Source organism: Nocardioides szechwanensis, from assembly GCF_900103935.1.
Lineage (GTDB): Bacteria > Actinomycetota > Actinomycetes > Propionibacteriales > Nocardioidaceae > Nocardioides > Nocardioides szechwanensis.
Map to the genome: position 1 here is coordinate 738,804 of NZ_FNIC01000001.1, position 56,761 is coordinate 795,564.

Here is a 56,761-nt window from a genome sequence, read left to right on the forward strand (position 1 = left end):
AGGGTGCCCAGGTCGGTCATGGGGCCGCCGGTGCCCAGGTCGTAGACGAACGCATGGCGCTGGCTGGAGGCGGCGGTGTCCGAGTAGCCGACGACGATGCCCCCCGACGCTTCGTTGGCGACGCCGAACGTGCCGCCGAGGGTGCCCAGGTCGGTCATGGGGCCGCCGGTGCCCAGGTCGTAGGCGAACGCATGGAACTGGCCGGAGACGATAAAGGAGCCCACCACGACGTCACCGGACACCCCTTCGGCGAAGCTGTCCGTGCCGCCGAGGGTGCCCAAATCAACCATGGGGCCGCCGGTGCCCAGGTCGTAGGCGAACGCATGGCTCTGGCCGGAAGCGGTGGTCGAGTAGCCGACCACGACGTCACCGGACACCCCTTCGGCGAAGCTGTCCGTGCCGCCGAGGGTGCCCAAATCAACCATGGGGCCGCCGGTGCCCAGGTCGTAGGCGAACGCATGGCTCTGGCCGGAAGCGGTGGTCGAGTAGCCGACCACGACGTCACCGGACACCCCTTTGGCGGAGCTGGTCGTGCCCCCGAGGGTGCCCAAATCAACCATGGGGCCGCCGGTGCCCAGGTCGTAGGCGAACGCATGGCTCTGGCCGGAAGCGGTGGTCGAGTAGCCGACCACGACGTCACCCGACACCCCTTCGGCGAAGCTGTCCGTGCCGCCGAGGGTGCCCAAATCAACCATGGGGCCGCCGGTGTCCAGGTCGTAGGCGAACGCATGGGCCTGGCCGGAAGCGGTGTACGAGTAGCCGACCACGACGTCACCCGACACCCCAAAGGCGAAGCTGGACGTGCCGCCGAGGGTGCCCAAGTCGATGGGGGTCGGCACCGGGGTGGTCACCGTCGCGGTGTAGGCGCCCGTGGCCGCTTGAGCCTGCGACAAGCCGGACAATGACAAGCATGCCGAGACAACAGAGCCGATGACCAGCATTGACCGACGCATAGCTTCCCCCCAAACCTGGCACACAAGGCCCGAGAAGTGCTAGTCAGGCACCGTAAGGGCTACGACTGGGAGCCATCAAGGCCCGTGCGACAGTTGGTTCAGGCGGTCTAGATGAGGCCTCCCTTGAGGGCTCGTTGATCCGTGCGACTGCGAACGCACACTCATCTGCTAGATCCGGTAAAGGCGCTGCCCGGCGCGCGGCGGTCAATAGGGACACACCCAGTGAGAGTGCGCTGGGGCGCTCGGTGGGGCACACGACCGGTCGAATCTTGACGGCGAGGCCCGGGACGCTATGCGCGCGGGCCGCAGCACCCCGCGCAAGACAGTCAGCGGTACGACGTACCCCGCGCGTCGCGCGTCCAGGTCGCCTGGCCTGAGCCGTCGGCGGCGAGGTGGCGCTTGAGCACCTTGTTGGTGGCGGTGCGGGGGAGAGCGTCGACGATGCGGACGTAGCGCGGCCAGGCCTTGGGGGAGAGGTCCTGCTGCTCGGCGAGGAACGCCTCGAGGTCCTCGGCCGTCAGCGGCGCGCGTAGGTCGATGGCGGCCATCACCTGGTCGCCGACGGACTCGTCGGGTACGGCGTAGACCGCGGCCTCGGAGATCGCGGGGTGGCGCAGCAGGATCCGCTCGATCGGGGCGGCGGCGAGGTTCTCCCCGTCGACGCGCAGCCAGTCGGCGGTGCGGCCGGCGAAGTAGACGAAGCCGTCGCAGTCGCGGTAGGCGAGGTCGCCCGACCAGTACATCCCGGCGCGCATCCGCTCCTGCTCGGCGTCGGGGTCCTTGTAGTAGCCGGCGAACGCGCCCGCACCCTGGGTGTTGACCAGCTCGCCGGTCGCCTCGTCGGCGTTGAGCAGCTCGCCGTTGGGGCCGAAGACCGCGTCGGGGGTCTCGGCCATGGTGTCGGCGTTGAGCACCTTCACCCCGTCGAGCGGCATGCCCAGGCTGCCGGGCGGCATCTCGGGAACCCGCTGCACGACCACGGCGTTCTCGGTGGAGGAGTAGGAGTCGACGACCAGGCAGCCGAAGCGACGCCCGAAGGCCTCGATGTCGCGCTCGTTGGCTTCGTTGCCGAAGACGATCTGCAACGGGTTGTCGGCGTCGTCGGGCTGCTCGGGGGTGGCCATGATGTAGGCCAGCGGCTTGCCGACGTAGTTGGCGTACGTCGCGCCGTACCGCCGGACGTCGGCGAGGAAGCCGGAGGCGCTGAACTTCGGCGCCAGCGCGATCGTGGTGCCGGACGCGAGCGCCGGGCCCCAGCCGGCCATGATCGCGTTGGAGTGGAACATCGGCATCGACAGGTAGGCCGTGTGCTGCGGGCCCAGCCCGAAGCGGTCGGAGAGGAACAGTCCCGGGAACGCGACCTTGACCTGGGTGATGTTGACGGCCTTGGGGTTGCCCGACGTGCCGGAGGTGAAGATCAGCATCATCAGGTCGTCCTGGCCGACCTCGGTGTCGGGCACGCCCGCATCGGCGTGCGCGGCCAGCAGGCCGGCCCACTCGTCGGAGTCGGTGCGCAGCACGGGGACCGAGAGGTCGTCGACGAGCGGCGCGTACGTCGCGTCCGTGACGACCAGCTGGCAGTCGGAGCGGGCGACGTCGTCGGCGAGCGCGGCGCCGCGGCGCGTGGTGTTGAGCCCGACCACGACCTGCCCACCGAGCGCGGCACCGCCGAGCAGGAGGCTGAACTCAGGGGTGTTGTCGAGCAGCACCCCGACGTGCGGCGGCCGGCCGGCGGGCAGCAGCTCGCTCAGCACCGCGGAGCGCACGCACGACTCGTGCACGACCTCGTCCCACGTCCACGACCGGTCCTCGAACAGCAGCCCCGGGTGCGTCTCGCCCCGCCTGGCCAGCAGCTGGTTGCGGACCGTCAGCGCGTCGTCGCTCATGCAGGCTCAGCAGCGAGCGCGCGGCCGATGGTGAGGGCCTGCTCGGTGGCGCCACCGAAGAGGAACTCGAAGCGCTTGGCGGAGGTGAAGTAGCGGTGCGCCTCGCCGTCGAGGTCGATGCCGACCCCGCCGTGGACGTGGATGGTGGTGTGCGCCAGGCGGTGGCCCGCGTCGGCGGCCCACAGCTTGGCGGTGGCCACCTCGGTCTCGGCCGGGAGCCCCTCGGAGAGGCGCCACACGGCCGCCCAGAGGGTGAGGCGCTGGGCGAGCACGTCGATGTAGCCGTCGGCCAGGCGCTGCGAAACCGCCTGGAAGGTGCCGATTGGGCGGCCGAACTGCTCGCGGACCTTCGCGTACGACGCCGTCAGCTTGAGCGCGCCTTCGGTCACCCCGAGCTGCTCGGCGGCCGAGCACACGGTCAGCAGCTGCCCCAGACGCAGGGCGGCCTCGCCGTCGGTCGCCCCCAGCAGCGAGCCACGCGCACCGGTGAGGTCCAGCCGGGCGACCGCGTCGCCGTCGCTCGTGTGCTGCTCGACCAGCTCGACCCCGTCGGTGCCGGGCTCGACGAGGAACACGCCGACGCCGTCGGGAGTCGTGGCGGTCACGAGGATGACCGACGCGGCCAGCCCGGCGCGCACGATCGCCTTGGATCCGGAGATGGTCCAGGCGTCACCGTCAGACACCGCGCCGGTGCTCGGACGGGCCGGCAGGTGCACCCGCTCCTCGGCGACGGCCGCCGTCAGCACGCCCTCGCCAGACGCGGCGCCGGGCAGCCACTGCTGCTTCTGCGCGTCGGTGCCGAGCTCCGCCAGCAGCAGCGCCGCGGCGCCGTGGACGGCCAGCGGGACGGGTGCGACGGTGCGGCCCACCTCGACCAGCACCCGCGCGAGCTCGATCAGGCCGAGCCCGGCGCCGTCGTACTCCTCGGGCACGGCCAGCGACAGCAGCCCGGCCGAGGCCAGCTCGCGCCACAGCTCCCGGTCGAAGCGGTCGCCGCCCTGCTCGACCTCCTTGAGCCGGTCGTTGGTGGTGCGGTCGGCGAGGATCTCCGCCGCGAGCGCGGCCGCCTCGTCCTGCTCGGAGGTGAAGGTGAAGTCCATGGTGTTGCCTCTCGGTTCGAGGGGAGTCAGCGCTTGGCGGCGGGCAGGCCGAGGCCGACGTAGCCGATGATGTCGCGCTGGATCTCGTTGGTGCCGCCGCCGAAGGTCATGACCAGGGCGGAGCGGAAGTAGCGCTCGAGGCGGCCGGCCAGCACGGCGCCGTCGGAGGCGCCGGTGATGCCCGCGTTGGGGCCGACGACCTCCATCAGCGCGCGGTAGACCTCGGTGGCCAGCTCGGAGCCGTAGATCTTGGTCGCCGACGCCTCGGCGGGGGAGAGCGCGACGCCGGCGTCGGCGTCGGCGGCGAGCTTCCAGTTGATGAGGCTGAGCGCCTCGATCCGGGCGTGCGCGCGGCCGAGGGCGATCTGCACCCACTCGGAGTCGATCACGCGCTGGCCGTCGGGGTTCTTGGTCTGCTGCGCCCACTCGCGCACCAGCTTGAGCGAGTGCACCAGCGGCGCGGACGACGTCAGCGCGACCCGCTCGTGGTTGAGCTGGTTGGTCATCAGTGACCAGCCGCCGTTGAGCTCGCCGACGAGGTTGGCGGCGGGGACCCGCACGTCCTCGTAGTACGTCGCACTGGTGCCGACGCCGGCGACCGTGTGCACAGGCGTGAAGGAGACTCCGGGGGCGTCGGCCGGCACCAGGATCATCGACAGGCCCTTGTGGCGCGGCAGGTCCGGGTCGGTGCGGCACGCGAGCCACAGCCAGTCGGCGTACTGGATCAGCGACGTCCACATCTTCTGGCCGTTGATCACCCACTCGTCGCCCTCACGGACCGCCTTGGTCTTGAGCGACGCGAGGTCGGTGCCGGAGCCGGGCTCGGAGTAGCCGATCGAGAAGTGCAGCTCCCCCTTGAGGATCCGCGGAAGGAAGTACTCCTTCTGCTCCTCGGTGCCGTAGCGCATGATCGTCGGCCCGACGGTGTTGAGCGTCAGGTAGGGGATCGGTACGCCGGCCACCGCGGCCGCGTCGGTGAAGATCAGCTGCTCGATCATCGAGCGGTTCTGGCCGCCGTACTCCTCGGGCCACCCGATCCCGAGCCAGCCGTCGGCTCCGACCTGCTGGATGACCTCCTTGTAGACCGTCGAGTCGCCGAACTCGCCGGTCGCCGAGGCGAGCCCGGCCTTGCGCTCGGGGGTGACGAGGTCGGCGAAGTACTGCTGGAGCTCTTCGCGCAGTCGGATCTGGTCCGGGTTGAGTGAGACCTGCATGGCGCTCAGACTAGAACGTGTTCTCGTTTTGGTCCACCATCAGCCAGTGGGCGAGAGGTGACGGGTCAGGAACCGCACCTGGTGCGTGACCGCGGCCTCGAACCACTCCTTGCCCGGCCAGACGTCGAAGTGGTCGCACGGGTAGTGCCGGACCTCGGCGCGCCCCTTGAACGCCGCCTTGGCGGCGGCCTGCGGGGGAGCGCTGCGGTCGAAGTCGGCGATCTGCACGAGCAGCGGGCAGGCCACCTGCTTGGCCAGCTTGCCGGGGCGGTGCCCGCCGAGCTCGAGGCCGACCGACGCGTCGATCTCGTTGACCCAGGTGGGCCCGGCCAGCGCCAGGTAGTCGTCGTACAGCCCGTCGAGCGTCAGTGCGGCCGTGTCGCCGGGCTTCCCGACGACCGGCATCATCACCGGCGCCTTGCCGCGCCCGGCCGCGACCTTGCTGCGTACGCCGGCCATCGTCGAGCGCAGCATCGCCGACGGCTTGTGCGAGGCCAGGGCGTGCCGCCCGGCGGCGAGGCCGTCGACCAGTGGGGTCAGCGACACCACGGCCGCGACGTCGTCGCGCCCGGCCGCGGCCGCGAGCACGTGGCCACCGGCGAGGGAGACCCCCCAGAGCACGATCCGGCTCGGGTCCACGCCGGGCAGTGCCGCGGCGGCGGTCATCGCGGCGCGGTAGTCCTCGAGCTGGCCGGCCAGCGACACCTGCTGCCGCGGGCTCCCGTCGCTCGCGCCGAAGCCCCGGTAGTCAAAGGCGAGGACGTCGAGCCCGGCCCCTGCGAGGCGCCGGGCGAACGGCTCCAGCCCGGAGTCCTTGGTGCCGGCCAGGCCGTGCGCCATCACGACGACCGGCCGACCCGCGGCGGTGGCGAGCGCGTCGCCCTCACCGGGGAAGTGCCAGGCGTCGCAGGCCGTGCCCTGGGAGTCGAAACGCACCGTGGTGTGGACGCCCACTGCTGCGTCCGTCAGTGAGGGGTCGTTCACTGGTCGGTCCTTCCGTAGATCGTGCGGAGCCAGATCTCGATGACCGCCTCCTGGAGCTGGGGGCGTGCGGTCCCGCCGCTGAGGGCGAGCCGCTCGAGCATCCGGTCGTTGAGCTCGAGCAGCACCGTGGCCACGCTGGTGGCGTCGACGCCACCGGGCGCGCGGCCGGCGGCCCGCTCGGCCCCGATCATCTCCGCCACCGGGCCGACGAACGACTGCCGGTCGCTGTCCCAGAGCTCGCGGACGGCGGGGCTGGTCGCGCGGGCGTCGAGCATCGCGCGGAACACGTGCTGGTGCCTCTCCCACGCGTCGAACAGCCCGATGATGGTGGCCGAGATGTTGCCCGCGGGCGTGGCGTCGCCGGAAAGCTCGCCGGTCGCGACGAACGCCTGGTCGTACATCTCCTCCATCAGCGCCGCGACGGCCGCCTGCTTGTTCTCGAAGTAGAAGTAGAACGCCGACCGGGTCACCCCCGCGCGCCGGGAGATCTCGGCGATGTTGATCGAGTCGAGGCTGCTGTCTGCGAGGTTCTGCTCGCGCAGGATCTCGTCGAGCGACTCGAGCAGGGCGGTACGACGTGCGTCGCCGCGGGCCGCGCTGATCATCCGGCGCGCCCCGCCGGCGCCGGCACGCCGTACTGCTGCGCGCGCTTGCGGCCGGCCGGGATCTCCTTGGCGCGCAGGTCGTGCTCGTAGATGAAGTAGTCGACCTGCTGGGTGTGCCGCGGCCGGTCGAGGACGTGGCCGGTGTACTTCTGCTGGTCCTCGACGATCACCCGCTCCATCTCGTCGAGCGGGGGAAGGCGGTAGTGACCGGTGGCGTAGGCGGCCAGCAGCCGGGCCTGGCTCTCGACGAACGGGAAGAGCGTCGGCGTGGCCTGCGCGAAGCCCATGAAGACCAGGTCGTCCATCCCCGGCTTGAACATCCGCTTGAACAACGGGATCTGGTTGTCGGGGGCGGAGATGAAGTCGGGGTCGAAGAACGGGAATGTGATGTTGTAGCCGGTGGCGTAGACGATCACGTCGAAGTCGCTGCTGGTGCCGTCCTCGAAGTGCACCGTTCGGCCGTCGAGGCGCGACACGTTGCCCTTGGGCGTGATGTCGCCCGAGCCCAGCCGCAGCGGCAGCTCCACCGACTGCGTGGGGTGGGCCTCGAAGAACTTGTGGTTGGGCGCCGGGAGGCCGTAGAGCTCGGGGTTGGACCCGGCCATGAACTGCATCTTCTGAAGGAACTTCCGCTGCCAGGCCAGGGGGAGGTACGGCGTGGTCACGTAGTACTTGTCGGCCGGCAGCCCGCCGGTGTACTTCGGCACGATCCACGCACTCGACCGGGTGGAGAGCGTGACCTCGTTCTGCAGCGAGCGGCTCGAGAGCTCCACCGCGATGTCGGCGGCGCTGTTGCCCAGGCCGACGACGAGGATCCGCTGGTGGGTGAAGTCGAGGGGGTCCTTGGGGTCGATGTAGTGGTGGGAGTGGATCGAGTCGCCGGTGAACTCACCGGGGAAGTCGGCCATCCGCGGGTCCCAGTGGTGGCCGTTGGCCACGACCAGCAGGTCGAAGTGGCGCGTCGCCCCGGCCTGGTCGAGGAGCTCCCAGCCGCCCTCGGGAAGCCGCTTGGCGCTCACCACGCCGTTGCGGAACTCGATCCGGTCCTTGAGGTCGAACGCCTCGGCGTACGACTCGAGGTAGGCCTTGATCTGGGTGTGGTGAGGGAAGTCGGGGTAGTCGTCGGGCATCGGGAAGTCCTTGAAGGACAGCCGGTGCTTCGAGGTGTCGATGTGCAGCGAGCGGTAGGCGCTGCTGTGCCCGTTGGGGTTGCCGAACGCCCAGTTGCCACCGATCCGGTCGGAGCTCTCGAAGCAGGTGTAGTCGACGCCGTAGTCGCCGAGCATCTTGCCGGAGGTGAGTCCGCTGATGCCGGCTCCGATCACGGCTGCCGTCGGTGACTGGGTGGGTCGGGACATGTCGGACCTTCCGTCGGGACCTCTTGCCACGAGACGTGACGACCGGCACGCTAAGGGCTCGTTTGACACGCGTCAACTAGAGGGGCATCCATGGATCAGGGACAACGGGTCGCAGTCGTCGTGGGCGGGGCGTCCGGCATCGGGGCCGCCATCGCCACGGCGCTCGAGGCTGACGGCTGCACCGTGGTGGTGGCCGACCTACCCCGAGAAGAGGGGTCCCGAGAAGATGGGTACGGCGTGGACGTCACCGACGAGGCCTCGGTGGAGGCGCTGTTCGCTGCCGTCCTCGCCGAGCACGGCCGGGTCGACGTCGTGGTCAACAGTGCGGGGGTGAGCACGCTCGGCCTGCTGACCGAGCTCGATGTGGCGGAGTTCCGGCGCGTCGTCGACGTGAACCTCACCGGCGCGTTCCTGGTGCTCAAGCACGCCGGCCGGGCGGTGGCCGACGGGGGAGCGGTCATCTCGCTCACGTCGCTCAACGCGCGGCAGCCCGGCACCGGCATGGGCGCCTACTGCGCAGCCAAGGCCGGCCTGGCCATGCTCACCGAGGTGGCCGCGCTCGAGCTTGCGCCGCGCCGGGTCCGGGTCAACGCGATCTCGCCCGGGCTGGTGCTGACGCCGCTCACCGCGCCCGCCATGGACATCGCGGGGATCGAGGACGACTACCTCGCCAACACACCGCTCGGCCGCGCCGGGCTGCCCGAGGAGATCGCCGCCGCCGCGGTCTACATCGCCGGTGCGCTGTGGCTGACCGGGGAGGTGCTCGACCTCAACGGGGGCGCGCACCTCCAGCGCTATCCCGACATCCACGGCCACGTCATGCGGGCCTTCGCATGAACGGGACGACGACGGGACGACAGGCGATCGTCACGGGTGGCGGGTCGGGCATCGGTGCCGCGCTCTGCCGGGCCCTGGTGGCCGCGGGCGACCACGTCGTGGTCGCCGACCTCGACGAGGCCGCAGCGGTCCGTACGGCGCAGAGCGTCACCGGTCCGGGGTCGGCAAGGGCGCTGCGGCTCGACGTCACCGACGCGGCCGCCGTGCAGGCGGCCGTCGACGACGTGGTGTCCCGGGCCGGCCGGCTCGACCTGATGTTCAACAACGCGGGCATCTCGATCGGCGGCGAGACCGAGGAGCTCACGCTGGCCCACTGGGACGCGATCATCGACGTCAACATCCGCGGGGTGGTGCACGGCGTCGCTGCGGCGTACCCCCAGATGGTGCGCCAGGGTGCTGCCGGTGAATGGGGAGGCCACATCGTCAACACCGCCTCGATGGGCGGGCTGATGGCCGCCGGGCTGCTCACCAGCTACGTGATGACCAAGCACGCCGTCGTCGGGCTGTCGCTCGCGCTGCGCTCCGAGGCAGCGGCCAAGGGCGTCGGCGTCACCGCGGTGTGCCCGTCGGCGGTCGACACGCCGATCCTCGACAAGGGCGCGGTGGGGCGCTTCCACGGCCGCGACTACTTCCTCAAGGGCCAGGGCGTACGACGTCCGCACGACCCCGACGTCCTCGCCCAGGAGGTGCTGCGGGCCGTGCATGACGACCGCGGGCTGCTGGTGACCCCGCGCACCGCGCGCGCGACGTGGTTCTTCGGCAGACTGGCACCTGTGACCACCCAGAGGATGTCAGTGCGCTTCGTGGCGAAGCAGCGCGCTTTGCAGGCGGCGCGCGCCGATACGCACTGAGCGCGCTTTCATCCGGGCGGCAAAAACTATAACCTGTTCTTGTTTTGGGTCCGCCACAGTGAGAGGCACACGATGAGCGACACCAGGTTCCTCGACAAGGGCAAGCCGCCGGAGCGCTTCGCTCGCGGCTGGCACTGCCTCGGCCTCGAGAGCGCGTTCGCCGACGGCAAGCCGCACGGCATCGAGGCCTTCGGCGGCAAGCTCGTCGTCTGGCAGGACTCGCAGGGCAAGCTCAACGCGCTCGACGGCTACTGCCGCCACATGGGCGGCGACCTGACCCAGGGCACGGTCAAGGGCGACGAGATCGCCTGCCCGTTCCACGACTGGCGCTGGGGCGGCGACGGCAAGTGCAAGGCGATCCCCTACGCGCGCCGGGTTCCCCTGCGGGCGCGGACCCAGAAGTACCCCGTGGAGATCCGCAACGGCCAGGTGATGGTCTGGCACGACGCCGAGGGCTCCGCGCCCGACCTGGACATCCTTCCCCCGGAGCTGCCCGGGGTCGGCACCGACGCCTACACCGACTGGACCTGGGAGGTCCTCGACGTCCCGACCGCGCACTGCCGCGAGATCATCGACAACGTCGTGGACATGGCGCACTTCTTCTACATCCACTTCGCGTTCCCGACCAGCTTCCGCAACGTCTTCGAGGGTCACGTCGCCACCCAGTTCATGGAGTCGAAGGGCCGGCCCGACATGGGCGGCAGCGGCTACGGCGACGCCGACCTGGTGCTCAAGTCCGAGGCGTCCTACTACGGACCGTCGTACATGATCAACTGGCTGTGGGTCGACTACAAGGGCTTCGAGACCGAGGTCATCCTGATCAACTGCCACATCCCGACGAGCGACAACTCGTTCAAGCTCCAGTACGGCTTGGTCGTCAAGAAGCCCGAGGGCGTCGACGAGGAGACCGCGCAGTACATCGGGAAGCGCTACTCGGACACCTTCAAGCAGGGGTTCGAGCAGGACGTCCACATCTGGCTCAACAAGGCGCCGGTCCAGAACCCGCTGCTCTGCGAGGAGGACGGGCCCGTCTACCAGCTGCGCCGCTGGTACGAGCAGTTCTACGTCGACAAGGCCGACGTGACGGCCGAGATGACCGACCGGTTCGAGTTCGAGGTCGACACCACCAAGGCCAACGAGTACTGGCAGGAGGAGGTCGCCGAGAACCTCCGCCGCAAGGCCGCGGAGGACGCGTCCTCGCCGGAGTCCTCCGACGATGTCGCGCCGGACTCGGCCATGACGGGGACCTGATGGCGTCGTTCGTCCCGACCAGCCCCGACACGCTCGAGGACCAGCGCCTCTACACCCGCGCCCGCCTCACCGAGGTCGCGTGCCTGGACTGCCTGGCCAAGGTCGGCGTGAAGAAGAACAGCGAGCACCACACCTCGATCCAGTGGAACGACGAGGCCCGACGGCAGTGCCCGGAGTTCTCGCGCATGGACCAGCGGCCCGAGGGCCGTCCGGTCCACGTAGGGTGCCCGCGCCTGGTCGACAGCATCGAGACAGCCGCCCGCGAGGGACTCATCCCGATCGGCGCCGAGGACGGTTACTGAACACCCCATGGACACCGAAACCTTTGAGCTCACGGTCGCCGAGGTCGTCGAGGAGACTGCCGACGCGCACTCGATCAGCTTCGACGTGCCCGACGGGCAGACCGACCACTTCGCCTACAAGCCCGGGCAGTTCCTCACCGTCGCGGTCCCGAGCGACCAGACCGGCGTCGCGGCCCGCTGCTACTCGCTCTCCAGCAGCCCGCTGACCTTCGCCGAGAGCGGCCGCCTGACGATCACCGTCAAGCGCACCGCCGACGGCTACGCCTCCAACTGGATCTGCGACCACCTGCGCCAGGGCGACACGATGCGGGTGCTGCCGCCGAGCGGCATCTTCACGCCGGCCTCGCTGAACGCCGACCTGCTGCTCTTCGCCGGCGGCAGCGGGATCACGCCGATCCTCTCGATCACGCGCACCGCGCTGGCCCAGGGCTCGGGCCGGGTCGTGCTCTTCTACGCCAACCGCGACGAGAGCTCGGTGATCTTCGCCGGGGAGCTGACCGCCCTCGCGGCGGCCCACCCCGAGCGGCTCCAGGTCATCCACTGGCTCGAGTCGGTGCAGGGGCTGCCCAGCGCCGAGCAGATGAAGGCGTTCGCGGCCGGCCACTCGTCGTACGACGCGTTCGTGTGCGGCCCCGCACCGTTCATGAAGATGACGATCGGGGCGCTCAAGGAGCTCGGGTTCCCGCGCGAGCGGCGCCACCAGGAGAAGTTCGTCTCGCTCGGGGGCAACCCGTTCGGCGACCTCCACGACGTCGAGGTCGCCGAGTCCGAGATCGCCGCGGCCGAGACCGACGAGCAGGACGCCGCCGAGGACCTGGCTGGGTCTTCGCGCGGCCCGTCGCGGCTCGAGGTCGAGCTCGACGGCGAGAAGCACGAGTTCGACGACTGGCAGCCCGGCACGAAGATGCTCGACCACCTCGAGGCGAAAGGCGTCAAAGCACCCTTCTCGTGTCGCGAGGGGGAGTGCTCGGCGTGCGCGGTGCGGCTGCTCGAGGGCGACGTGAAGCTGCTGCACAACGACGTCCTCGACGACGAGGACCTCGCCGAGGGCATCCGGCTGGCCTGCCAGGCCGTGCCTGTCACCGACACGGTGCGGGTCACCTACAGCTGATCGGCGAGGCCTTTCATGGCCTCGCGAACGGCTTTGGCGGCACGCGCTCAGGCGGGGCCGCGATAACTACAAGTTTGTAGTTATCGCCAAGCCATTGTGGGGCTGGTGTGACTGGTGTGATTCTTGCGGCACTTCCCGCACCAATCTTCGCGCACCAGCCTTCCCTGTCTCCCGAACCGAAGGAGTCCCCGTGGCTTCCCCCACGGCTTCTCGCCTCGCGTCCCGCGTCACGTCGTCGATCCTCGGCCTCGTGCTCCCGGCCGCGCTGGGCGCCGCGCTCCTCGTCGTACCCACCATCCAGGCGACGCCCGCGACGCCCCCGGCGATCGACGCCGCCTCCCTGCGGCCGGTCGCCCGGGCGCTTCCGTCGCCGACGTACCGCACGTTCACGATCAACATCAAGCACGACCTCAACAAGGTGAAGGCGCTGCACGACATGAAGCGCGCCCTGACCCTGGGCGACGCGGGCGGCATGCAGGAGATGTCCGACGCCGAGGACCGCGAGTCTCTGATCCGGCTGTGCAAGGCGCAGGACTGGGGCTGGTACATGCCGCTCGAGGGCGGCGTGGCGATCCCGATCGTCTGGAACCGCGACCGCTTCCGCCTCATCGACGGCCACACCGTCAAGGTGCACGGGCCGCAGGAGGGGGTCACCCCGAGCCGCTACATCAACTCCGTGCGGCTGCGCGAGATCTCGACCGGCAAGGTCTTCGGCTACATCAACACCCACGTCATCTCCGGGGCCTCGCGCGACGCCCAGCTGTCGAACATGAACCGGATCCCGCGCCTGCGCAAGCACATGAAGATGCTGCGCGCCGAGATCCTCGGGCTCTTCCGCCAGACCGAGCACGTGTTCGTCAGCGGCGACCTCAACGTCAACTACCTCGCCGACCGGCGCCGCCAGAACCCCGGGCTGCCCACCGACGCGCTCGGCGACCTGGTCAACTTCGACATGCCGATGACCGGCTCGTTCAACCCGACCTCGCTGCTCGACTATGGCCTCTCGATCAAGCGCAACGGGGGACTGGTCAAGACCGACGCCAGCATCGTGAAGGGCTTCAACTCCGACCACTGGGCGATCCAGTTCACCTACCGCACGCTCGACCTCTTCGAGACCGGGCCGCTGTTCAACCGCCCCGTCGGCGACGTCTACGAGCGCCGCCGCGCCCTCGACCGCACCGTGCGCGCCGTGCTCGACGCCGAGGCCGGCGACCTGGTCCGAGTCGTGACCAGCCGCCTCGACGACCCCGACCTGGCCAACGCGCTCAGCGCGGCCCACACCGAGGGTGCCCTGGTCCAGGTGATCCTCGGAGGCGGCGCCCCGAGCGCGGCCGAGGAGCAGCTGGCGGCGCTGCTCGGCACCGACCAGACCCAGCCGTCGTGGCTGCGCCGCTGCGTCGGCTCCTGCCTGGGTGGCACCGGTCGCCAGGAGAGCAACTTCGTCCTGGTCAGCCGGGCCGGCGGTACGACCGAGCTGACCCTGGTGTCCTCGGGCCCGTTCGAGGCCGACGCCAGCATCCGCTGGGGTGACGTGTTCCGCTCCTCGTCCCCGCACGTCTACGCCGGCTACGGCACCGTGTTCGACCGGATGGCCCTGGACAGCACCGACACCGCCGCGAACCGCACCATGGAGCTCGGCCCCGGCTACCTCGCGCAGCTCTACCCCGTCCCGGCCCAGGCCAGCCGCGACCACGTCTACAAGGCGCTGCGGCCCGTGGGGTGCACCAACGCCCGCGGCCTGCACACCGACGACGGCCGCACCAACCTCCGCGTCGCCGTCCAGTCCTGGTCGGGTGCGCGGGGGCAGTGGCTCGCCACCCGCCTGGCCGTCCTGCAGAAGAAGGGCTGCGACGTCGTCGCGCTGCTCGGCCCGAAGGTGCTCGCCGGTGTGCGCAAGACGCTGGAGCGGGCCGGCGTACCCACGCGCTCGGGGCGGGTCGGCCAGAACCTGCTGGTCATCGACGGCCGCTACGGCGACAAGGCGCGCGGCCACCTGGTCTTCGCGGGTGGTCCCGGATGGACCGACCGTGGCCTCGGCAGCGACGGCGTCACCCTCGTGGCGACGTACGCCGGCTCCGTCACCGACTACCTCGATGGCTTCTCCAACGCCTGGTCGCACGCCGGCTGACTGTGGAGAAGGCGGTCTGAGACCCCTCTCATCCTCAGGATCTGTACCTGAAATCCACAGAACGGTAACAAAACATCCACATATGCGGTGGACTAGACCAACTAGATCAATATTTGGGTAACAGGTGACGTGCCGCCTCAGGGCAGGTTGAATCTTCTACAGCAAGTCCCCACATGACTGCCGAGGCCTTCCCCCCACCTGGTCGTTCCGTCCAGAGGAGGCCTCGGTGAGTTCTGGAAGGAGGGGGAAGTGATCACCTTCATCGCCATCGTCTGCGTGGTCGCCGTTGCCTGGCCGATCGCGTGCGGCGCCTCGTCCCCCGCCTCCGGGCGCAGCCGCAACCGCGACGCCGGCCGTCGTACCCGCTACGTCGAGGCCCACCCCCAGCACGCCAACTCCGGTGACGTCGAGCGGCGTCTCCTCGCGGCCGACCTCACGCCGGCCGAGGCCCGCCTCGTGGTGGAGAAGGCCGCCGCCCACGGCATCAAGCCCTTCACCATGTGGATGTGGATCGACCAGTACGACGCCAAGACGCTGGCCGTGGTCGTGACCGCCGACCTGGGTCACCACGAGCTGCTCGCGCACCTCGGCGCCGGCACCCTGCCCGACCTGGAGCACCTGAGGCTGTTCGCCTCGATCAACGGTCTCCCCCTGACCGAGCGCAAGCTGAAGACGCCCGTCACCGCCACCGTCGTCCTCACCGGCGGTCAGTACGCAGCCCACAAGGAGACCCAGGCGGCGGCACGGGCAGCGACACAGGCAGCGGAGACCCAGCAGCCGGTAGCGCCCCCCATGCCGCCGATCTTCGAGCCCGGCTCGTGGCCCTACACCGAGTGGGCTGCCGGCGAGCTGCCGCAGCCGCCCCGCACCGATGGACCCGAGCCCGAGGCCGGTTCCGGCGGGATCATCGCGGCCTGACCTGACCCGATCCGACCTGACCCCACCCCCCCACGGGTCAGGTTGTCAGGCAGCTGCGTCGTGCACGTCCCCCCAGGACGCAGCCACCTGACCTCCACTCAGGAGTAGGGGTCCACACGGACCCCTCTCCTGAGTGCGCGGCTACCAGCCGCGCTCGCGCCATTCCGCCAGGTGCGGGCGCTCGGCGCCGAGCGTCGAGTCGCCGCCGTGCCCGGGGTAGAACCAGGTGTCGTCGGGCAGGCCGGCGTCGGGCAGCGTGCCGAAGATCTTGGTCTCGACCTCGTCGATGAGCTGGGCGAAGGCGGCGTCGTCGCCGAACGTGTTGCCCACGCCTCCGGGAAAGAGTGAGTCGCCGGTGAACAGGTGCGGGTGACCGTCGGGGTCGCGGAACAGCAACGCGATCGAGCCGGGGGTGTGACCGGCGATCGCGATCACCTCGAGCGTGCAGTCACCGACCTGGACGGTGTCGCCGTCGCCGACGGTGCGGGTGACCGGCACCCCGGTCTGCTCGGTGATCGCGGCCGCGTCCGGAGCGCCGGCCACGACCTCGGCGCCGGTCGCCTCCACGACGGCGGCCAGGGCCCGGTGGTGGTCCCAGTGCTGGTGCGTGGTGACGACCGCGGTGAGGCCCCCTCCGTCGGCCGCGTCCCCGATGAGGGGGAGCAGCGTCTCGGGCTCGGAGGCCGCGTCGATCAGGACCTGCGAGCCGTCGGCCGTGCACCGCAGCAGGTAGCAGTTGTTGGACATGGTCTCGTCGACCGCGACCTTGGTGATCGTCAGCCCGCCCAGCTCTCGCACCTGGGGCCCGCCGCCCGGTGTCACGTCTCCTGTGTAGCTCACCACTCCTCGATCCTCGGCAGGTCGCCGTTGTCGCTCGTCAGTCCGTCGCCGTCACCGCGGCCGGTCAGCCACCACCCGAGGTCGGCGGCGCGGCCGCGGACGACGGGGGACTGCTCGGTCACGTCGCCACACTGCCAGGTCCCGTCGAGATCGGTCGGCGCGGCGGTGAAGGGCGCGGCCCAGCTGTCGCGCTTCACCATGCCGGCGAGCAGCCGGGTACAGAAGGACTCCGGCCAGTCGGACCTCGTGTAGTCCAGGCCCAGGTCGGCGTGGTGGATCTCCACCTCGCGCAGCCGCATCCCGGGGACGGCGTACGCCGTGAACGTGGGGCCGCCCGGCGTGCGCTCGATCCGGGTCGACCATGCCTCTTCCGGGACGGCGGCCAGGGCGTCGGCCAGCAGGGTGGTCGAGCGCAGCAGCCGCTCCCGCAGGGTGCCCGTGGCGGCACCGGCGAGCGCCTCGATGTCGCCGTCGCGGTGCTCCTGGGAGGCGTACATGGCGGTGGGTTCGCCCGACACGACACCGCCCAACGCGCCGGTGAGGCCCTCGGCGTTGAGCGCGAGGTGGGCGACCACGTGGGCCCGCGACCAGCCCGGCAGGCCGGACGCCCCGGCGTACTGCTCGTCGCTCAGGCCGTCGACGGTGCGGACCAGCCGCCCCGTCGCCTCCTGGAGCTCGTCGGTGATGGTTGACATGGCCCCATCCTGTCGCGCCGGCTCGAAATTCGGGACTGTCGGTGGTGCGTGAGAGTCTGAGATGGACATGTCAGGACGAGCTCGAAGGACGACAGTGCAGGATCAGCTCATCATCCGGGGGGCCCGGGAGCACAACCTCAAGGACGTCTCGCTCGACCTCCCGCGAGACTCCCTCATCGTTTTCACGGGCCTGTCCGGGTCCGGCAAGTCGTCGCTGGCGTTCGACACCATCTTCGCTGAGGGGCAGCGACGCTACGTCGAGTCGCTGTCGGCCTACGCGCGCCAGTTCCTGGGCCAGATGGACAAGCCCGACGTCGACTTCATCGAGGGCCTGTCCCCGGCCGTCTCGATCGACCAGAAGTCCACCAGCAAGAACCCTCGCTCCACTGTCGGCACGATCACCGAGGTCTACGACTACCTCCGGCTGCTCTACGCGCGCGCCGGGCGGCCGCACTGCCCCACCTGCGGGTCGCCGATCGAGCGGCAGACGCCGCAGCAGATCGTCGACAAGGTGCTGTCCCTCGAGGAGGGGCGCCGCTTCCAGGTGCTGGCCCCGGTCATCCGTGGTCGCAAGGGCGAATACCTCGAGCTCTTCCGGCAGCTGCAGACCCAGGGCTTCTCCCGGGCCCGGGTCAACGGCGAGACCTACTCGCTGGACGAGCCACCGAAGCTCGACAAGCAGAAGAAGCACACGATCGAGGTCGTGGTCGACCGGCTCGCGGTCAAGGAGACCTCCAAGCGCCGGCTGACCGACTCGGTCGAGACCGCGCTCGGCCTGGCCGGCGGCCTGGTGCTGCTCGACTTCGTCGACCTCGACGCCATGGACCCTGAGCGCGAGATGCGCTTCAGCGAGAAGATGTCGTGCCCCAACGACCACCCGATCGACACCGACGAGCTCGAGCCCCGCTCGTTCTCGTTCAACTCCCCGTTCGGCGCCTGCCCCGCGTGCCACGGCATCGGCACTCGGATGGAGGTCGACCCCGAGCTCGTCGTACCCGACCCGACGGCCACCCTCGGCGAGGGCGCGATCCAGCCGTGGAGCCAGGCTCACGTCGCCGACTACTTCCTCAAGCTCCTCGCCGCACTGGGGGAGGAGCTCGGCTTCGACCTCAACACCCCGTGGGAAGACATCCCCACCAAGGCGCAGCGCTCGGTCCTCGACGGCCACTCCACCAAGGTGCACGTCGTCACCCGCAACCGCTACGGGCGTCAGCGGGCCTACTACGCCGCGTTCGAGGGGGTCCGTCCCTACATCGAGCGCCGGCACCGGGAGGCCGAGTCCGACACCAGCCGGGAGCGCTTCGAGGGCTTCATGCGCGAGGTGCCGTGCCCGACCTGCGGCGGCAGTCGGCTCAAGCCGGTCTCGATGGCGGTGACGCTCGGCGGCCGCAACATCGCCGAGGTCTGCGCGCTGCCGATCAACGAGACCGCCGACTTCCTGCGCGACCTCGACCTGAGCGCGCGTGAGCGCCAGATCGGCGAGCGGGTGCTCAAGGAGATCCAGGAGCGGCTCAACTTCCTGCTGGACGTCGGTCTCGACTACCTCTCCCTCGACCGGCCCTCCGGCTCGCTGTCGGGCGGGGAGGCGCAGCGGATCCGGCTGGCCACCCAGATCGGGGCCGGCCTGGTCGGGGTCCTCTACGTCCTCGACGAGCCCTCCATCGGGCTGCACCAGCGCGACAACAAGCGGCTGATCGAGACCCTGGTCCGGCTCAAGGACCTCGGCAACACCCTGATCGTGGTCGAGCACGACGAAGACACCATCCGGGTCGCCGACTGGGTGGTCGACATCGGCCCGGGTGCCGGCGAGCACGGCGGACAGGTCGTCCACAGCGGCTCGGTCCAGGGCCTGCTCGACCACCCCGACTCGATGACCGGTCAATACCTCTCCGGGCGCCGTGAGATCCCGGTCCCCGAGATCCGGCGTCCCCGCACCAAGGGGCGCGAACTCAAGGTCCACGGGGCCCGCGAGCACAACCTGCGCAACGTCGACGTGGCGTTCCCGCTCGGGCTCTTCGTCGCCGTCACCGGTGTCTCCGGGTCGGGCAAGTCGACGCTGGTCAACGACATCCTCTACACCTCGCTGGCCAAGCAGATCTACCGCTCGCGCACCGTCCCGGGCCGGCACCAGAAGATCACCGGGCTCGAGCACGTCGACAAGGTGATCCACGTCGACCAGTCCCCGATCGGGCGCACCCCGCGCTCCAACCCGGCGACCTACACCGGGGTCTTCGACCACGTCCGCAAGCTTTTCGCCTCCACGCCCGAGGCCAAGATGCGCGGCTACCTCCAGGGCCGCTTCTCGTTCAACGTCAAGGGCGGGCGCTGCGAGGCCTGCTCCGGCGACGGCACGATCAAGATCGAGATGAACTTCCTGCCCGACGTCTACGTCCCGTGCGAGGTCTGCCACGGCGCCCGCTACAACCGCGAGACGCTCGAGGTGCACTACAAGGGCAAGACCATCGCCGAGGTCCTCGACATGCCGATCGAGGAGGCGCTCGACTTCTTCGCCGCCGTGCCCCCGATCGCGCGGCACATGAAGACCCTGGTCGAGGTCGGCCTCGGCTACGTGCGGCTCGGCCAGCCGGCGACGACGCTCTCCGGCGGCGAGGCGCAGCGGGTCAAGCTCTCCTCCGAGCTCCAGAAGCGCTCCACCGGGCGCACCGTCTACGTCCTCGACGAGCCGACCACGGGCCTGCACTTCGAGGACATCCGCAAGCTCCTGCTGGTGCTGGGCCGGCTCGTCGACCAGGGCAACTCCGTGCTGGTGATCGAGCACAACCTCGACGTCATCAAGACTGCCGACTGGCTGGTCGACATGGGTCCCGAGGGCGGCTCGCGCGGCGGCATGGTGGTTGCCGAGGGCACTCCAGAGCAGGTGGCGGCCAACCCCGACAGCTACACCGGCCACTACCTCGCCCCGCTGCTCGACGGCCGCGGCGCCAAGCAGCCGTCCCGGATGCTCGCGGCCCCCCAGGTCGAGCCGGCGCGGGGCCCCGCCCGCAAGACGACCAAGAAGGCCGCGACGAAGAAGCCAGCCGCGAAGAAGGCTCCTGCAAAGAAGGCGGCAAAGGAGCCGGCAAAGAAGGGCTGAAGGCCCAGGGCGCTCTCAGCGCGCTCTCAGTTTGCTCGGTAGTGTGTTCTTCAACTAGGTGACACCTCGGAGGATCAGATGGGCAGCTCAGGCCTCAGTCGGCGTCGGGCACTCACCGGCATGGCGGGCGTGAGCATCGGCCTTCCGGTCCTCGCCGCCTGTGGCGGTGATGACGAGCCAACGCCCGCCGGCGCCAGCGACCCGCCGACCCCATCCGCCTCGCCCTCCACGTCCGGCTCGGTCGACCCGTCGCCGACCGCCGGCGGCGCCGGCTTCGCGTCGACCGCTGACATCCCGGTCGGCGGCGGCGCGGTGTTCGCCGACGAGGGCGTGGTCGTGACCCAGCCCGAGGCCGGGACCTTCAAGGGCTTCGACGTGAGGTGCACTCATGCCGGCTGCCCGGTCAACCAGGTCACCAGCACCATCAACTGTCCCTGCCACGGCAGCAAGTTCTCCATCGTCGACGGAGTTCCTCAGGAGGGCAGCTCGGCCACTGATCCCCTCAGCACGGTCGCCCTCGACGTCGTGGGAGACCAGATCAGCCTCGCCTGACCCCCCTTCCCACCCAGGAGCCCCGATGCCTGACCGCCCGAGCTTTCAGCCCACCCGCCGCATCGTCTTCCACGGTCTCGGCGCCATCGGTGTCGCCGTCGCCCTCGCCGGCTGCGGCGGTGGGTCCGACGACGACAACGCTGCCGACAACGAGACCCCCGACGCCGGCACCGCGCTGGCCACCACCTCCGAGGTGCCGGTCGGCGGCGGGATCATCCTGACCGACCAGAAGATCGTGATCACCCAGCCGACCGAGGGTGACTTCAAGGCGTTCACGGCCGTGTGCACCCACGAAGGCAACACCGTGACCTCGGTCGAGGACGGCGTGATCGGGTGCAGCTTCCACGGGAGCTCGTTCTCTGCCGAGACCGGCGAGGCCAAGGGTGGTCCGGCTCCGTCCGCCCTGGCCTCAGTGCCGATCGACGTCAAGGGCGACCAGATCCTGGCCGCCTGACAGTTCCCACTGACCGGGATGGACGAGCGAAGCGAGTACTCCCAGTGGAAGGACGGAGTCCTTCCACTGTCCCCGGCGTTCCGTAGGGTTGAGGCGTGCCACCGACCCGCCCGTCCCGTACCTCCCGGGGTCCGCTGTCCTATCGTCCGGAGCCAGGCTCGATCCCCACGCAGCCGGGTGTCTACCGCTTCCGCGACGCCAAGGGCCGGGTCATCTACGTCGGCAAGGCGAAGAACCTGCGCGCGCGGCTGTCGTCGTACTTCCAGGACGTCGGCAACCTCCACCAGCGCACCGCCACGATGGTCACCACCGCGGCCAGCGTGGAGTGGACGGTGGTCAAGACCGAGGTCGAGGCGCTGCAGCTGGAGTACTCCTGGATCCAGGAGTTCGACCCGCGCTTCAACGTCAAGTACCGCGACGACAAGTCCTACCCCTGGCTGGCGGTCACGGTCGGTGACGAGTTCCCGCGGGTGATGGTCGGGCGCGGGGCCAAGCGCAAGGGCACCCGCTACTTCGGCCCCTACAGCCACGCGTGGGCGATCCGCGAGACCGTCGACGTGCTCCTGCGGGTCTTCCCGATGCGCTCGTGCAGCAACGGCGTCTTCAAGCGGTCCGCCCAGATCGGGCGTCCGTGCCTCCTGGGCTACATCGGCAAGTGCGCCGCGCCGTGCGTCGGCAACGTGTCGCCCGAGGAGCACCGCGCCATCGTCGACGACTTCTGCGACTTCATGGGCGGCCAGACCCGGCCGTTCGTGCGCCGCATCGAGAAGGAGATGTACGCCGCGTCCGACGCGCAGGACTACGAGCGGGCGGCCCGCCTGCGCGACGACCTCGGCGCGCTCGAGAAGGCGCTCGAGAAGCAGGCCGTGGTGCTCGGCGACGGCGCCGACGCCGACGTGATCGCGCTCGCCGAGGACCCGCTCGAGGTGGCCGTCCAGATCTTCTACGTGCGTGGCGGGCGGATCCGCGGCCAGCGCGGTTGGGTGGCCGACCGCGTCGACGAGGGCGGCACCCCCGAGCTGGTCGAGGACTTCCTGCTCCAGCTCTACGCCGGAACTCTGCCCGACGAGGGGGCGAACGCCATCCCGCGCGAGATCCTGGTGCCGGCGCTGCCGCCGGACGTGGCGACGTTCGAGACCCTGTTCAGCGACCTGCGGGGGAGCCGGGTGCAGATCCGGGTGCCCCAGCGCGGCGACAAGAAGAGCCTCCAGGAGACGGTGGCGCGCAACGCCGGGCAGGCGCTGGTGCTGCACAAGACCAAGCGGGCCAGCGACCTGACCACGCGCAACCGGGCGCTCGAGGAGATCCAGCTGGCGCTGGAGCTCGACGAGGTCCCGCTGCGCATCGAGTGCTACGACGTCTCCAACCTCCAGGGCACCGAGGTGGTGGCCTCGATGGTGGTCTTCGAGGACGGGCTGGCCCGCAAGAGCGAGTACCGCCGGTTCGTCATCCGCGGTGTCGACGGCCAGAACGACGTCGCGTCGATGCACGAGGTGATCACCCGGCGGTTCCGGCGGCTGCTCGACGAGCAGGCCCGGAGCCAGGAGGTCGCCACCGAGAGTGGCCCGATGCTGGTCGACCCCGAGACCGGCCGGCCCCGCAAGTTCGCCTACGCGCCGGGGCTGGTGGTCGTCGACGGCGGGCCGCCCCAGGTCGCGGCCGCCCAGCAGGCCCTCGATGAGCTGGGCATCGTCGACATCCCGGTCGTCGGCCTGGCCAAGCGGCTCGAGGAGGTCTGGCTCCCCGGGCAGGAGGACCCCGTCATCCTGGCCCGCACCTCCGAGGGCCTCTACCTCCTCCAGCGGGTGCGCGACGAGGCCCACCGCTTCGCTATCACCCACCACCGGTCCCGGCGCTCCAAGACCATGGTCGAGAGCCTGCTTGACGACGTCCCCGGCCTCGGCGAGGTGCGGCGCAAGACGCTGCTCAAGCACTTCGGGTCGCTCAAGAAGCTGCGGCTGGCCACGGTCGCCGAGATCGCGACGGTGCCCGGGATCGGCGAGCGAACGGCGACCGCCATCAAGGACGCGGTCGCCCAGGCCTCACCGACCGGCAAGACTGTCTCCGTCAACACCGCCACCGGTGAGATCGAGGAGTCCTGAGCATGCCCAAGGATCACCCCAGCGCCACCGGCGAGCTCGTCGTCGTCACCGGCATGACCGGGGCCGGCCGGAGCACGGTCGCCAAGGAGCTCGAGGACCTCGGCTACTACGTCGTCGACAACCTCCCGCCGAGCCTGCTCCCCGACGTCGTCAAGCTGGTCGATGACGGGCTCGGCCGCAGCCAGCGGATCGCCGTCGTCGTCGACGTCCGCTCCGGCTCCTTCTTCCACACCCTCCACGCCAACCTCGCGCAGGGCGCGACCGGTCGTCAGACCACCCTGGTCTTCCTTGACGCCACCGACGAGGTGCTCGTACGCCGCCAGGAGGCCGCCCGCCGCCCCCACCCGCTCCAGGGCACCGGCCGGCTCCTCGACGGCCTGCAGCGCGAGCGCACCGTCCTCGCCGACCTGCGCAGCGACGCCGACCTCCTCATCGACACCACGGCGCTCAACGTCCACCAGCTCACCGACCGGATCGGTGAGGCCTTCGGCTCGGCCGAGACGATGCGGCTGAGCGTCAACGTGATCAGCTTCGGCTTCAAGTACGGCATCCCCATCGACGCCGACTTCGTCGCCGACATGCGCTTCCTGCCCAACCCGTTCTGGGTGCCCGAGCTGCGCGCCGGGACCGGCCAGGACGTCGCCGTCGCCGACTACGTGCGGGCCCAGGACGGCGCCGACGAGTTTCTCGACGGCTACGTGCCGGTCCTGGCGCGGGTCGCCGCCGGCTACCTGCGCGAGGGCAAGCGCTTCATGCGGGTCGCCATCGGCTGCACCGGCGGCAAGCACCGCAGCGTGGCGATGAGCGAGGAGATCGCGCGCCGTCTCGTGGCCGACGGGCTCGACGTACGCGTGACCCACCGCGACCTGGGACGCGAGTGACCGAGATGCGCGCGCAGTCGGTGGTCGCCTTCGGCGGCGGCCACGGCCTCCACGCGTCGTTGACGGCGCTGCGGCTGCTCGTGGACGACCTCACCGTCGACGACCTGACCGCCGTCGTCACCGTCGCCGACGACGGCGGCTCGTCGGGGCGGCTGCGCGGGGAGTTCGGGGTGCTGCCACCGGGCGACCTGCGGATGGCGCTGGCGGCGCTCTGCGGCAACGACACGTGGGACGTCACCTGGTCGCGCGTCCTCCAGCACCGCTTCGAGGGCGCGGGCGAGATGCGCGGCCACGTCGTGGGCAACCTGCTGATCGTGAGCCTGTGGGAGCTGCTCGGCGACCACGTCCAAGCGCTCGACTGGGTCGGACGGCTGCTTGGTGCCAAGGGACGGGTGCTGCCGATGGCGCTGACCCCCATGGTGATCACCGCCGAGGTGGCCGGGCTGACCCCCGACGACCCTGACGCGCGGGTCACGGTCCGGGGACAGGTCGAGGTCGCGACCACCGAGGGGCGGATCACCTCGATCGGACTGGAGCCCGCCGACCCGACCGTGTGTCCCGAGTCGGTGGCCGCCGTCCACGCCGCCGACTGGCTGGTGCTCGGTCCGGGCTCGTGGTTCACCTCGGTCATTCCGCACCTGATGATCCCCGCGCTGCGCGAGGCGATCGTGACCAGCGACGCCCGGCTGGTCGTGGTGCTCAACCTCGAGGAGCAGCCGGGGGAGACCATCGGGCTCGGCCCCGGAGACCACCTGGCCACCCTCATCGAGCACGCACCCGATCTGAAGCCCTACGCCGTCCTCGCCGACCGCCGCTCCGTCGGGGCCGACGCCGACACGTTGGCGGCGACCGTCGCGGCGTACGGCGCCCGGCTGGTGCTCGACGACGTGATGGTCGACGACGGGTCCCCACGGCACGACCCCGCCAAGCTGGCCGCGGCCTATGCGCGGATCTTCGCCGACTCCTAGCCCCAGCCCGGCCCCAGCCCGGCCCCGGCCTGCCCACGAGGGTGATTGACGCGCGTGCAAGGATCGCCCCATGGCAATGACGGCCCAGGTGAAGGCGGAGCTGTCCAGCACCCAGATCACGAAGACCTGCTGCCGCAAGGCCGAGGTCGCCTCGATGCTGAGGTTCGCCGGCGGGCTCCACATCGTCAGCGGCAAGATCGTCGTCGAGGCCGAGCTGGACACCGGCGCTGCGGCACGTCGGCTGCGCAAGGACATCGCCGAGGTCTACGGCCACAGCTCTGACGTGGTCATGGTGCAGGGCGCCGGGATCCGCAAGGGCAGCCGCTACATCGTGCGCGTCACCAAGGACGGCGAGGCCCTGGCCCGCCAGACCGGACTGCTCGACCAGCGTGGCCGGCCCGTGCGCGGGTTGCCTCCGGCCGTTGTCTCCGGAGGCGGCTGTGACGCCGTGGCCGCCTGGCGCGGCGCCTTCCTCGCGCACGGCTCGCTGACCGAGCCCGGACGCTCGTCGTCCCTCGAGGTCACCTGCCCCGGCCCCGAGGCCGGGCTCGCCCTGGTCGGCGTGGCCCGTCGCCTGGGCATCCAGGCCAAGGCCCGCGAGGTCCGCGGTGTCGACCGCGTCGTGATCCGCGACGGCGACGCGATCGGCCAGCTCCTGACCCGCCTCGGTGCCCACGAGGCGCTGATGGCCTGGGAGGAGCGCCGGATGCGGCGCGAGGTGCGGGCGACCGCCAACCGTCTCGCCAACTTCGACGACGCCAACCTGCGCCGCTCGGCCCGCGCCGCGGTCGCGGCCGGCGCCCGCGTGGAGCGCGCGCTCGAGATCCTCGGCGACGAGATCCCCGACCACCTCAAGCTCGCCGGCTCCCTGCGGCTCGAGCACAAGCAGGCCTCGCTCGAGGAGCTCGGCCAGCTGCACGAGCCGGTGCTCACCAAGGACGCCATCGCCGGGCGCATCCGCCGGCTGCTGGCCATGGCCGACAAGCGCGCCGAGGAGCTCGGCATCCCCGACACCGAGGCGTCGCTGACGCCCGAGATGCTCGCCGACGAGGTCTGAGGCCGGGCTTCGGCCAGGCTTAGGTCCCCCCTTGTCGGGACCAAGGTGAGTTACCCGTTGGTACCGCGGGACGACAGGCTGGATGTACAGACTGAACCGATAGGGTCGAACGCGACGCGGCTCCACAGAGTCCCCGAGCGTCGCCCACCAGCTCACCGCTAGGAGCAATCGCAGTGACCGTACGTGTAGGCATCAACGGATTCGGCCGAATCGGCCGCAACTTCTTCCGGGCCGTCGTGGCCTCCGGAGCCGACATCGAGATCGTGGCCGTCAACGACCTGACGGACAACAAGACCCTCGCCACCCTGCTGAAGTACGACTCGATCCTCGGCCGCCTCGAAGGCGACGTGACCCACACCGACACCGAGATCACGGCCGCCGGCCACACGTTCAAGGTGTTCGAGGAGAAGGACCCCGCTGCCCTGCCGTGGGGCGACCTCGGTGCCGACATCGTGATCGAGTCGACCGGCTTCTTCACCGACGCGACCAAGGCCAAGGCCCACATCGACGGCGGCGCCAAGAAGGTCATCATCTCGGCCCCGGCCAAGAACGAGGACGTCACCATCGTGTTCGGCGTCAACGAGGGCGACTACGACCCGGCGTCGCACGCGATCATCTCCAACGCCTCCTGCACGACCAACTGCCTCGCCCCGATGGCCAAGGTGCTCAGCGACGAGCTCGGCATCGTCAAGGGCCTGATGACCACCATCCACGCCTACACCGGCGACCAGAACCTCCTCGACGGTCCCCACAAGGACCTGCGGCGTGCCCGCGCAGCGGCGACCAACATCGTCCCGACCAGCACCGGTGCCGCCAAGGCGATCGGCCTGGTCATGCCCGAGCTCAAGGGCAAGCTCGACGGCTACGCCCTGCGCGTCCCCGTGCCCACCGGCTCGGCGACGGACCTGACCTTCGAGGCCGGTCGCGAGACCACCGTCGAAGAGGTCAACGCGCTCATGAAGGCCGCGGCCGATGGCAAGATCCTGCGCTACAGCGAGGACCCGATCGTCTCCAGCGACATCACCACCGACCCGGCGTCGTGCATCTTCGACGCGCCGCTGACCAAGGTCATCGGCAACCAGGTCAAGGTCGTCGGCTGGTACGACAACGAGTGGGGCTACTCCAACCGCCTCGTGGACCTGGTCAACTACGTCGGCGAGACCCTCTGACGTGAGCGACCTCTCCTCCCTGGGCGACGTCCGCGGCAAGCGGGTCCTGGTCCGGTCGGACCTCAACGTCCCGCTCGACGGCACCACCATCACCGACGACGGCCGGATCCGGGCCAGCGTCCCGACCATCCGGAGCCTGGTCGACGCCGGTGCCCGGGTGGCGGTCGTCGCCCACCTGGGGCGGCCCAAGGGCGCTCCTGACCCGGCCTACTCCCTGCGCCCGGTGGCGGCCCGGCTCAGCGAGCTCCTCGGGGCTCCCGTCGCCTTCGCCACCGACACGGTGGGGGAGTCTGCCCGGCAGACCGTGGACGCGCTCGGGGACGGCGAGGTCGCCGTCCTCGAGAACGTCCGCTTCAACGCGGGCGAGACCAGCAAGGACGAGGCCGAGCGCGGCGCCTTCGCCGACCAGCTCGCCGAGCTGGCCGACGCGTTCGTCTCCGACGGGTTCGGGGTCGTGCACCGCAAGCAGGCGTCGGTCTACGACGTCGCGCAGCGGCTGCCGCACGCCATGGGCGGCCTGGTGGCCAAGGAGATCGACGTGCTGCGTCGGCTCACGGTCGACCCGGCCCGGCCCTACGTCGTCGTGCTCGGCGGGTCGAAGGTCTCCGACAAGCTCGGCGTCATCGACAACCTGCTCGGCAAGGCCGACAAGCTGCTGATCGGCGGCGGCATGGTCTTCACCTTCCTCAAGGCCCAGGGCCACGAGGTCGGCAAGAGCCTGCTCGAGGAGGACCAGCTCGACGTGTGCCGGTCCTACCTCACCCGCGCGCAGGAGTCGGGCGTCGAGATCGTGCTCCCCACCGACATCGTGGTCGACACGACGTTCCCGTCCGCGGGCACCGAGCCGCACCCGACCGTCGTACCTTCCTCGGAGATCCCGGCTGACAGCCTCGGCCTGGACATCGGGCCCGAGTCCGGCGCGGCGTTCGCCGCCGCGCTCGAGGGCGCCAAGACGGTCTTCTGGAACGGACCGATGGGCGTCTTCGAGGTCGATGCGTTCGCCGACGGCACCCGTGCCGTCGCCCAGGCGCTGACCGCGATCGACGGACTCTCGGTAGTCGGCGGTGGCGACTCCGCCGCCGCCGTGCGCAAGCTCGGCTTCGACGAAGCCGCCTTCGGGCACATCTCCACCGGTGGTGGAGCGAGCCTGGAGTACCTCGAGGGCAAGGAACTGCCCGGCATCACAGTCTTGGAGGACTGACACCCATGGCGTCGAACACCGCCGTACGCACCCCGCTGATGGCGGGCAACTGGAAGATGAACCTCAACCACCAGGAAGCGGTGGTGCTGGTCCAGAAGCTCGCGTGGACGCTGTCGGACAAGCGGCACGACTACTCCAAGGTGGAGGTGGTCGTCTGTCCGCCGTTCACCGACCTGCGGTCGGTGCAGACGCTCGTCGACGGCGACCGGCTCTCGGTCAAGTACGCCGCCCAGGACGTCTCCACGCAGGACTCCGGCGCCTACACCGGTGAGATCTCGGCGGGCATGCTCGCCAAGCTCGGCTGCTCCTACGTCGTGGTCGGCCACTCGGAGCGGCGCGAGTACCACGCCGAGAGCGACGAGACCGTCAACGCCAAGGCACACAAGGCCCACGCTGCCGACCTGACGCCGATCGTGTGCGTCGGGGAGGGGCTGGAGATCCGCCAGGCCGGCGAGCACGTGCCCTACACGCTCGCGCAGGTCGACGGGTCGCTCGCGGGCTTCACCGCCGAGCAGGTCGCCGGGCTGGTCGTGGCCTACGAGCCCGTGTGGGCCATCGGCACCGGTGAGGTGGCCACGCCCGAGGACGCACAGGAGGTGTGCGCCGCGATCCGGGCCCGGATCCGGGAGGTCCACGGCGACGCCGCGGCCGACGGTCTGCGGATCCTCTACGGCGGTTCGGTGAAGGCTTCCAACGTCGCCGGCATCATGGCGAAGGACGATGTGGACGGCGCCCTGGTGGGTGGCGCGAGCCTCCAGGCGGACGAGTTCGGCGGCATCTGCCGCTTCTACGACATGCCGGTCCTCTGATCTCCCGACCCGTGACGTAGGATTCCCGCCTGTGACAACGCTCTTCACTGTTCTGCTCGTCATCACGAGCTCCCTACTGATCGTCCTCGTGCTTCTGCACAAGGGCCGCGGCGGTGGCCTGTCCGACATGTTCGGCGGTGGCGTCAGCAGCTCGCTCGGCGGATCCTCGGTCGCCGAGCGCAACCTGGACCGCTTCACGGTCGGTATCGGCGTCATCTGGTTCGCCTGCGTGATCGCGCTAGGCCTGTTGCTCGCTTACCAGAACTGAGAGGCAAGACACGTGGCTGGTGGAGGTAGTGCCATTCGCGGCAGCCGAGTCGGCGCCGGACCCATGGGTGAGGCCGAGCGGGGCGAGGCTGCCCCGCGCCAGGCGGTCACCTACTTCTGCTCGCGGGGGCACACGTCGGTCGTGACCTTCTCGGTCGAGGCCGTCGCCCCCGACTCGTGGGACTGCCCCAAGTGCGGTCTCCCCGCAGGCCGCGACTCCGACAACGCCCCGCCGGCCACCAAGGTCGAGCCCTACAAGACGCACCTGGCCTACGTGAAGGAGCGCCGCTCCGACGTCGAGGCGGCCAACATCCTCGACGAGGCGATCCAGCTCCTCCGCTCGCGCCGCAAGTCCGGCGACATCATCTTCTGACCCTCCGCGAGTCGGCGCTTGTGCACGCTGGATTTACGCCGAGTCGGCGCTTGTGCAGACTCTTAGAGCCGACTCGCCGAGTCGATGAGGCTTCCGCGCAGGGTCCGAGCCTGGCGCACACCGTCCAAGAGCATCTGGTCGCAGCGCCGCTCCCGACCGAACACGTCACTGGCCACGAACGGGGTCACGACCCAACCCTGCTCCCGGACCAACTCGCGCCGACGACGGTCGTGCTCCTGCTGGGCGGGCGAGCCATGCCACTCGGCACCGTCGTACTCCGCCGCGAACCGCAGATCTTCGTGTGCGATGTCGAGGAGGGCGGCCAGGACGCCGTCGACCCACACCTCAACCTGCAGCTGAGGGCGGGGGAGCCCCCGGTCAAGCCATCGCAGCCGAAGGATGGACTCGCCGGGCGACGCGGCCGCTCCATCCGCCATGGGAGCGAGGGCACGAAGGTTCCTCACCCAGCGCATCCCGCGGAATCGTGTGACGCCATCGAGGAGCTCCTCGTGTGTGAACAGGCGCGTGCGCAACATCGCGTCAAGCGCGGCCAACGTCCGTTCACGGGACCGGACGCGGCCCAGGTCCCAGGCGGTGCGCAGTGGCGTCGTCACCAGCAGCCCGGCGACCTCCATGATGTCGCTGGGGACGAGGTTGCGCTCACCGCTGTCTGCCAGCGGGTTGCGCAGGCGTCCATGATCTGAGGGTCTGAACATCGAGATCGCGCTGAGATCAAGGTGCTCATTGGGGGCGAGGATCATCTCGGCGCCGAGCAGCCAGCCGGCGTGTCGGTCACACACGACGCAGTCGGGGGGCACCACGAGCGCGAGGCACTTGGCCCGCAGGAGAGGTGAGTCGCCCAACTGCGTCGAGACGTAGACGTTGCGGATCGGGCGTCTCAGGAATCCGAGGTCGACGAGTCTCACGAGGTTGGCGCGGGTCACGCCTTCGGCGTACGCCATCGCGGTTGTGAACGGTTCATCCACGGGCAGGGGGAACGACTGGTCGAGGAATGGTTGGTCCAGGAGCGGTTTGAGGTTCATAGGGTCTGGGCTGCCCGCCACGTCCAAGTGGCAATCCGACGCGTTCACGCGCTGTGGAGGGCCGCCTGATTCAGAGGTGGGAGGCGGCGGCTCGGTCGAGGAAGTACGTCGTCTCGGCGATGCCGTGGACGCCCCGGGCGGGGGTGTCGGTGACCGAGCCGGTGTCGGCGAGCGCGGCCGCCACGGCCTCCGCCTTGCCCTCGCCGCTGGCGATCACCCACACCGAGCGGCTGCGGTTGAGGGCCGGGAATGTGAAGCTGATCCGCTGCGGGGGCGGCTTCGGCGAGTCGGTGACGCCGACCAGGATCCGGTCGACGACCTCGAGCTGAGGGTGGCCGGGGAAGAGGGACGCGACGTGGCCGTCGGGCCCGATGCCGAGCATCACGACCTCGAACTCGCCGGCGCCGTGCTCGTGCACGACTTCCTCGAACGCCAGCGCCGCCGCGTCGACGTCGTCGCCGCCGTCGCTCGAGGGGAGCTCGTGGACCTGGGTGGCGCCGACGGCGTCCAGGAACGCGCGCCGCGCCTGTCCGGCGTTGCGGTCGGGGTCGTCAGCGGGGACGAAGCGGTCGTCGCCCCACCACACGACCACCCGGGTCCAGTCGACCTCGGTGCCGGGGGAGAGACGGGCCAGCTCGCGGTGCACCGTCTCGGCGATGGTGCCGCCGGTCAGGGCGATCTGCGGCACGTGGCCGGCCGCCTGCGCGTCGGCGAGCCGGGTGAGCAGCTCGCCGGCGACCGTCGTCGCGAGGGCGGCGGCGTCGGCGTGCACCTCGACGAGCGGGGTGCTCACTTCCCGGCCTTGCGCAGGCGCTTGGTCACCGCGGCGTAGACGTCGTCCTCGTCCAGCCGCCGCAGCTCCTCGGCGAGCAGCTCGGGGATCCCGCGCCGCTTGAGCGCGATCGGCCGGTCCGGCTTGCCCGGTGACGCGTAGGTCGCCAGCTTGCCGTCGGGCCGGCTGATCCGGATCGGGCCCTCGGCGGTCTCGAGGACCACCTCGGTGATGCCCGGGCCTCGTGAGGTGGAGCGGTCGACCGTCACCCGCAGGTTGTCGTGGAGCCACGCGGCCAGCAGGTCGGCACTGGGGCTGATCCGCTCTGCCGTGACGGAGGCACCGGTGACCTTCAGGTGGTGCTGGTCGAGCGCGGCCGCGAGCAGGGCCCGCCACGGCGTGATCCGGGTCCACGCGAGGTCGGTGTTGCCCTTGACGTACGTCGAGCACTGCACGTGCAGCGCGGTGCTCTTGCCGCGAGGAGCCGCAGCGGCATCGGTGATACGTCGCTGGGCGAGCGCGCCGAGCGGGTCGGCGGCGGGGTCCTCCGGCGCCGTGGTGGGCCACCAGACGGCCACCGGCGAGTCCGGCAGCAGCAGCGGGAGCACGACCGACGCGGCGTGCTTGACGACCTCGCCCTTGAGCCGGATCACGGCGGTCTCGCCGGTCCAGCCGGAGCCGGTGCCGACCTGGGCGTTGATCTGGCCTGCTCCGCGCGCGTCGCCCAGGATCACGCCGAGGGCGCGGGCGGGGTGTTCGTGGGAGGCCTCGCGGGCCGCCTTCATCGCGTCCTCGGCGTCCTCCTCGGGTACGACGATGACCAGCGTCATCACCATGCCCATCGCCGGGCTGCCAGCCTTCTTGCGGCCGCGCACGAACTCCGCGGCGATCTTGGCTGACGTGGTGTCGACGAGCTCGATCACTAGGGCCTCCTCCAGACGCGTCCGTCGCGGGCCAGCATCTTGTCGGCCGACGACGGGCCCCAGGTGCCGGAGCCGTACTGCTCGGGCTTCCCCTTGCGCTCCCAGGCCTCGAGGATCGGGTCGAGGATCTTCCAGGAGAGCTCGACCTCCTCGTGGCGCGGGAACAGCGGCGGGTCGCCGAGCAGCACGTCGAGGATCAGCCGCTCGTAGGCCTCCGGGCTGTCCTCGGTGAAGGACCCGCCATAGGCGAAGTCCATGTTGACGTCGCGAATCTCCATCGCGGTGCCGGGCACCTTGGAGCCGAAGCGGAGCGTCATGCCCTCGTCGGGCTGGATCCGGATCACGAGGGCGTTCTGGGTGAGCTCCTCGACCGAGGAGGCGCTGAACGGCTGGTGCGGGGCCCGCTTGAAGACCACCGCCACCTCGGTGACGCGCCGGCCCAGGCGCTTGCCGGTGCGCAGGTAGAACGGGACACCGGCCCAGCGCCGGGTCTCGACGTGGAGCGTGATCGCGGCGAAGGTCTCGGTGCGCGACGTGGCCCGGATGCCGTCCTCCTCGAGGAAGCCCGCGACCTTCTCGCCACCGGCCCACCCCGCGGCGTACTGCCCGCGGGCGGTCGCGAGGTCGAGCCGCCGGGGCAGCTTCACGCTGGCGAGCACCTTCTGCTTCTCGATCCGCAGGCTGTCGGCGTCGAACGACGTCGGCTCCTCCATCGCGACGAGCGACATCAGCTGGAGGAGGTGGTTCTGGATGACGTCACGCGCGGCGCCGATGCCGTCGTAGTAGCCGGCGCGGCCGCCGATGCCGACGTCCTCGGCCATGGTGATCTGCACGTGGTCGACGTAGTTGTTGTTCCACAAGGGCTCGAACATCATGTTGGAGAAGCGCGTCGCCAGGATGTTCTGGACCGTCTCCTTGCCGAGGTAGTGGTCGATCCGGAAGATCGACCCCGACGGGAAGACCTCGGCCAGCGACGCGTTGAGCGCCTGCGCCGACTCCAGGTCGTGCCCGAACGGCTTCTCCACCACGACCCGCCGCCACGAGTCGCCGTCCGGGTCGGCCAGGCCGTGCTCCTTGAGCTGCGCGGCAACGGTGCCGAAGAAGCCCGGCGGGATGGCGAGGTAGAACGCGTGGTTGCCCTCCGTGCCGCGGGTGCGGTCGAGCTCCTCGGTCGTCTGGCGCAGCTGCTCGAACGCCTCGTCGTCGTCGAAGTCGCCCTGGACGAACCGGAAGCCCTCGGCCAGCTGCTTCCAGACCTCCTCGCGGAACTCCGTGCGGGCGTAGGACTTCACCGAGTCGTGCACGATCTGCGCGAAGTCCTGGTCGGCCCAGTCACGGCGTGCGAAGCCCACCAGGCTGAAGCCCGGGGGCAGAAGACCGCGGTTGGCGAGGTCGTAGATCGCCGGCATGATCTTCTTGCGCGACAGGTCGCCGGTGACGCCGAACAGCACCATGCCGCAAGGCCCGGCGATGCGTGGGAGCCGCCGGTCGCGCGGGTCGCGCAGCGGGTTGGTCCAGGTCATGCGAGCTCCGCGCGCAGGCCGTCGAGGTCGGCCGGGGTGCTCACGTGGAGCCGCAGCACGGGCCGGCCCTTGTCGGCGAGGACCTTTCCGTCGCCGACCGCCTGGGCGGTGAGGAACTCGTGGAACGTGAACGGCCGGTCGGGTACGGCGAGGTCGGCGACCGGCTGCCCCGTGACCTGGAGGTAGACCCCGGTGTCGGGGCCGCCCTTGTGGTATTGCCCGGTGGAGTGCAGGAAGCGCGGCCCCCACCCGAAGGTCACCGGCCGGCCGGTGCGCACCGCGAGGGTGTCGCGGGTGCCCGCCAGCGCGGCGTCGCGGTGGCGGTCGAGGTAGGCCTGGACGGCGAGGTAGCCATGGTCGGCGTCGAGCGTGCCGAGCAGTGCCGCCACGGCGTCGGTGACGGTGGCGGTGCCGTCGGGCAGCCACCCGGGAGAGGCGTAGACCGCGACCGGGCCGTCGACGAAGACCGGCGTCGGCTGCTCGCCGCCGCCGTCGAGCATCTCGCGGGCGGCGGACTTGGCGCTCTCGACGTCGGGCTGGTCGAAGGGGTTGATCCCCAGGATTCGGCCCGCGACCGCGGTGGCGTACTCCCACAGCAGCATCTGGGCACCCAGCGGCGCGTCGACGGTGGCGCCCCACCCGGAGGCCGGGCGGACCGTGTCGAAGACCTGGCCGGGACCGAAGGTGACCAGCACCTCGTCGGGCGTGCTGGGCACGAAGTTGGGGGAGTCGAGCGCGTCGACGACGACCGGGAGGATGCCGCGGCCGTTCTTGCCGGTGGACTCGGCGACCAGCTGCTCGGCCCAGTCACCGAACCCGGGGAACGACGACCCGGCGTTGGCCAGCACCATCTTGTCGGCACCGGCCAGGTTGGCCGCCGCGAGCAGGGCGCCGAGCCGCAGCCCGGGGTTGTCGGGGGAGTCGGCCTCGAGGGCCGGCCGGATGGCCTCGGCCTCGTCGAGCAGGGTGGCGATGTTGGCGTTGGCCAGCCCGCTGGGCACCAGCCCGAACGCGGTGAGCGCGGAGTAGCGGCCGCCGACCTCGGGGTCGGCCAGGAACACGCGGTAGCCCGCCTCGCGCGCCGACGCCTCGAGCGGCGACCCGGGATCCGTCACGACCACGATCCGGCCACAGGGGTCGATGCCGACGTCGCGGAAGGCGCGCTCGAAGGCACGCCGCTGGCTGTCGGTCTCGACGGTGCCCCCGGACTTGCTGGAGACCACGACCACGGTCTCGTCGAGCTTGCCCTCGACCGCCTTGCGCACGAAGTCGGGGTCGGAGGAGTCGAGCACCTCGAGCTCGACGCCGTCGGCCGCGCAGATCACCTCGGGCGCGAGCGACGAGCCGCCCATGCCGCACAGCACCACCCGGAAGACGCCACGCTGGCGCAGCTGCACCTCGACCGCGGCGATGTCGGAGACGAGCGCGCGCGACCGGACGGACAGGTCGACCCAACCGAGGCGCTTGCCGGACTCCTCCTCGGCCTCGGGGCCCCAGAGGGTGGCGTCGCGCCCGGCGATCCGGCTCGCCACGCCGTCGGCGACCAGCGCCTCGACGGTCGCGGCGTACGCCGCCTCGTCGGCGTAGCCGAACGTCAGCGCGAAGCCGTCACCACTGACGGCGTTCCACGCGGACCCGGTCATGACGCGCTCGCGTCCATCTGGCCGCGGACGGTCTCGACGAGCTCGTCCCACGACTTCTTGAACTTGTCGACGCCCTCCTGCTCCAGCACCAGCAGCACGTCGTCGAAGTCGATGCCGACGTCGGCCAACCGGTCGAAGACCTCCTGCGCCTCGGCGGCCTTGCCGGTGACGGTGTCGCCGGTGACCTTGCCGTGGTCGGCGAACGCCTCCATCGTCTTCTCCGGCATCGTGTTGACGGTGTCGGCGACGACCAGCTCGGTGACGTAGAGGGTGTCGGGGTAGGCGGGGTCCTTGACGCCGGTGGAGGCCCACAGCGGACGCTGGGCGTGGGCGCCGGCCTCGGCCAGGGCGCGCCAGCGGTCGCTGTCGTGCACCTCCTGGAAGGCGCCGTAGGCCAGTCGCGCGTTGGCGACGGCCGCCTTGCCCTTGAGAGCCGCTGCCTCGTCGGTGCCGATCGCGTTGAGGCGCTTGTCGACCTCGGAGTCGACGCGGGAGACGAAGAACGACGCCACCGACTGGATCGTCGACAGGTCGAGCCCGGACTCGCGGGCCTGCTCGAGGCCGGTGAGGTAGGCGTCCATCACCGCGCGGTAGCGCTCGATGCTGAAGATCAGCGTGACGTTGACGCTGATGCCCTCGGCGATCGCGGCGGTGATCGCAGGAAGCCCCTCGAGGGTGGCGGGGATCTTGATCAGCACGTTGGGTCGGTCGACGGCCTTCCAGAGCGCCTGCGCCGACGCGAGGGTGCCCTCGGTGTCGTTGGCGAGGTCGGGCTCGACCTCGATGGAGACCCGGCCGTCGGACGGGCTCCCGTCGGCCACGGGTGCGAGTACGTCGCACGCGTTGCGCACGTCGTCGGTGGTGAGCGCGAAGATCACCTTCTCCACGGGCGCACCCTCGGCCACGAGCGACCTCACCTGGTCGTCGTAGCGCTCGCCGTTGGCGATCGCGCCGGCGAAGATCGTCGGGTTGGTCGTCACGCCGACCACCGACTTCTCCTTGACGAGGTCGGCGAGGTTGCCGGTCTCGATCCGCTCGCGGGAGAGGTCGTCGAGCCAGATGGACACCCCTGCGTCCGCCAGTGCCTTGAGTCGGTCAGTCATGTGCGTCCTCCGGGGGTCGATGGGCTTCGTCAGCCGGCTACTGCTGCCAGGCTCTCGCGTGCGGCCGAGGTGACTGCCTCGGCGGTGATGCCGTACTCCTCGAACATCGTGGCGGCGTCTGCCGATGCCCCGAAACGGTCGACGGAAACAATGCGGCCGGCGTCGCCGACCACCTCGCGCCAGCCCTGGGCCACGCCGGCCTCGACGGAGACGCGTGCCTTGACGCTCGGCGGGATGACCGAGTCGCGGTAGGCGGCGTCCTGCTCGGCGTACCACTCGCGACAGGGCATCGAGACGACCCGGGCCTTGATGCCCTCGGCCGCCAGCGTGGTGCGGGCGGCGACGGCGTGCTGGACCTCGGAGCCGGTGCCGACGAGTACGACGTCGGGCGCGCCTCCCTCGGCGTCGAGGAGGACGTAGCCACCGCGGTGGGCCTCGCTGGTGTCGGCGAAACCTTCGGCACCACGCGGGAAGACCGGCACGTTCTGCCGGCTGAGCGCGATGCCCGCGGGGCGGGCGTTGACCATGACCGCGCGCCAGCAGGCGGCGGTCTCGTTGGCGTCGGCCGGGCGGACCACGTCGAGACCGGGCATGGCCCGCAGCGACGCGAGGTGCTCGACCGGCTGGTGGGTCGGTCCGTCCTCGCCGAGGCCGATGGAGTCGTGGGTCCACACGTAGGTGACCGGCAGACCCATGATCGCGGCCAGACGCACCGAGCCACGCATGTAGTCGGAGAAGGTGAGGAACGTGCCGCCGAAGACGCGGGTGTTCCAGTGCAGGGCGATGCCGTTCATGATCGCGCCCATTGCGTGCTCGCGGATCCCGAAGTGGAGCACGCGACCGGCGTAGGGGTCGGCCTGCCACATCTTGGTGGCGCGGTCGACGGGCAGGAACGAGCCGGCCTCCTCGATCGTCGTGTTGTTGGACTCGGCGAGGTCGGCGGAGCCGCCCCACAGCTCGGGGACGGTGGCGGCGATCGCGTTGATCACGGCGCCCGAGGCCTTGCGGGTGGCGACGCCCTTGGGGTCCGCGTCGAACGTCGGCAGGTCGGAGTCCCAGCCGTCGGGCAGCGAGCCGCTGTTGATCCGGTGGAGCAGCTCCGCACGCTCGGGGTGGGCCTCGGACCACACGGCGTACGCCGCGTCCCAGGCATCGCCGGCGGCGGAGCCGCGCTCACCTAGCTTGCGGGTGTGCTCGATGACCTCGGGTGCGACCTCGAAGGTCTGCTCGGGGTCGAAGCCGAGGATCTTCTTGGTCGCTGCGACCTCGTCGTCGCCCAGGGCGGAGCCGTGGGCCTTGCCGGTGCCCTGTGCGGACGGCGCGGGCCAGGCGATGATCGTGCGCAGCTTGATGAAGCTCGGGCGGTCGGTGACAGCGCGGGCGGCCTCGATCGCGTCGTACAGCGCGTGGACGTCCTCGCGGTAGCCCTCGCCGCCGTGGGTCCAGTCGACGGTCTGGACGTGCCAGCCGTAGGCCTCGTAGCGCGCGGCGACGTCCTCGCTGAGCGCGATGTTGGTGTCGCCCTCGATCGAGATCTCGTTGGCGTCGTAGATGAGTGTCAGGTTGCCCAGGCGCTGGGTGCCGGCGATCGAGGAGGCCTCGGAGCTGATGCCCTCCTCGATGTCGCCGTCGCTGGCCAGTACGTAGACGTGGTGGTCGAGGAAGGACTCGCCCTCGGGCGTCTCCGGGTCGAGCATTCCGCGCTGCTTGCGCGCCGCCATGGCCATGCCGACCGCGTTGCCGATGCCCTGGCCGAGCGGGCCGGTGGTGACTTCGACGGCCTTGGTGTGGTGGTACTCCGGGTGGCCCGGGGTCTTGCTGCCCCAGGTGCGCAGCGCCTGGAGGTCCTCGAGCTCGAGCCCGAAGCCGCCGAGGTAGAGCTGCGTGTAGAGCGTGATGCTGGAGTGGCCGCACGAGAGGACGAAGCGGTCGCGGGACAACCAGTCGGGGTCGGCCGGGTCGTGCCTCATGACCTTCTGGAAGAGGAGGTAGGCGGCCGGGGCCAGGCTCATGGCGGTGCCGGGGTGGCCGTTGCCCACCTTCTGCACCGCGTCCATGGCCAGCACTCGCGCCGTGTCGACGGCCCTCTGGTCGAGCTCGGTCCAGTCCAGTCCTGCGGGAGTCGTCACGTGGTTCCTCTCAAGGGGGTTGCGCCGTTCCGAGCCTACCCAGGCGACGGGCTAGAGTGGCACCCGCACCGGTTGCCCGAGGCAGCCATTTCCATTCCCGAGGATCTCCGTGACGTACGTCGACCAGTCGCCCACCGCTGCCCAGCAGCCGGAGCGCGACGAGCCGACCAGCGGGACCGGCTTCCGCGACGTCGTCGCCGCCTACGTCGGCCTCACCAAGCCGCGGGTCATCGAGCTGCTGCTGCTCACCACGGTGCCGGTGATGTTCTTCGCCGACCGTGGTGTCCCCGAGCTCGGCCTGGTCCTCGCCACCGTCGTCGGCGGGACACTGTCGGCTGGCTCCGCGTCGGCGTTCAACTGCGTCTACGACCGCGACATCGACGAGCAGATGCGGCGCACCCGTCGCCGGGCGCTGCCGCGTCACATCGTCACCGCCCGCGCCGCCCTGGTCTTCGCCACGGTGCTCGCGGTGGCCTCGACCGTCGTACTGGCCCTCTGGGTCAACCTGCTGTCCGCGGGGCTGGCGCTGCTGGCCAACGCGTTCTACGTGCTCGTCTACACGATGGTGCTCAAGCGCCGCACCACGCAGAACATCGTCTGGGGTGGCCTGGCCGGCTGCTTCCCGGCCCTGATCGGCTGGACCGCCGTCACCAACGAGCTGTCGTGGGTGCCGATCGTACTGTTCGCGGTCGTCTTCTTCTGGACGCCGCCGCACACGTGGGCGCTGGCGCTGCGCTACCGCGAGGACTACGCCAACGTCGACGTCCCGATGCTGCCGGTCGTGGCGTCGGCCCGTGAGGTCGGCCGCCAGATCGTGCTCTACAGCTGGGTCATGGTGGCCACGTCGCTGCTGCTGTGGCCGGTGGCCGGCACCGGGCTGCTCTACCCCGTGACCGCGGCCGTGCTGGGTGCGGTGTTCCTGCTCGAGGCCCACAAGCTGTGGCGCCGGGCGCGCAACACGGAGGACCTCAGCGTGATCCAGCCGATGCGGTTGTTCCACCACTCCAACCTCTACCTGTCGCTGCTCTTCGTGGCCGTCGCGCTGGACCCGCTGCTCAAGCTCTGACTACGGTGCTGGGATGGACCTCTTTCGGACGAAGTCGGTCGAGCAGTCCATCGCCGAGACCGATGAGCCAGAACACCGGCTGAAGAAGGATCTCGGAGTCCTGGACCTGCTGATCTTCGGCGTCGGTGTGATCATCGGCGCCGGGATCTTCGTCGTGACCGGAACCGTGGCGAAGACCAACTCCGGGCCGGCGATCACGATCTCCTTCGCCATCGCCGGTCTGGCCTGCGCGCTGGCCGCGCTCTGCTACGCGGAGTTCGCCTCCACCCTCCCGGTCGCCGGCAGCGCCTACACGTTCAGCTACGCCTCCTTCGGCGAGGTGGTCGCCTGGATCATCGGGTGGGACCTGGCTCTCGAGTTCACGATCGGGGCCGCCGCACTCAGCACGAGCTTCTCCGGGTACTTCCAGGAGGTCTTCGAGGGCACCTTCCTCGAGGTGCCGACGTCCCTGGGGTCGGCGGCAGACGGCGTGGTCGACCTGCCGGCCGTCGTGATCTCGCTGCTCGTGACGGCGATCCTGATCGGCGGCATCAAGCTGTCCAGCCGGATCAACCAGGTGATCGTCGCGATCAAGCTGCTGGTCATCGGCGCGGTCATCGTCTTCGGCGTCGGGCACATCTCGGGCGAGAACTACACGCCGTTCATCCCGCCGTCGGAGCCCGCGCCCGACGCGAGCGGCAGCTTCATGGACGTCACCCTGATCAGCTCGCTGCTGGGGACCGAGCCGGCCGTCTACGGCCTGGCCGGCGTGATCGCCGGCGCCTCGATCGTCTTCTTCGCGTTCATCGGCTTCGACATCCTCGCCACCACCGCCGAGGAGACCAAGAACCCGCAGCGCGACATCCCCCGCGGCATCCTCGGGTCTCTCGTCATCGTGACCCTGCTCTACATGGCGGTCAGTCTCGTCGTCACCGGGATGCGCAACTACACCGAGATCGAGGCCGGCGACGCCGCCCCGCTCGCGAGCGCGTTCGAGTCCGTGGGCCTGGAGTTCATGGGCCGGCTGATCGCGATCGGCGCCTGCATCGGCCTGATCGTGGTGGTGATGATCCTGATCCTCGGCCAGACCCGGGTCGCGTTCGCGATGGCCCGCGACGGCTTGCTGCCCCGCGGCCTGGCCAAGGTGCACCCACGGTTCGGCACGCCGTACGTCATCACGCTCATCACGGGCGTCGCCGTGGCGCTGATCGGCGGTCTCGTCGACCTCGCGACCCTGGTCAACCTGGTCAGCATCGGCACGCTCTTCGCCTTCATCCTGGTCAGCGTGGGCGTCGTGATCCTGCGGCGCAGCCGGCCGGACCTGCCCCGGTCGTTCCGTACGCCGGCGGTCTACGCGGTCGCCACCGCGTCGGTACTCCTGTGCCTCTACCTGATGCTTAACCTCACCGGCGGCACCTGGGTGCGGTTCGTCGTGTGGATGGCCATCGGCCTGGTCGTCTACGCCTGCTACGGCTACCGGCACTCCCGGCTCGGCCGGGGCGAGACCGCGCCCCAGCCTGCCCCCGACATGTGACGGGGCTGCGGCGGCACAGGTCGGGAACGCGTTTGCGAGGATGTGCGGATGCGCGCAGTGGTGGTCGACGCCGCCCGGTCCCGGCCCGAGGTGCGCGACGTGCCGCAGCCGTCGGCTCCGTACGGCGGCGTGGTCGTCCGCGTCATCGCGACGGGGATGTGCCGCAGCGACTGGCACGCGTGGGCAGGCCACGACGAGATCGCGTTCCCCCACGTGCCCGGCCACGAGCTCGCCGGTGCGGTCGTGGAGGTCGGCGCGGGCGTGACCCGCTGGACGGTCGGCGACCGGGTCACCGTCCCGTTCGTGTGCGGCTGCGGTCGCTGCGTCTGGTGCCTGTCCGGCAACGCCCAGGTCTGCCCCGACCAGGAGCAGCCGGGGTTCACCCACTGGGGCTCGTTCGCCGAGTACGTCGCGCTGCACGCTGCCGACACCAACCTGGTCGCCGTCCCCGAGCAGGTGAGCTTCGCGACCGCGGCCAGCCTCGGGTGCCGGTTCGCCACGGCGTACCGCGCGCTGGTGGGACGTGCCCGGATCACCGAGGGGGAGTGGGTCACGGTGGTCGGTGCCGGCGGAGTCGGCCTCAGCGTCGTGATGATCGCCCGTGCGCTCGGCGGACGCGTGGTCGCCGTCGACCGCAACCCGGAGGCACTCGCCGTGGCCGCGGAGCTCGGCGCCGAACACACCCTGCTTGCCGACGGGACCGACATCCCCTCGGCAGTCGCCGACCTCGTTGCCGGTGGCAGCGACATCGCGGTCGACGCCGTCGGCAGTGAGCAGACCTGCGCCGACGCCATCCTGAGCCTGCGACGTCAAGGTCGCCTGGTCCAGGTGGGACTGCTCCCGCCGGTCGGCGGGCACCCGCGAGTGCCGATGGAACGAGTGATCGCGTGGGAGCTCGACGTCCTCGGCAGCCACGGGATGGCGGCCGCCGACTATCCCGTGATGATGGCGCTGATCGAGGCAGGCTCACTGCAACCTCAACGGCTCATCGAGCGCACCATCGGCCTCGACGAGGCCGCGGCACTGTTGCCCGGGTTCGACCAGGCCACGGTGGCCGGGATGACCATCATCGATCCCACACGCTGATTCAGGACGGAAGACAATGACAATCCGCCGGCTGTGGCCGCTCGTGGCCGACCTGGCCTGCGTGCTCGCCCTTGCCGTCGGTGGCAAGGGCTCGCACGACGCGGGTGAGTCGGCTTGGGTGGTGCTCGCCATTGCCTGGCCCTACGCGTTGGCAGCCGGGGTGGCGCACGTCTGGCTGACCTCGACTGGGCGGCCGACACGTCGGGCGTGGCCCGAGGGCGCGATCGTCCTGGCCGTGACCTACGTGCTCGGCATGGGCCTGCGCGCGGCCTCGGGCCGCGGTCTTGCTCCCGCGTTCCTCGTCGTCGCCGGGATCTTCCTCGCGGTCACGATGCTGGGGTGGCGTGGGGTCGTGCACCTGGTGGAGCGTCGTCGCGCCAGGCGCGCTGCGTAGCTCGCGGTCAGGAGGGGGCGCCTGGTGCTCGCCGCACCACTCGCCGCCGCAGGGTGGGGGAGGCCGCCACCTCGTAGCCGGCCTCGAGGAAGACCTGCAGCAGTCCGACCGACGCCTCGTCCCAGATCACGGTCTTGCCTGGCGGCGGCTCGATCGGGTAACCCTCCAGGACGTGGGCGCCGACCTGCTGGCCGTACTCCACCGTGGCGTTCGCGAGCTCGTAGGTCAGCCCGGACTGCCGCCAACCCTTGCGCACGACAAAGCAGGTCACTGACCAGACGCCTTGCAGCTCGGGGTCCATCCGCATCCACGCCTGCTTCCGGCTCCATAGTCGGGGGTAGTTCTCCCGCGGCTCGACCGCCACCCAGCCGGCGGGCTCGCCGTCGACGTACCCGATCAGCCCGGACGTCAGGCCGGCGGTGCCGCAGGCGGTCTGCTCGAGCATTGCGACGTCTCGCTCCTCCTGCGTGGTGTCGCGCCAGATCCAGCCCGCCACCTTCATGGCCTGGCACCGGCACTTGCGGGCGCCGCTCGTGTCGAACACCGCCTCCACGTCCTCTTCGGTCGCTCGGTTGGCCGGGAGCCAGGTGAACTCAGGCATGACGTGACCCTAGGCCAGCGACGAAGATGGGTCCCCTCGATCTGCGATGCTGCCCGCAGAAAGGTGACCACGTGGATGCTGGCTTCCGCCGGACTCGGCTGCCGGTCCTCTGCGTGCTGATCGCGTCGGTTGTGGTCGCCTGCTCCACCGAAGACCCCGAGACGCCTCCACCCGCGGCGTCCTCCACCGGGACGCCCACGCCCTCCGACGGCGGCAGTGCTCCGACCACGCCGACCGCGCCGCCTGATGGTCGCGACCTGGACGTCGACGAGCTGGTCATGCCGGCCGCCGTACCGACGATGCCCGCCGCTTGGCGGGAGAAGTTCGTGATCGGCTACGGGCCGGGAATGAAGCTGCTGGGTACGGCGCCCGGCGGCGACTCCGGCTCGCTCGACATCGGGCCCGAGTACGGCGCGCCCGGCCTGGACGGCACTTGGTGGTTCCTCGACGCGGCCAAGGCGCGAATCGCCCACTACGACGCCGCAGGTCACTACCTCGACCAGGTCAGGATCAGCCGGAAGCTGCTGGTCTCCGGCCGGTACTTCCAGTGGCAGCTCCCGCACGTGCTGGCCGACGGCACGCTCGTCGCGGCCCGACAGACGCCACAGGGCACGGCGCTGCTGCGGCTTCGTGACGGAGTCCTCGACGAGATCGCGGTCGACGGGTCGTTCTTCCCTACGTACGACGACGGCCAGCGCCTCTACGGGCTCTCACTCCGCGGGAAGCTGGTCGCGGTCGACCCGTCGGACGGTTCGAGGCAGGCCGTGCGTGCCTTCCGGACCCCCTCCGGCCTGCCGTTCTCGCTGAAGCTCGGGGATCAGGTCAGGATCGAGGTGGCCGTGACGTCCAGGGTGCTACCGCTCCGCACGTCGTTCGGTGCGCCGGCCCACGTGGGTGTCCAGGTCCGCGCCGGCGCCGACGGCACCCTGCACCTGTACCTGATCGGCAGCGGCGAGGACGATGAGTCGGTCCAGCTCGTCGGCGCCACCCAGGTCAGTCCCGACGGCAAGGTCGCGGGGGTCGAGGCACTGGCCAACCCTTTCTCCGAAGCCGACCCGGGCAGCCCCGGTCAGCTCGTCATCGCTCCCGGCTCGTCCAACCCGATGCTGGTCTACGTGCTCACCGACGGGGTGCATGTGTACGAGCGGAGCGGGTGAGGCGAGTCTCGGACTCACTCGCAGCACGGAATGTTCGGTCGCTCGCTTGGCTCCGCGCCTGGGTGCGCGTGCTAACGCGGCGGAATGACGCTGTGTTCGGGGTCGTCAGCGCCGATGGAGTGACTCCCATTGACCATATCGCGCGGCCACCCTCCGCCATGGTGACTCGGCTAGACTTGGCGACGACCCCAAGGAGGAGCCATGAGTAAGAAGACTGTGTCGGAGAACGCTCGCCGTCAGTCCGTCGTGCGCTCCACCAAGGCGTCGGCGAGGTTGGAGCAACGCGTCGTGCCTGACAATCACGTCCGCTCGCCTAAGGTCGAGAAGTTCGTGGAGTCTCTGCGCGCCAAGGCCTGATGGCTTTCGAACCAGACTACGGGGAGACCCTCGTCAGCGACGAGGAAGCTGAAGCGCTCACGCCGGCGGCCCGCGAGATCCTAGGCGACCCGATCCGCAAGGCCGACCTCTACGACCTCGAACAGCAGATCCAGGCCGAGGTAGCTGATGAGTGGTGGGGCAACCTCCTGAACTGGAACGTGCCGGTTCGCGACCTGCTCGTCGATCACTTCGTCCGAGATCTCCACCGTCGCCTCTATGCGCCTGTGTGGGAGTGGGGTGGTCGTCAGCGCTCGCTGGAGACCAACATCGGCATTGCACCCGAGCTCATCGCCGTAGAGATGCGGAACGCACTGGACAACCTCAGCTATCAGTGGGACCACCAGACGGGAATCAAAGCCCGCACGCTTGGCATCGCCGCTCACGCCGCCTTGGTACATGTGCATCCATTTGTGGACGGTAATGGGCGTGTGACGAGACTGCTCGCCGACCTTGTATTCCTCGCCGCGCAGACTGGTCTGGAGCCGTTGCTGGCCTACGACTGGGAGGTTGATCGACGGACCTACATCCGCCTGCTCGGCGAGTACGACGAGACCCGTGACGCAACGTCGTTGGTGCACTTCATCCCGGTCGTCTCGATTGAGGACTGGACGACCGAATAGGTCGCGCCTTGGATGAAGGCATGAGGAGCTTCCCCGCAGGTTGGACTGCCAACGGCCCTCGCGCGACCCAAGCGGGAATCTTGCTCGCGCAGCACGCCCCATCCGTTCGAACCGCTCGCGAAGGAGGAAGGCGACGCGGCGGAGTAGCCGCCGGGGGCCTCCGCCAAAGACGCCGCATGGACCGAGACAGATTCGGTCGTCCGAGAGCACGCCGACAAGCGGCACTAAGACGCAGGTCGAGGTGCTCCGTCACATGGGGTCCGCTGCCACCGTTTGTGACGACGCCATGAGTCCGCGCCCTCAACCCGGTGTTACGAGGCCCTGATCGCCTATGCCGACGCAGTAAAGGCGGCGCGAAGGGCGTTGAGTGTGCGTTCGACGTCGGCGTTGGTCGTTGACCAGTTACTCACCGAGATGCGCAGCACGGCCCGCTCACGCCAGACCGATCCGCTGGCCCACGCGGTGCCGTCGTCCAACATCCGACGGACGACATCGCGTGTGCGGGCGTCGTCTCCAAAGGCAACACAAACCTGGGTAAAAACCACGTCGTTGAGGACCTCGGCACCATCGATGTCAGCGATACCGTCGGCGAACGCCCGAGCATGACCGGCCAGACCTTCCACTAACGCGGCTACCCCGCTGCGACCCAGCGACCGCAGCACTGCCCACACGGTGAACGCGCGGGCGCGGCGAGACAATTCAGGGACCTTCTCGAACGGATCGCCTGCGACGTCGTGGATCAGATAGTCACCGTGCATCGACATCGCCGCCCTCAGGGCGGCTGGGTCACGCACTATCGCCAGCCCACAGTCGTAAGGCACGTTGAGCGTCTTGTGGGCATCGGTCGCCCAGGAGTCTGCGGCCTCGTAGCCGTCGAGGAGGTGGCGGTACGCCGGACTGGCGCCAGCGAAGAGCCCGAACGCGCCGTCCACGTGCACCCACGCCCCGTACTCATGCGCAGCCGCGATCGCCTCTTCGAACGGGTCGAACGCCCCTGAGTGGATGTTGCCCGCTTGAAGGACCACCACCGTCGGCCGGTCGTCACCGCTCCCAAGCATTCTGCGGATGGCCGCCGGGTCGACCCGGCCCTGCTCGTCGACCGCAACGAGTTCTGGCGCACCCAGGCCGAGGTACCGCAACACCAGATCGACCGAGTCGTGACGCTCCGTTCCGACCAGCACTCGCACCCCCGGCGAGCCGACCAGTCCGTCATTCCCGACGTCCCACCCGGCCCGGGCGAGCACTGCCCCGCGTGCGGCGGCCAAGCAGGTGAAGTTGGCCATGGTCCCGCCGGTCACAAAACCGACGGCGCTGCCGGCGTCCAAACCGAGTAGGTCCAGCACCCACGCCTCGGCGAGGTCCTCGACCGCGGTCGCCGCAGGCGTGACCGTGCGTAGCCCAGCGTTTTGGTCCCACGCTGAGGTCAACCAGTCCGCCGCCATCCCAGCAGGATGTGTGCCGCCGATCACGAACCCAAAGAATCGACCCGACGGCATGGCCGTCAGCCCGCCTTCGACCCCATTCACCAGCAGGTCAACAACCGCCGACGGATCGGTCGGGCCGGCGGGCAGCTCAGCACCAAGGGCTGCAACCACTTCGGCGACCGACGCAGACGGGGGTACGGCGCGATCACCCAAGCTGGACAGCCACGTCAAGGCGTGCTCGTGCGCACGGACGAGGGCCCCCGCGGCGTCAGGTGTGTCCCCCACCTCAACACCTGCCCTTCAAGTGAGATTCCGCCGGGCTGCAACTCTCCTCGTCGTCGGCCCGCACCGCAATGCCTGAACCTCAAGCGCCCGCGATCCATGACCGGCTCCTCGACCGACCGACGAATGGCACCCGCAGAACGGCCCAAGATTGCCGGGGCTTAATTCGCCTCCGCAATCGCCGCCGATCGATGAGTGGCACGCCCTCTGGCGACAATTGGACGCAGGTCGAGGTCAACCTGAGCGTGGAACCGGTGGCCGTGCGGGGGAGGCTGAGCGACACTGCGGGACATGCAACTCTCAGTGCGCCCTCTCGCCGCGGAGCAATGGCCGGCAGCCCGCGCCTTGCTCCATCGTGCCTTCGTCAATGAGCCTTTCACCGTAGAGATGTACGGACAGCTGCTTCTTGATCGCTGGGGCGGGTCTTGGGACCTGTACTCCTCTGTGCGGGGTGAGGAGTCCACGGTCGCACTGGGAGCCAATGTAGGCGAGGTGCTTGTCGGGGTGGTGATGGGAAGCACGCCGGGAAACTGTCGGCTTTGTCGGGTGCTCGCGCCCGAGCCGCGGCCCGAGGATCATCCCCTTGCCATCGACTGGCAGTTCCACCAGAACGTCGCGCAAGTGCATGCACCGCTCGATTCGCACGCCTGGGTCGAGAAGGCGGCGGTGGAGCCGGCGCTCCACGGCTTCGGCATCGGGCGTCGGCTGCTGGAGTCTGTTGCGGCGGCGTTGGTGACGGAGGAGTCAGCGGTGCTGGTCCTCGAGTGTGCACCCGACCGGGTCAGCTTCTATACGGGTTTGGGCTACGAGATGATCAGCAGCATCGCCGATCCCGCCGGCCCCGATGCGTCCCTGATGCAGCATCGGATCCGCTGATCCGACCTGCACTGCGCGCCGCCGTCGGACAGGTGAGCTACCGGCTGATCCTGACCTTCCGTGGCGACAAGCGTCAACATGGTGGGGCCACCGACAAGCAACGCGTCGCTGCTGCGCAGGGCGCGACAATGCCGCCACGGCCCTCCCGAGTCCGCCGTGCAGGGCGCGTCCCGATTGCTTCATTCTGGGCGAATTGACGCGCAGTGGGCGTCATGAACCGCAGGGGCTCAGAGGCGCTCGACGCGCAACTCAGAAGGCGGGGTCCCGGACGGGTCCTGTTGAACCACGGTTAGCAGCACCCAGGTCACGGCCGCGGAGATCAGCGCGGCGCCGAGCATGTGGAAGCCGACGAGGATCTCGGGGAGGTCGGTGAAGTACTGGACGAAGCCGATCGCGCCCTGGCCGACTGACACGGCAAGCAGTACGGCGACCGCCTTGCGCGCCTCGTAGGCCGCGCCGACAGCGACCAGCGCGAAGAGCAGACCGATGGTGAGGCCTATAAACAGGAAGACCGAGTCGGCGTGGAGCTGGCTCACCTGGACCGGGTCGAGGCCGTTGCGGGGGGCCTTGACGTCGCCGGCGTGGGGTCCGGAGCCGGTGACGACGGTGCCGAGGTAGAGGACCGCCCAGGCGGCCGCGAAGGTCGCCCACGCGAGGCCGGCCAGGCCACCTCCGACCCACACCGGGTCCGGGCGGTCGATGCGGCGGATGAAGACCACGGCCAGCCCGATGATCGCCATCGAGCAGAGCAGGTGGAAGGAGACGACCCAGGGGTTGAGGTCGGTGAGGACGGTGATGCCGCCGATGACGGCCTGGGCCGGGATCCCGAGCGCCAGTACGACGGAGAGCCGGCGCAGGTCGCGACGGGCGGTGCGCCAGGCGGCCACGAAGGTGGCGACCGCGACGGCGACCAGGACGAAGGTGAGCATCCGGTTGCCGAACTCGATCGCCTCGTGGAGGTCGAGCGCGCCGTGGGGACGGAACGACTCGTCGGTGCAGCGGGGCCAGGTGGGGCAGCCGAGCCCGGAGCCGGTGAGGCGGACAGCGCCGCCGGTGACGACGAGCATGACGTTGGCGACCAGGGTGGCCCAGCCGAACACCCGGACCGCCGTGACGGTGGTTGAGGTGCGAGCGGAGCGAGCCTCGAAACCTACTCCCACTTGAACGTCCTCGCCGTGAGGACGGCACCACCGATCGCCCACCCCAGGAGCACGGCGAGCTCGCGCCAGACGACGGTGGCGTCGGTGAGGGCGCCGCGCATGGCGTTGCCCAGGGCGCCGGAGGGGAGCCAGCGCACGACCTCGCCGAAGTCGCCGTACGCCGAGGTGGGGAGTACGACGGCACCGCCGGCGAGCAGCAGCAGGTAGACGAGGTTGGCGGCTGCCAGGGTCGCCTCGGCGCGCAGCGCGCCGGCCAGAGCCAGCCCGAGGGCGGCGAAGGCGGCGGTTCCGAAGACGATCGCGAGCACGACGCCGACCACGTTGACGTCGGGCTCCCAGCCGAGGGCGAGACCGACGACGGAGATCACGGCGACCTGCAGCACCTCGACCAGCAGCAGCGCGCCGATCTTGCCCGCGAGGAGACCGGTGCGCGACAGCGGCGAGGTGCCGAGCCGCTTGATGACGCCGTAGCGGCGCTCGAAGCCGGTCGCGATCGCCAGCGACGTGAAGGCCGTCGACATGATCGCCAGCGCGAGCACGCCGGGGGTGATCACGTCGACCGCGCGGTGGGAGAACTCCAGCCCGATCCGGTCGGAGCCCTTGACGCCGCCGACCAGGACGATCGCGGGGATGACGACGGCCAGCAGCAGCTGCTCGCCGTTGCGCAGCATCAGCCGCGCCTCCATGCCGGCCTGGGCCAGCACCTGGCGGGGGAGCGGTGCGGCTCCGGGCTTCGGGGCGAACGTGCCGGACGCGGTCACGGGGACAGCTCCTTCCCGGTCAGCTCGAGGAAGACGTCCTCGAGGTTGCGCTGACCGAGCTGGAGCGACTCCGGGAGCACGCCCTGCTCCTCGCACCAGCGGGACACCTTGGCCAGGGTCGTGGCGTCGGCCGGCCCGGTGACGAGCAGGCTGACGGCGTCGAGCTGGGAGACCACGGTCTCGTCGCCGAGGGCGGCGCGCAGCGAGTCGGGGGCGCCCGGCGGGAACGGCCTGGTGACGACCAGCCGGATCGTGGTCACCGTGCCGCCGCGGATCAGCTCCAGCGGCGAGCCCGACGCGACCAGGCGGCCGTGGTCGATGATGTGGATGCGGTCGGCGAGCCGCTCGGCCTCGTCCATGTAGTGGGTGGTGAGGACGACCGTCACGCCGTCGGCGCGCAGCTCCTCGAGCAGCTCCCACGTCGTACGGCGTACCTGCGGGTCCATGCCCGCGGTCGGCTCGTCCACGAAGACCACCTCGGGGCGCCCGACGAGGGCCAGGGCCAGGCCGAGACGCTGCTGCTGCCCACCGGAGAGCCGGCGGTAGGGGGTGCGGCCGCAGTCGGCCAGCCCGACCCGCTCGGCCAGCATGTCGACGTCGAGGGGGTGGGCATGCAGCTTGGCGAGGTGGCGCAGCATCTCCATGGCGCGCACGCCGCTCCAGGCGCCGCCGCCCTGGAGCATCACGCCGATCCGCGGGTGCAGCTCCTTGCGCTGCCGCACCGGGTCGAGCCCGAGCACGCGCACGCTGCCCTGCTGGGGGCTGCGATATCCCTCGCAGGTCTCCAGCGTCGTGGTCTTGCCGGCGCCGTTGGGGCCGAGCACGGCGGTGATCGTGTGTTGCTCCACGGTGAGGCTGAGCCCGTCGACCGCGACCTTGTCGCCGTACCTCATCACCAGACCGTCGACGGAGACGGCAGGCGTATCGGACACGGCCAGCAGTCTAGGGTTGCCGCCGTGAACGACTGGGTCATGGGTGCAGTGCTGGTCCTCTCCGTCGTGACCTTGGTCGCCGTGGCGGTGCTCCTGGTGCGCGACGAGACCGCCGGCGACCCGACGTTCGTGCTGCTCGCGGTGGTCGAGCTGGTGCTGCTCGTCCAGCTGGTCCTGGGAGTGGTGCGGCTCGCCGCGACCGACCGGGACGTGCCCGGGGTGCTGTTCGTGAGCTATCTCGTCGGCGTCGCGCTGGTGCTGCCGATCGGGGCGTTCTGGTCGCTGGCCGAGCGGTCCCGGGCCGGCACCGCGGTGCTGGCCGCCGCCGCCTTCACCGTGATCGCCCTCGAGGTCCGGCTCTGGGGCATCTGGGTGGACGCCGGTGCGTGACGTGTCGCTCTCCTCCGGCCCCGGGCGCCTCCTGGTCTTCGCGTACGGCGTGTTCGCCGTCGCGGCGACCGGCCGCTCCGTGCTCCAGCTCGCCACCGACGCCGGGCGCGCGCCGGTGGCCTACTCGCTCTCGCTGCTCGCGGCGGTCATCTACCTCGTCGCGACCACGTGCCTGCTGCTCGGCGGACGCCGCGGCTGGCTGGTGGCGGTGGTCGCCTGCACCCTCGAGCTCGTCGGCGTGCTCGGCGTCGGCGCGCTCAGCTACGTCGCCACCGACCTGTTCCCGGACAAGACGGTCTGGTCACACTTCGGGCAGGGCTACGGCTACCTACCGCTGGTGCTGCCGTTCGCCGGTTTGGCCTGGCTCCGCGCGACCCGGCCGGAAGTGGCGCCGGGTTAGGCAACCCTTGCTTGAAAGCGCAATCGCATTAACGTCACACTGGTGTTGTGGAATTCGACGAGGCGCCCCTCACGGGGCCGGACCAGACGACGCGGCAACGCGTCGTACGGTCGATCCTCGTCGACGGACCGTCCACCGCGGCGGCGCTCGCCGACCGGCTCGACCTGACGCCGGCCGCCGTACGTCGCCACCTCGACCAGCTGGTCGAGGAAGGTGCCGTCGAGGCCCGTGAGCCGCGCTCGCTGGCCGGCCGCGGACGAGGCCGACCGGCCAAGCTCTTCGCCCTCACCGAGGTGGGGCGCGACGGCTTCGACCAGAAGTACGACGACCTCGCGGTGCTGGCGCTCCGGTTCCTCGCGGAGACCGGCGGCGAGGAGGCGGTGCGCGAGTTCGCGGACCGTCGCGTCGCGTTCGTCGAGGAGCGCTTCGGGCCGCTGATGCGGGCCAAGCCGCACCTGAGCCCGGCCGAGGTGCTCGCCGAGATCTTCACCGACGAGGGCTACGCCGCCACCGTGCGGCAGCTGCCGGTCGTGGGGGAGCAGCTGTGCCAGCAGCACTGCCCGGTCTCCCACGTCGCCCACGAGTTCCCCCAGCTGTGCGAGGCCGAGACCGCGGCGATCAGCCGGGTCCTCGACCACCACGTCCAACGCCTGGCCACGATCGCCCACGGCGACGGGGTCTGCACGACCTGCATCCCCAGCTCGTCCACCAGCTCGACCGTCACGAAGTCCGACAACGCCGACTACAAGGAGAGGGTCACCAGATGACCTCCATCGAAGAGCTCAACCCCGAACTGAAGGGGATCGGCCGTTACGACTTCGGCTGGGCCGACACCGACGTGGCCGGCGCCACCGCACAGCGGGGCCTCAGCGAGGACGTCGTGCGCAACATCTCCGCGCTCAAGAACGAGCCGCAGTGGATGCTCGACCTGCGCCTGAAGGGCCTCAAGCTCTTCCACCGCAAGCCGATGCCCACGTGGGGCTCCGACCTGGGTGCGATCGACTTCGACAACATCAAGTACTTCGTCCGCTCCAGCGAGAAGCAGGCGGCGACGTGGGACGACCTCCCCGAGGAGATCAAGAACACGTACGACCGGCTCGGCATCCCCGAGGCGGAGAAGCAGCGCCTCGTGTCGGGCGTCGCGGCCCAGTACGAGTCCGAGGTCGTCTACCACTCGATCCGCGAGGACCTCGAGGAGCAGGGCGTCCTCTTCCTCGACACGGACACCGCGCTGCGCGAGCAGCCCGAGCTGTTCCAGGAGTACTTCGGCACCGTCATCCCCGTCGGTGACAACAAGTTCGCCGCGCTCAACACTTCGGTGTGGTCCGGTGGCTCGTTCATCTACGTGCCCAAGGGCGTCCACGTGGACATCCCGCTCCAGGCCTACTTCCGGATCAACACCGAGAACATGGGGCAGTTCGAGCGCACGCTGATCATCGTCGACGAGGACGCCTACGTGCACTACGTCGAGGGCTGCACCGCGCCGATCTACTCCTCCGACTCGCTGCACTCCGCGGTCGTGGAGATCATCGTGAAGAAGGGCGGCCGCTGCCGCTACACGACCATCCAGAACTGGTCCAACAACGTCTACAACCTCGTCACCAAGCGCGCCGTCTGCGAGGCCGGCGCGACCATGGAGTGGGTCGACGGCAACATCGGCTCCAAGGTGACGATGAAGTACCCCGCCGTCTACCTCATGGGCGAGCACGCCAAGGGCGAGACGCTGTCGATCGCGTTCGCCGGCGAGGGCCAGCACCAGGACGCCGGCGCCAAGATGGTGCACGCGGCGCCGCACACCTCCAGCTCGATCCTGAGCAAGTCGGTGGCTCGCGGCGGTGGGCGCACGTCCTACCGCGGCCTGATCCAGATCAACGAGGGCGCCTACGGCTCCAAGTCCAACGTGCTGTGCGACGCGCTCCTCGTCGACCAGATCAGCCGTTCCGACACCTACCCGTACGTCGACATCCGTGAGGACGACGTCTCGATGGGCCACGAGGCCTCGGTCTCGAAGGTCTCCGACGACCAGCTCTTCTACCTGATGTCGCGCGGCATGGAGCAGGACGAGGCCATGGCGATGATCGTGCGTGGCTTCATCGAGCCGATCGCGAAGGAACTCCCGATGGAGTACGCCCTCGAGCTCAACCGCCTGATCGAGCTGCAGATGGAAGGGGCTGTCGGCTGATCCCGACGCCCCCGTTCACGGTGGTTGAGGTGCGAGCGAAGCGAGCCTCGAAACCACATCCGAATAGCTAGGAAGACACTCAGTGACTGTGACCGATGCTGCACGCGAGAGCGTGGAGTCGATGCTCGAGGCCAACCCGACCCGGAGCCACCTCAACCCGCCGCCGTCGTACGACCTGGCGGACCACCCGCTCCCCACGGGGCGCGAGGAGATCTGGCGGTTCACGCCGCTCAAGCGGCTGCGCGGCATCCTCGACGGTGAGGCCTCCGCGGCTCACCTGACCTGGGAGACGTCGCTGCCCGAGGGCGTGACCCTCACCGAGATCACGGCCGAGCAGGCCGTCGAGCTCGGCGAGCTGGCGCCCAACGACCGGCCGTCGGCCCTCGCCGTCGCCCGGGCCGGGGGAGCGCTGCTGCTGGACATCCCGGCCGAGGCCGAGCCCGACGCGCCCGTGTGGCTCAAGCTGCACGGCGAGTCAGTCGACGACCTGGTCTGGGGCCAGCTGGTGATCCGGTTCGGTCGCTTCTCCAAGGCCACCGTCGTCCTCGAGCACACCGGCTCGGCCCGTTACTCCGCGACCACCACGGTCGTCGTCGGTGACGGCGCCAACGCCAACGTGCTCAGCCTCCAGGACTGGGACGACGACGCGGTCCACCTCGGCCGCGACGCCATCCGGGTCGGCCGCGACGCCTCCGTGCGCCACACCGCCATCACGTTCGGTGGCGACGTGGTCCGGCTCAACGCCAACGTCGAGTACGACGGCCCGGGCGGCGAGGCCGAGCTCCTCGGCCTCTACTTCGCCGACGAGGGCCAGCACCTCGAGCACCGGCTCTTCGCCGACCACAACCAGCCGCGCACCAAGAGCCACGTCGTCTACAAGGGCGCGCTCCAGGGCCAGGGTGCCCACACGGTCTGGATCGGCAACGTCCTGATCCGCAAGATCGCCGAGGGCATCGAGACCTACGAGGAGAACCGCAACCTGGTGCTCACCGACGGCTGCCACGCCGACTCGGTGCCCAACCTCGAGATCGAGACCGGCGAGATCGAGGGCGCCGGCCACGCGTCGGCCACCGGCCGCTTCGACGACGAGCAGCTGTTCTACCTGCGCTCGCGCGGCGTCTCCGAGGCCGAGTCGCGGCGTTTGGTCGTGCACGGCTTCTTCAACGACCTGATCCGCAAGGTCGGCGTCGCTTCCCTCGAGGAGAAGCTGATGGCCACCGTCGAGGAGGAGCTCGCCAAGAACGTCCTGAAGGACGTGACCGGATGACGTTCGAGCGGGCCTGCGCCGCGACCGACGTACCCACCGACGAGGCCCTCGGGGTCAAGGTCGGTAACGTCGACGTCGCGATCGCACGCCACGAGGACGAGTTCTTCGCGCTCCAGGACCTCTGCTCCCACGCCGCGGTCCCGCTCAGCGAGGGTGAGGTCGAGGACTGCACCGTCGAGTGCTGGCTCCACGGCTCGCGCTTCGACCTACGCTCGGGCAAGCCCAGCGGCCTGCCCGCCACCGAACCTGTCGCCACCTTCCCGGTGGAGGTCCGCGAGGACGGCGTCTACGTCGACGTCTCGACGACGCTCAACGGCGTACGCCCCACCTGACACCCCGACTTTTCACACCGCTAGGAGAAAACGCATGAGCACGCTGGAGATCAAGGACCTGCACGTCTCGGTCAAGACCGAGGACGGCCCCAAGGAGATCCTCAAGGGGGTCACGCTGACCATCAAGGACGGCGAGACCCACGCGATCATGGGGCCCAACGGCTCCGGCAAGTCGACGCTGGCCTACTCGGTCGCCGGCCACCCCAAGTACGACGTCACCAGCGGCTCGGTGACCCTCGACGGCCAGGACGTCCTGGCCATGTCGGTCGACGAGCGGGCGCGCGCCGGGCTGTTCCTGGCGATGCAGTACCCCGTCGAGGTGCCCGGCGTCTCGGTGTCCAACTTCCTGCGCACCGCCAAGACCGCGGTCGACGGCGAGGCCCCCAAGCTGCGCACGTGGGTCAAGGACGTCAACAAGGCGCTCCAGGACCTCAACCTGGACCCGACGTTCGGTCAGCGCTCGGTCAACGAGGGCTTCTCCGGTGGCGAGAAGAAGCGCCACGAGATCGCGCAGCTCGAGCTGCTCAACCCCAAGATCGCCGTGCTCGACGAGACCGACTCCGGCCTCGACATCGACGCGCTGAAGGTGGTCTCCGAGGGCGTCAACCGCTTCCGCTCCCAGGAGGGCAAGGGTGTCCTGCTGATCACGCACTACACGCGGATCCTGCGCTACATCACGCCCGACCGCGTCCACGTCTTCGTCGACGGCAAGATCGCCGACCAGGGTGGGCCCGAGCTGGCCGACGCGCTCGAGGCCGAGGGCTACGACAAGTACCTCAACAAGGCACCGGCCTGATGGAGGGCCTGCTCCCCGAGCTGGACGTGATCCGCAAGGACTTCCCGA

56 protein-coding genes (1 of these 56 running past the window's edge) are annotated in these 56,761 nt (G+C 70.1%); 35 read left to right on the plus strand and 21 right to left on the minus strand.

What is annotated here, in order from left to right:
• The 7 genes from BLR90_RS21215 to BLR90_RS03600 all read right to left on the minus strand — a co-directional run.
• Positions 1–941: hypothetical protein (locus BLR90_RS21215; protein WP_218126868.1), on the minus strand; the 941-nt coding region annotated here is incomplete at its 3' end.
• 338 nt (positions 942–1,279) lie between these two features.
• Complete coding sequence (locus tag BLR90_RS03575) at positions 1,280–2,839, minus strand: long-chain-fatty-acid--CoA ligase (protein WP_091022589.1); 1,560 nt, start codon at positions 2,837–2,839, stop codon at positions 1,280–1,282.
• Positions 2,836–3,939, minus strand: coding sequence for an acyl-CoA dehydrogenase family protein (locus BLR90_RS03580; RefSeq protein WP_091022591.1), 1,104 nt, complete (start codon positions 3,937–3,939; stop codon positions 2,836–2,838). Before BLR90_RS03580 ends, BLR90_RS03575 begins: the two co-directional genes overlap by 4 nt.
• A gap of 26 nt (positions 3,940–3,965) precedes the next feature.
• On the minus strand, positions 3,966–5,153 hold the full coding sequence (locus BLR90_RS03585; RefSeq protein ID WP_091022593.1) for an acyl-CoA dehydrogenase family protein: 1,188 nt from the start codon (positions 5,151–5,153) through the stop codon (positions 3,966–3,968).
• A gap of 39 nt (positions 5,154–5,192) precedes the next feature.
• Positions 5,193–6,137 carry an alpha/beta hydrolase gene (locus BLR90_RS03590; protein ID WP_245715133.1) on the minus strand — a complete coding sequence of 315 codons (945 nt, stop codon included), beginning with the start codon at positions 6,135–6,137 and terminating at the stop codon, positions 5,193–5,195.
• Positions 6,134–6,742, minus strand: coding sequence for a TetR/AcrR family transcriptional regulator (locus BLR90_RS03595; protein WP_091022595.1), 609 nt, complete (start codon positions 6,740–6,742; stop codon positions 6,134–6,136). Before BLR90_RS03595 ends, BLR90_RS03590 begins: the two co-directional genes overlap by 4 nt.
• Positions 6,739–8,100, minus strand: coding sequence for a flavin-containing monooxygenase (locus tag BLR90_RS03600; RefSeq protein ID WP_091022597.1), 1,362 nt, complete (start codon positions 8,098–8,100; stop codon positions 6,739–6,741). The genes BLR90_RS03595 and BLR90_RS03600 overlap by 4 nt, the downstream gene beginning before the upstream one ends.
• A 90-nt stretch (positions 8,101–8,190) precedes the next feature.
• Between BLR90_RS03600 and BLR90_RS03605 the strand changes: the two genes are divergently transcribed.
• From BLR90_RS03605 to BLR90_RS03635, 7 genes are all read left to right on the plus strand, one after another.
• Positions 8,191–8,937: an SDR family NAD(P)-dependent oxidoreductase gene (locus BLR90_RS03605; protein WP_091022599.1), complete on the plus strand. Its 747-nt coding sequence runs from the start codon at positions 8,191–8,193 to the stop codon at positions 8,935–8,937.
• Positions 8,934–9,788, plus strand: a complete 855-nt coding sequence (locus BLR90_RS03610; RefSeq protein ID WP_091022601.1) for an SDR family NAD(P)-dependent oxidoreductase — start codon at positions 8,934–8,936, stop codon at positions 9,786–9,788. Before BLR90_RS03605 ends, BLR90_RS03610 begins: the two co-directional genes overlap by 4 nt.
• Before the next feature lie 72 nt (positions 9,789–9,860).
• A complete protein-coding gene (locus BLR90_RS03615; RefSeq protein ID WP_091022602.1) occupies positions 9,861–11,039 on the plus strand; it encodes a 3-ketosteroid-9-alpha-monooxygenase, oxygenase component in 1,179 nt (392 codons plus the stop codon).
• The gene (locus BLR90_RS03620; RefSeq protein ID WP_091022604.1) at positions 11,039–11,341 is read left to right on the plus strand and encodes a hypothetical protein; all 303 of its coding nucleotides are present in this window, start codon (positions 11,039–11,041) and stop codon (positions 11,339–11,341) included. The genes BLR90_RS03615 and BLR90_RS03620 overlap by 1 nt, the downstream gene beginning before the upstream one ends.
• Before the next feature lie 7 nt (positions 11,342–11,348).
• A complete protein-coding gene (locus BLR90_RS03625) occupies positions 11,349–12,452 on the plus strand; it encodes a ferredoxin--NADP reductase (protein ID WP_091022606.1) in 1,104 nt (367 codons plus the stop codon).
• 190 nt (positions 12,453–12,642) lie between these two features.
• The gene (locus tag BLR90_RS03630) at positions 12,643–14,580 is read left to right on the plus strand and encodes a hypothetical protein (RefSeq protein WP_091022608.1); all 1,938 of its coding nucleotides are present in this window, start codon (positions 12,643–12,645) and stop codon (positions 14,578–14,580) included.
• Positions 14,581–14,829: 249 nt separating this feature from the next.
• Positions 14,830–15,498: a hypothetical protein gene (locus BLR90_RS03635; protein ID WP_091022609.1), complete on the plus strand. Its 669-nt coding sequence runs from the start codon at positions 14,830–14,832 to the stop codon at positions 15,496–15,498.
• A gap of 141 nt (positions 15,499–15,639) precedes the next feature.
• Here the strand turns inward: BLR90_RS03635 and BLR90_RS03640 are convergent, their stop codons facing one another.
• A complete protein-coding gene (locus tag BLR90_RS03640) occupies positions 15,640–16,341 on the minus strand; it encodes an MBL fold metallo-hydrolase (protein ID WP_245715134.1) in 702 nt (233 codons plus the stop codon).
• Entirely contained in the window at positions 16,335–17,033 is a 699-nt protein-coding gene (locus tag BLR90_RS03645) for a maleylpyruvate isomerase family mycothiol-dependent enzyme (protein ID WP_170254186.1), read from the minus strand. Before BLR90_RS03645 ends, BLR90_RS03640 begins: the two co-directional genes overlap by 7 nt.
• A 94-nt stretch (positions 17,034–17,127) precedes the next feature.
• Between BLR90_RS03645 and uvrA the strand changes: the two genes are divergently transcribed.
• The 12 genes from uvrA to BLR90_RS03705 all read left to right on the plus strand — a co-directional run bounded on the left by uvrA (position 17,128) and on the right by BLR90_RS03705 (position 29,960).
• Entirely contained in the window at positions 17,128–20,127 is a 3,000-nt protein-coding gene (gene uvrA / locus BLR90_RS03650) for an excinuclease ABC subunit UvrA (protein ID WP_091022611.1), read from the plus strand.
• Positions 20,128–20,205: 78 nt separating this feature from the next.
• On the plus strand, positions 20,206–20,679 hold the full coding sequence (locus BLR90_RS03655) for a Rieske 2Fe-2S domain-containing protein (protein ID WP_091022612.1): 474 nt from the start codon (positions 20,206–20,208) through the stop codon (positions 20,677–20,679).
• Positions 20,680–20,704: 25 nt separating this feature from the next.
• Complete coding sequence (locus BLR90_RS03660; protein ID WP_091022613.1) at positions 20,705–21,133, plus strand: Rieske (2Fe-2S) protein; 429 nt, start codon at positions 20,705–20,707, stop codon at positions 21,131–21,133.
• Positions 21,134–21,228: 95 nt separating this feature from the next.
• The gene (gene uvrC, locus BLR90_RS03665; protein WP_091022614.1) at positions 21,229–23,235 is read left to right on the plus strand and encodes an excinuclease ABC subunit UvrC; all 2,007 of its coding nucleotides are present in this window, start codon (positions 21,229–21,231) and stop codon (positions 23,233–23,235) included.
• A 2-nt stretch (positions 23,236–23,237) separates the two neighbouring features.
• Positions 23,238–24,116, plus strand: coding sequence for an RNase adapter RapZ (gene rapZ, locus BLR90_RS03670; protein WP_091022615.1), 879 nt, complete (start codon positions 23,238–23,240; stop codon positions 24,114–24,116).
• 5 nt (positions 24,117–24,121) lie between these two features.
• The gene (locus tag BLR90_RS03675) at positions 24,122–25,084 is read left to right on the plus strand and encodes a gluconeogenesis factor YvcK family protein (RefSeq protein ID WP_091023239.1); all 963 of its coding nucleotides are present in this window, start codon (positions 24,122–24,124) and stop codon (positions 25,082–25,084) included.
• 70 nt (positions 25,085–25,154) lie between these two features.
• Positions 25,155–26,141, plus strand: coding sequence for a DNA-binding protein WhiA (gene whiA / locus BLR90_RS03680; RefSeq protein WP_091022616.1), 987 nt, complete (start codon positions 25,155–25,157; stop codon positions 26,139–26,141).
• 173 nt (positions 26,142–26,314) lie between these two features.
• Positions 26,315–27,310 carry a type I glyceraldehyde-3-phosphate dehydrogenase gene (gene gap / locus BLR90_RS03685; RefSeq protein WP_091022617.1) on the plus strand — a complete coding sequence of 332 codons (996 nt, stop codon included), beginning with the start codon at positions 26,315–26,317 and terminating at the stop codon, positions 27,308–27,310.
• 1 nt (position 27,311) lies between these two features.
• Positions 27,312–28,511 carry a phosphoglycerate kinase gene (locus BLR90_RS03690; RefSeq protein ID WP_091022618.1) on the plus strand — a complete coding sequence of 400 codons (1,200 nt, stop codon included), beginning with the start codon at positions 27,312–27,314 and terminating at the stop codon, positions 28,509–28,511.
• Positions 28,512–28,516: 5 nt separating this feature from the next.
• On the plus strand, positions 28,517–29,320 hold the full coding sequence (gene tpiA, locus BLR90_RS03695; protein ID WP_091022619.1) for a triose-phosphate isomerase: 804 nt from the start codon (positions 28,517–28,519) through the stop codon (positions 29,318–29,320).
• A 31-nt stretch (positions 29,321–29,351) separates the two neighbouring features.
• Positions 29,352–29,588 carry a preprotein translocase subunit SecG gene (gene secG, locus BLR90_RS03700; RefSeq protein ID WP_091022620.1) on the plus strand — a complete coding sequence of 79 codons (237 nt, stop codon included), beginning with the start codon at positions 29,352–29,354 and terminating at the stop codon, positions 29,586–29,588.
• Between the two features lie 12 nt (positions 29,589–29,600).
• Entirely contained in the window at positions 29,601–29,960 is a 360-nt protein-coding gene (locus tag BLR90_RS03705) for an RNA polymerase-binding protein RbpA (protein ID WP_091022621.1), read from the plus strand.
• A gap of 62 nt (positions 29,961–30,022) precedes the next feature.
• Here BLR90_RS03705 and BLR90_RS03710 read toward each other — a convergent pair whose 3' ends face one another.
• Genes BLR90_RS03710 through tkt form a run of 7 tightly spaced genes read right to left on the minus strand, consistent with a single transcriptional unit; the run spans position 30,023 to position 39,024 of the window.
• Positions 30,023–31,024, minus strand: coding sequence for a hypothetical protein (locus BLR90_RS03710; RefSeq protein ID WP_245715165.1), 1,002 nt, complete (start codon positions 31,022–31,024; stop codon positions 30,023–30,025).
• A 49-nt stretch (positions 31,025–31,073) separates the two neighbouring features.
• Positions 31,074–31,796, minus strand: a complete 723-nt coding sequence (gene pgl, locus BLR90_RS03715) for a 6-phosphogluconolactonase (RefSeq protein WP_091022622.1) — start codon at positions 31,794–31,796, stop codon at positions 31,074–31,076.
• Positions 31,793–32,698: a glucose-6-phosphate dehydrogenase assembly protein OpcA gene (locus BLR90_RS03720; protein WP_218029281.1), complete on the minus strand. Its 906-nt coding sequence runs from the start codon at positions 32,696–32,698 to the stop codon at positions 31,793–31,795. The genes pgl and BLR90_RS03720 overlap by 4 nt, the downstream gene beginning before the upstream one ends.
• Positions 32,698–34,221, minus strand: coding sequence for a glucose-6-phosphate dehydrogenase (gene zwf / locus BLR90_RS03725; RefSeq protein ID WP_091022623.1), 1,524 nt, complete (start codon positions 34,219–34,221; stop codon positions 32,698–32,700). Before zwf ends, BLR90_RS03720 begins: the two co-directional genes overlap by 1 nt.
• Positions 34,218–35,864 carry a glucose-6-phosphate isomerase gene (locus BLR90_RS03730; RefSeq protein WP_245715136.1) on the minus strand — a complete coding sequence of 549 codons (1,647 nt, stop codon included), beginning with the start codon at positions 35,862–35,864 and terminating at the stop codon, positions 34,218–34,220. The genes zwf and BLR90_RS03730 overlap by 4 nt, the downstream gene beginning before the upstream one ends.
• Positions 35,861–36,967: a transaldolase gene (tal, locus tag BLR90_RS03735; protein ID WP_091022624.1), complete on the minus strand. Its 1,107-nt coding sequence runs from the start codon at positions 36,965–36,967 to the stop codon at positions 35,861–35,863. The genes BLR90_RS03730 and tal overlap by 4 nt, the downstream gene beginning before the upstream one ends.
• Positions 36,968–36,996: 29 nt before the next feature.
• The gene (gene tkt / locus BLR90_RS03740; RefSeq protein ID WP_218029291.1) at positions 36,997–39,024 is read right to left on the minus strand and encodes a transketolase; all 2,028 of its coding nucleotides are present in this window, start codon (positions 39,022–39,024) and stop codon (positions 36,997–36,999) included.
• Positions 39,025–39,205: 181 nt separating this feature from the next.
• Between tkt and BLR90_RS03745 the strand changes: the two genes are divergently transcribed.
• Genes BLR90_RS03745 through BLR90_RS03760 form a run of 4 tightly spaced genes read left to right on the plus strand, consistent with a single transcriptional unit; the run spans position 39,206 to position 43,155 of the window.
• On the plus strand, positions 39,206–40,162 hold the full coding sequence (locus BLR90_RS03745; RefSeq protein ID WP_091022626.1) for a heme o synthase: 957 nt from the start codon (positions 39,206–39,208) through the stop codon (positions 40,160–40,162).
• A 13-nt stretch (positions 40,163–40,175) separates the two neighbouring features.
• Complete coding sequence (locus tag BLR90_RS03750; RefSeq protein WP_091022627.1) at positions 40,176–41,675, plus strand: amino acid permease; 1,500 nt, start codon at positions 40,176–40,178, stop codon at positions 41,673–41,675.
• 48 nt (positions 41,676–41,723) lie between these two features.
• Entirely contained in the window at positions 41,724–42,761 is a 1,038-nt protein-coding gene (locus tag BLR90_RS03755) for an alcohol dehydrogenase catalytic domain-containing protein (protein WP_091022628.1), read from the plus strand.
• Between the two features lie 16 nt (positions 42,762–42,777).
• Positions 42,778–43,155 carry a DUF3054 domain-containing protein gene (locus tag BLR90_RS03760; RefSeq protein WP_091022629.1) on the plus strand — a complete coding sequence of 126 codons (378 nt, stop codon included), beginning with the start codon at positions 42,778–42,780 and terminating at the stop codon, positions 43,153–43,155.
• A 7-nt stretch (positions 43,156–43,162) separates the two neighbouring features.
• Here the strand turns inward: BLR90_RS03760 and BLR90_RS03765 are convergent, their stop codons facing one another.
• The gene (locus BLR90_RS03765; RefSeq protein WP_091022630.1) at positions 43,163–43,756 is read right to left on the minus strand and encodes an N-acetyltransferase; all 594 of its coding nucleotides are present in this window, start codon (positions 43,754–43,756) and stop codon (positions 43,163–43,165) included.
• A gap of 71 nt (positions 43,757–43,827) precedes the next feature.
• On the opposite strand from BLR90_RS03765, the gene BLR90_RS03770 reads away from it, so the two are divergent.
• From BLR90_RS03770 to BLR90_RS03775, 3 genes are all read left to right on the plus strand, one after another.
• Positions 43,828–44,913, plus strand: coding sequence for a DUF7485 domain-containing protein (locus BLR90_RS03770; RefSeq protein WP_091022631.1), 1,086 nt, complete (start codon positions 43,828–43,830; stop codon positions 44,911–44,913).
• Between the two features lie 201 nt (positions 44,914–45,114).
• Positions 45,115–45,270, plus strand: coding sequence for a hypothetical protein (locus BLR90_RS20875; protein ID WP_170254185.1), 156 nt, complete (start codon positions 45,115–45,117; stop codon positions 45,268–45,270).
• Positions 45,270–45,911: a Fic family protein gene (locus BLR90_RS03775; protein ID WP_091022632.1), complete on the plus strand. Its 642-nt coding sequence runs from the start codon at positions 45,270–45,272 to the stop codon at positions 45,909–45,911. The genes BLR90_RS20875 and BLR90_RS03775 overlap by 1 nt, the downstream gene beginning before the upstream one ends.
• A gap of 329 nt (positions 45,912–46,240) precedes the next feature.
• On the opposite strand, the gene BLR90_RS03780 is transcribed toward BLR90_RS03775, so the two are convergent.
• Positions 46,241–47,566 (minus strand): pyridoxal phosphate-dependent decarboxylase family protein, encoded by a 1,326-nt coding sequence (locus BLR90_RS03780; RefSeq protein ID WP_245715137.1) that lies wholly within the window; start codon positions 47,564–47,566, stop codon positions 46,241–46,243.
• A gap of 342 nt (positions 47,567–47,908) precedes the next feature.
• Here BLR90_RS03780 and BLR90_RS03785 point away from each other — a divergent pair, with 342 nt between their 5' ends.
• Positions 47,909–48,493 carry a GNAT family N-acetyltransferase gene (locus tag BLR90_RS03785; protein WP_091022634.1) on the plus strand — a complete coding sequence of 195 codons (585 nt, stop codon included), beginning with the start codon at positions 47,909–47,911 and terminating at the stop codon, positions 48,491–48,493.
• A gap of 227 nt (positions 48,494–48,720) precedes the next feature.
• On the opposite strand, the gene BLR90_RS03790 is transcribed toward BLR90_RS03785, so the two are convergent.
• From BLR90_RS03790 to BLR90_RS03800, 3 genes are read right to left on the minus strand one after another with little or no spacing between them, the layout of a single operon-like run.
• Positions 48,721–49,653, minus strand: a complete 933-nt coding sequence (locus BLR90_RS03790) for a COX15/CtaA family protein (protein WP_245715138.1) — start codon at positions 49,651–49,653, stop codon at positions 48,721–48,723.
• On the minus strand, positions 49,644–50,414 hold the full coding sequence (locus BLR90_RS03795; protein ID WP_245715139.1) for an ABC transporter permease: 771 nt from the start codon (positions 50,412–50,414) through the stop codon (positions 49,644–49,646). The genes BLR90_RS03790 and BLR90_RS03795 overlap by 10 nt, the downstream gene beginning before the upstream one ends.
• Positions 50,411–51,346: an ABC transporter ATP-binding protein gene (locus tag BLR90_RS03800; protein WP_091022635.1), complete on the minus strand. Its 936-nt coding sequence runs from the start codon at positions 51,344–51,346 to the stop codon at positions 50,411–50,413. Before BLR90_RS03800 ends, BLR90_RS03795 begins: the two co-directional genes overlap by 4 nt.
• Before the next feature lie 24 nt (positions 51,347–51,370).
• On the opposite strand from BLR90_RS03800, the gene BLR90_RS03805 reads away from it, so the two are divergent.
• The 8 genes from BLR90_RS03805 to BLR90_RS03840 all read left to right on the plus strand — a co-directional run.
• Positions 51,371–51,736: a hypothetical protein gene (locus BLR90_RS03805; protein WP_143016098.1), complete on the plus strand. Its 366-nt coding sequence runs from the start codon at positions 51,371–51,373 to the stop codon at positions 51,734–51,736.
• The gene (locus tag BLR90_RS03810; RefSeq protein ID WP_091022637.1) at positions 51,729–52,136 is read left to right on the plus strand and encodes a hypothetical protein; all 408 of its coding nucleotides are present in this window, start codon (positions 51,729–51,731) and stop codon (positions 52,134–52,136) included. The genes BLR90_RS03805 and BLR90_RS03810 overlap by 8 nt, the downstream gene beginning before the upstream one ends.
• A gap of 47 nt (positions 52,137–52,183) precedes the next feature.
• Positions 52,184–52,903: a helix-turn-helix transcriptional regulator gene (locus BLR90_RS03815; protein WP_091022638.1), complete on the plus strand. Its 720-nt coding sequence runs from the start codon at positions 52,184–52,186 to the stop codon at positions 52,901–52,903.
• Entirely contained in the window at positions 52,900–54,318 is a 1,419-nt protein-coding gene (sufB, locus tag BLR90_RS03820) for a Fe-S cluster assembly protein SufB (RefSeq protein ID WP_091022639.1), read from the plus strand. The genes BLR90_RS03815 and sufB overlap by 4 nt, the downstream gene beginning before the upstream one ends.
• 88 nt (positions 54,319–54,406) lie before the next feature.
• A complete protein-coding gene (gene sufD / locus BLR90_RS03825) occupies positions 54,407–55,585 on the plus strand; it encodes a Fe-S cluster assembly protein SufD (protein WP_245715140.1) in 1,179 nt (392 codons plus the stop codon).
• Positions 55,582–55,917, plus strand: a complete 336-nt coding sequence (locus tag BLR90_RS03830; protein ID WP_091022641.1) for a non-heme iron oxygenase ferredoxin subunit — start codon at positions 55,582–55,584, stop codon at positions 55,915–55,917. Before sufD ends, BLR90_RS03830 begins: the two co-directional genes overlap by 4 nt.
• A 34-nt stretch (positions 55,918–55,951) precedes the next feature.
• Positions 55,952–56,713: a Fe-S cluster assembly ATPase SufC gene (sufC, locus tag BLR90_RS03835; RefSeq protein ID WP_091022642.1), complete on the plus strand. Its 762-nt coding sequence runs from the start codon at positions 55,952–55,954 to the stop codon at positions 56,711–56,713.
• Positions 56,713–56,761 carry the beginning of a cysteine desulfurase gene (locus tag BLR90_RS03840; RefSeq protein WP_091022643.1) on the plus strand. The gene runs 1,208 nt beyond the window's last position, so the window shows 49 of its 1,257 coding nt (coding positions 1–49); the start codon lies at positions 56,713–56,715; its stop codon lies beyond the right edge, outside the window. The genes sufC and BLR90_RS03840 overlap by 1 nt, the downstream gene beginning before the upstream one ends.

What these genes read in the sequence shown, in the direction of transcription:
- BLR90_RS03575 (WP_091022589.1), bottom strand. Translation starts at nt 2,839, where the DNA reads ATGAGCGACGACGCGCTGACGGTCCGCAACCAGCTGCTGGCCAGGCGG.
- BLR90_RS03580 (WP_091022591.1), bottom strand. Translation starts at nt 3,939, where the DNA reads ATGGACTTCACCTTCACCTCCGAGCAGGACGAGGCGGCCGCGCTCGCG.
- BLR90_RS03585 (WP_091022593.1), bottom strand. Translation starts at nt 5,153, where the DNA reads ATGCAGGTCTCACTCAACCCGGACCAGATCCGACTGCGCGAAGAGCTC.
- BLR90_RS03595 (WP_091022595.1), bottom strand. Translation starts at nt 6,742, where the DNA reads ATGATCAGCGCGGCCCGCGGCGACGCACGTCGTACCGCCCTGCTCGAG.
- BLR90_RS03600 (WP_091022597.1), bottom strand. Translation starts at nt 8,100, where the DNA reads ATGTCCCGACCCACCCAGTCACCGACGGCAGCCGTGATCGGAGCCGGC.
- BLR90_RS03605 (WP_091022599.1), top strand. Translation starts at nt 8,191, where the DNA reads ATGGATCAGGGACAACGGGTCGCAGTCGTCGTGGGCGGGGCGTCCGGC.
- BLR90_RS03610 (WP_091022601.1), top strand. Translation starts at nt 8,934, where the DNA reads ATGAACGGGACGACGACGGGACGACAGGCGATCGTCACGGGTGGCGGG.
- BLR90_RS03615 (WP_091022602.1), top strand. Translation starts at nt 9,861, where the DNA reads ATGAGCGACACCAGGTTCCTCGACAAGGGCAAGCCGCCGGAGCGCTTC.
- BLR90_RS03620 (WP_091022604.1), top strand. Translation starts at nt 11,039, where the DNA reads ATGGCGTCGTTCGTCCCGACCAGCCCCGACACGCTCGAGGACCAGCGC.
- BLR90_RS03625 (WP_091022606.1), top strand. Translation starts at nt 11,349, where the DNA reads ATGGACACCGAAACCTTTGAGCTCACGGTCGCCGAGGTCGTCGAGGAG.
- BLR90_RS03645 (WP_170254186.1), bottom strand. Translation starts at nt 17,033, where the DNA reads ATGTCAACCATCACCGACGAGCTCCAGGAGGCGACGGGGCGGCTGGTC.
- BLR90_RS03655 (WP_091022612.1), top strand. Translation starts at nt 20,206, where the DNA reads ATGGGCAGCTCAGGCCTCAGTCGGCGTCGGGCACTCACCGGCATGGCG.
- BLR90_RS03660 (WP_091022613.1), top strand. Translation starts at nt 20,705, where the DNA reads ATGCCTGACCGCCCGAGCTTTCAGCCCACCCGCCGCATCGTCTTCCAC.
- rapZ (WP_091022615.1), top strand. Translation starts at nt 23,238, where the DNA reads ATGCCCAAGGATCACCCCAGCGCCACCGGCGAGCTCGTCGTCGTCACC.
- BLR90_RS03675 (WP_091023239.1), top strand. Translation starts at nt 24,122, where the DNA reads ATGCGCGCGCAGTCGGTGGTCGCCTTCGGCGGCGGCCACGGCCTCCAC.
- whiA (WP_091022616.1), top strand. Translation starts at nt 25,155, where the DNA reads ATGGCAATGACGGCCCAGGTGAAGGCGGAGCTGTCCAGCACCCAGATC.
- tpiA (WP_091022619.1), top strand. Translation starts at nt 28,517, where the DNA reads ATGGCGTCGAACACCGCCGTACGCACCCCGCTGATGGCGGGCAACTGG.
- zwf (WP_091022623.1), bottom strand. Translation starts at nt 34,221, where the DNA reads ATGACCTGGACCAACCCGCTGCGCGACCCGCGCGACCGGCGGCTCCCA.
- BLR90_RS03730 (WP_245715136.1), bottom strand. Translation starts at nt 35,864, where the DNA reads ATGACCGGGTCCGCGTGGAACGCCGTCAGTGGTGACGGCTTCGCGCTG.
- tal (WP_091022624.1), bottom strand. Translation starts at nt 36,967, where the DNA reads ATGACTGACCGACTCAAGGCACTGGCGGACGCAGGGGTGTCCATCTGG.
- tkt (WP_218029291.1), bottom strand. Translation starts at nt 39,024, where the DNA reads ATGGACGCGGTGCAGAAGGTGGGCAACGGCCACCCCGGCACCGCCATG.
- BLR90_RS03750 (WP_091022627.1), top strand. Translation starts at nt 40,176, where the DNA reads ATGGACCTCTTTCGGACGAAGTCGGTCGAGCAGTCCATCGCCGAGACC.
- BLR90_RS03755 (WP_091022628.1), top strand. Translation starts at nt 41,724, where the DNA reads ATGCGCGCAGTGGTGGTCGACGCCGCCCGGTCCCGGCCCGAGGTGCGC.
- BLR90_RS03760 (WP_091022629.1), top strand. Translation starts at nt 42,778, where the DNA reads ATGACAATCCGCCGGCTGTGGCCGCTCGTGGCCGACCTGGCCTGCGTG.
- BLR90_RS03765 (WP_091022630.1), bottom strand. Translation starts at nt 43,756, where the DNA reads ATGCCTGAGTTCACCTGGCTCCCGGCCAACCGAGCGACCGAAGAGGAC.
- BLR90_RS20875 (WP_170254185.1), top strand. Translation starts at nt 45,115, where the DNA reads ATGAGTAAGAAGACTGTGTCGGAGAACGCTCGCCGTCAGTCCGTCGTG.
- BLR90_RS03775 (WP_091022632.1), top strand. Translation starts at nt 45,270, where the DNA reads ATGGCTTTCGAACCAGACTACGGGGAGACCCTCGTCAGCGACGAGGAA.
- BLR90_RS03785 (WP_091022634.1), top strand. Translation starts at nt 47,909, where the DNA reads ATGCAACTCTCAGTGCGCCCTCTCGCCGCGGAGCAATGGCCGGCAGCC.
- sufB (WP_091022639.1), top strand. Translation starts at nt 52,900, where the DNA reads ATGACCTCCATCGAAGAGCTCAACCCCGAACTGAAGGGGATCGGCCGT.
- BLR90_RS03830 (WP_091022641.1), top strand. Translation starts at nt 55,582, where the DNA reads ATGACGTTCGAGCGGGCCTGCGCCGCGACCGACGTACCCACCGACGAG.
- sufC (WP_091022642.1), top strand. Translation starts at nt 55,952, where the DNA reads ATGAGCACGCTGGAGATCAAGGACCTGCACGTCTCGGTCAAGACCGAG.